The sequence below is a fragment of the Dyadobacter soli genome (assembly GCF_900101885.1).
Taxonomy (GTDB): domain Bacteria; phylum Bacteroidota; class Bacteroidia; order Cytophagales; family Spirosomataceae; genus Dyadobacter; species Dyadobacter soli.
Window position 1 is genome coordinate 173,014 of record NZ_FNAN01000015.1, and the last position, 57,671, is coordinate 230,684.

At 51.1% G+C, this 57,671-nt stretch carries 38 protein-coding genes (2 of these 38 only partly in view); 17 read left to right on the top strand and 21 right to left on the bottom strand.

Features of this window, described 5'->3' with window-relative positions:
• Both BLQ88_RS24415 and BLQ88_RS24420 read left to right on the top strand, forming a co-directional pair.
• Nucleotides 1–835 carry the 3' portion of a SusC/RagA family TonB-linked outer membrane protein gene (locus tag BLQ88_RS24415; protein WP_090155376.1) on the top strand. Its footprint begins 2,633 nt before the window's first position, so 835 of the gene's 3,468 nt are visible here — the last part of the coding sequence; its start codon lies beyond the left edge, outside the window; the stop codon is at nt 833–835.
• Nucleotides 836–862: 27 nt separating this feature from the next.
• Complete coding sequence (locus BLQ88_RS24420; RefSeq protein ID WP_090155378.1) at nt 863–2,362, top strand: RagB/SusD family nutrient uptake outer membrane protein; 1,500 nt, start codon at nt 863–865, stop codon at nt 2,360–2,362.
• A 108-nt stretch (nt 2,363–2,470) separates the two neighbouring features.
• Here BLQ88_RS24420 and BLQ88_RS24425 read toward each other — a convergent pair whose 3' ends face one another.
• The 9 genes from BLQ88_RS24425 to BLQ88_RS24460 all read right to left on the bottom strand — a co-directional run bounded on the left by BLQ88_RS24425 (nt 2,471) and on the right by BLQ88_RS24460 (nt 22,820).
• Complete coding sequence (locus tag BLQ88_RS24425) at nt 2,471–10,618, bottom strand: right-handed parallel beta-helix repeat-containing protein (RefSeq protein ID WP_090155380.1); 8,148 nt, start codon at nt 10,616–10,618, stop codon at nt 2,471–2,473.
• Nucleotides 10,619–10,793: 175 nt separating this feature from the next.
• Entirely contained in the window at nt 10,794–10,982 is a 189-nt protein-coding gene (locus tag BLQ88_RS36500; protein ID WP_143016920.1) for a hypothetical protein, read from the bottom strand.
• A gap of 255 nt (nt 10,983–11,237) precedes the next feature.
• Complete coding sequence (locus BLQ88_RS24430) at nt 11,238–12,329, bottom strand: phytase (protein WP_090155381.1); 1,092 nt, start codon at nt 12,327–12,329, stop codon at nt 11,238–11,240.
• Between the two features lie 60 nt (nt 12,330–12,389).
• Nucleotides 12,390–13,655 carry a beta-helix domain-containing protein gene (locus tag BLQ88_RS24435; RefSeq protein WP_229212840.1) on the bottom strand — a complete coding sequence of 422 codons (1,266 nt, stop codon included), beginning with the start codon at nt 13,653–13,655 and terminating at the stop codon, nt 12,390–12,392.
• 39 nt (nt 13,656–13,694) lie between these two features.
• Nucleotides 13,695–16,451, bottom strand: a complete 2,757-nt coding sequence (locus BLQ88_RS24440; RefSeq protein WP_090155383.1) for a TonB-dependent receptor — start codon at nt 16,449–16,451, stop codon at nt 13,695–13,697.
• Nucleotides 16,452–16,719: 268 nt separating this feature from the next.
• Nucleotides 16,720–18,396 (bottom strand): tetratricopeptide repeat protein, encoded by a 1,677-nt coding sequence (locus BLQ88_RS24445; protein ID WP_229212841.1) that lies wholly within the window; start codon nt 18,394–18,396, stop codon nt 16,720–16,722.
• Nucleotides 18,397–18,516: 120 nt separating this feature from the next.
• Nucleotides 18,517–19,845, bottom strand: coding sequence for a xylose isomerase (gene xylA / locus BLQ88_RS24450; RefSeq protein WP_090155385.1), 1,329 nt, complete (start codon nt 19,843–19,845; stop codon nt 18,517–18,519).
• Between the two features lie 236 nt (nt 19,846–20,081).
• Nucleotides 20,082–22,199 carry a peptidylprolyl isomerase gene (locus tag BLQ88_RS24455; protein ID WP_090155387.1) on the bottom strand — a complete coding sequence of 706 codons (2,118 nt, stop codon included), beginning with the start codon at nt 22,197–22,199 and terminating at the stop codon, nt 20,082–20,084.
• Nucleotides 22,200–22,337: 138 nt separating this feature from the next.
• Complete coding sequence (locus BLQ88_RS24460; protein ID WP_229212842.1) at nt 22,338–22,820, bottom strand: hypothetical protein; 483 nt, start codon at nt 22,818–22,820, stop codon at nt 22,338–22,340.
• A gap of 155 nt (nt 22,821–22,975) precedes the next feature.
• Between BLQ88_RS24460 and BLQ88_RS24465 the strand changes: the two genes are divergently transcribed.
• Entirely contained in the window at nt 22,976–23,278 is a 303-nt protein-coding gene (locus BLQ88_RS24465) for an SCP2 sterol-binding domain-containing protein (protein ID WP_090155392.1), read from the top strand.
• A 66-nt stretch (nt 23,279–23,344) separates the two neighbouring features.
• On the top strand, nt 23,345–24,793 hold the full coding sequence (locus BLQ88_RS24470) for a Gfo/Idh/MocA family protein (RefSeq protein WP_090155394.1): 1,449 nt from the start codon (nt 23,345–23,347) through the stop codon (nt 24,791–24,793).
• 147 nt (nt 24,794–24,940) lie between these two features.
• Here the strand turns inward: BLQ88_RS24470 and BLQ88_RS24475 are convergent, their stop codons facing one another.
• Nucleotides 24,941–25,660, bottom strand: a complete 720-nt coding sequence (locus BLQ88_RS24475; protein ID WP_090155395.1) for a pyridoxine 5'-phosphate synthase — start codon at nt 25,658–25,660, stop codon at nt 24,941–24,943.
• Nucleotides 25,661–26,047: 387 nt separating this feature from the next.
• On the opposite strand from BLQ88_RS24475, the gene BLQ88_RS24480 reads away from it, so the two are divergent.
• From BLQ88_RS24480 to nadB, 6 genes are all read left to right on the top strand, one after another.
• Complete coding sequence (locus tag BLQ88_RS24480) at nt 26,048–26,497, top strand: GatB/YqeY domain-containing protein (RefSeq protein WP_090155397.1); 450 nt, start codon at nt 26,048–26,050, stop codon at nt 26,495–26,497.
• Nucleotides 26,494–27,027 (top strand): CvpA family protein, encoded by a 534-nt coding sequence (locus BLQ88_RS24485; protein WP_090155399.1) that lies wholly within the window; start codon nt 26,494–26,496, stop codon nt 27,025–27,027. The genes BLQ88_RS24480 and BLQ88_RS24485 overlap by 4 nt, the downstream gene beginning before the upstream one ends.
• 104 nt (nt 27,028–27,131) lie before the next feature.
• Complete coding sequence (gene rlmN / locus BLQ88_RS24490; RefSeq protein WP_090155401.1) at nt 27,132–28,184, top strand: dual-specificity RNA methyltransferase RlmN; 1,053 nt, start codon at nt 27,132–27,134, stop codon at nt 28,182–28,184.
• 87 nt (nt 28,185–28,271) lie between these two features.
• Nucleotides 28,272–29,693 carry an inorganic phosphate transporter gene (locus tag BLQ88_RS24495; RefSeq protein ID WP_090155402.1) on the top strand — a complete coding sequence of 474 codons (1,422 nt, stop codon included), beginning with the start codon at nt 28,272–28,274 and terminating at the stop codon, nt 29,691–29,693.
• 155 nt (nt 29,694–29,848) lie between these two features.
• Entirely contained in the window at nt 29,849–30,844 is a 996-nt protein-coding gene (gene nadA / locus BLQ88_RS24500) for a quinolinate synthase NadA (RefSeq protein WP_090155404.1), read from the top strand.
• 30 nt (nt 30,845–30,874) lie between these two features.
• Nucleotides 30,875–32,455: an L-aspartate oxidase gene (gene nadB / locus BLQ88_RS24505; protein ID WP_090155407.1), complete on the top strand. Its 1,581-nt coding sequence runs from the start codon at nt 30,875–30,877 to the stop codon at nt 32,453–32,455.
• On the opposite strand, the gene BLQ88_RS24510 is transcribed toward nadB, so the two are convergent.
• Entirely contained in the window at nt 32,452–33,813 is a 1,362-nt protein-coding gene (locus tag BLQ88_RS24510; protein WP_090155409.1) for a vanadium-dependent haloperoxidase, read from the bottom strand. The genes nadB and BLQ88_RS24510 overlap by 4 nt on opposite strands.
• 507 nt (nt 33,814–34,320) lie before the next feature.
• On the opposite strand from BLQ88_RS24510, the gene BLQ88_RS24515 reads away from it, so the two are divergent.
• From BLQ88_RS24515 to BLQ88_RS24530, 4 genes are all read left to right on the top strand, one after another.
• Nucleotides 34,321–37,539 (top strand): SusC/RagA family TonB-linked outer membrane protein, encoded by a 3,219-nt coding sequence (locus BLQ88_RS24515; RefSeq protein WP_229212843.1) that lies wholly within the window; start codon nt 34,321–34,323, stop codon nt 37,537–37,539.
• Between the two features lie 12 nt (nt 37,540–37,551).
• Nucleotides 37,552–39,429 (top strand): RagB/SusD family nutrient uptake outer membrane protein, encoded by a 1,878-nt coding sequence (locus BLQ88_RS24520; protein WP_090155411.1) that lies wholly within the window; start codon nt 37,552–37,554, stop codon nt 39,427–39,429.
• Nucleotides 39,430–39,523: 94 nt separating this feature from the next.
• The gene (locus BLQ88_RS24525) at nt 39,524–42,910 is read left to right on the top strand and encodes a VCBS repeat-containing protein (protein ID WP_090155413.1); all 3,387 of its coding nucleotides are present in this window, start codon (nt 39,524–39,526) and stop codon (nt 42,908–42,910) included.
• A 13-nt stretch (nt 42,911–42,923) separates the two neighbouring features.
• On the top strand, nt 42,924–44,207 hold the full coding sequence (locus tag BLQ88_RS24530; protein WP_090155415.1) for a vanadium-dependent haloperoxidase: 1,284 nt from the start codon (nt 42,924–42,926) through the stop codon (nt 44,205–44,207).
• Between the two features lie 2 nt (nt 44,208–44,209).
• Here BLQ88_RS24530 and BLQ88_RS24535 read toward each other — a convergent pair whose 3' ends face one another.
• The 4 genes from BLQ88_RS24535 to BLQ88_RS24555 form a co-directional block, all read right to left on the bottom strand.
• Entirely contained in the window at nt 44,210–45,376 is a 1,167-nt protein-coding gene (locus BLQ88_RS24535) for an ATP-binding protein (RefSeq protein ID WP_090155416.1), read from the bottom strand.
• Nucleotides 45,377–45,433: 57 nt separating this feature from the next.
• Nucleotides 45,434–46,189, bottom strand: coding sequence for a patatin-like phospholipase family protein (locus BLQ88_RS24540; protein WP_090155418.1), 756 nt, complete (start codon nt 46,187–46,189; stop codon nt 45,434–45,436).
• A gap of 3 nt (nt 46,190–46,192) precedes the next feature.
• Nucleotides 46,193–46,582 (bottom strand): type II toxin-antitoxin system VapC family toxin, encoded by a 390-nt coding sequence (locus BLQ88_RS24545; RefSeq protein WP_090155420.1) that lies wholly within the window; start codon nt 46,580–46,582, stop codon nt 46,193–46,195.
• A 235-nt stretch (nt 46,583–46,817) separates the two neighbouring features.
• Entirely contained in the window at nt 46,818–47,666 is an 849-nt protein-coding gene (locus tag BLQ88_RS24555; RefSeq protein ID WP_090155424.1) for an MBL fold metallo-hydrolase, read from the bottom strand.
• 110 nt (nt 47,667–47,776) lie between these two features.
• Between BLQ88_RS24555 and BLQ88_RS24560 the strand changes: the two genes are divergently transcribed.
• Nucleotides 47,777–50,092 carry a GH92 family glycosyl hydrolase gene (locus BLQ88_RS24560; RefSeq protein ID WP_090155425.1) on the top strand — a complete coding sequence of 772 codons (2,316 nt, stop codon included), beginning with the start codon at nt 47,777–47,779 and terminating at the stop codon, nt 50,090–50,092.
• 147 nt (nt 50,093–50,239) lie between these two features.
• Nucleotides 50,240–51,388 carry an FAD-dependent oxidoreductase gene (locus BLQ88_RS24565; RefSeq protein WP_090155427.1) on the top strand — a complete coding sequence of 383 codons (1,149 nt, stop codon included), beginning with the start codon at nt 50,240–50,242 and terminating at the stop codon, nt 51,386–51,388.
• On the opposite strand, the gene BLQ88_RS24570 is transcribed toward BLQ88_RS24565, so the two are convergent.
• Nucleotides 51,385–51,567, bottom strand: a complete 183-nt coding sequence (locus tag BLQ88_RS24570; RefSeq protein WP_090155429.1) for a hypothetical protein — start codon at nt 51,565–51,567, stop codon at nt 51,385–51,387. The genes BLQ88_RS24565 and BLQ88_RS24570 overlap by 4 nt on opposite strands.
• Before the next feature lie 117 nt (nt 51,568–51,684).
• On the opposite strand from BLQ88_RS24570, the gene BLQ88_RS24575 reads away from it, so the two are divergent.
• Entirely contained in the window at nt 51,685–52,704 is a 1,020-nt protein-coding gene (locus tag BLQ88_RS24575; protein WP_090155477.1) for a threonine aldolase family protein, read from the top strand.
• On the opposite strand, the gene BLQ88_RS24580 is transcribed toward BLQ88_RS24575, so the two are convergent.
• From BLQ88_RS24580 to BLQ88_RS24600, 5 genes are all read right to left on the bottom strand, one after another.
• Nucleotides 52,701–53,102, bottom strand: a complete 402-nt coding sequence (locus BLQ88_RS24580; protein ID WP_090155431.1) for a DUF1398 domain-containing protein — start codon at nt 53,100–53,102, stop codon at nt 52,701–52,703. The two genes, BLQ88_RS24575 and BLQ88_RS24580, sit on opposite strands and share 4 nt — an antisense overlap.
• A gap of 82 nt (nt 53,103–53,184) precedes the next feature.
• Nucleotides 53,185–53,595, bottom strand: coding sequence for a hypothetical protein (locus BLQ88_RS24585; RefSeq protein ID WP_090155433.1), 411 nt, complete (start codon nt 53,593–53,595; stop codon nt 53,185–53,187).
• 193 nt (nt 53,596–53,788) lie between these two features.
• On the bottom strand, nt 53,789–54,748 hold the full coding sequence (locus tag BLQ88_RS24590; RefSeq protein WP_090155435.1) for a DUF4249 domain-containing protein: 960 nt from the start codon (nt 54,746–54,748) through the stop codon (nt 53,789–53,791).
• 8 nt (nt 54,749–54,756) lie between these two features.
• A complete protein-coding gene (locus BLQ88_RS24595) occupies nt 54,757–57,177 on the bottom strand; it encodes a TonB-dependent receptor (RefSeq protein ID WP_090155437.1) in 2,421 nt (806 codons plus the stop codon).
• Between the two features lie 170 nt (nt 57,178–57,347).
• Nucleotides 57,348–57,671, bottom strand: partial view of an SMP-30/gluconolactonase/LRE family protein gene (locus tag BLQ88_RS24600; RefSeq protein ID WP_090155440.1) — the 3' end only. 597 nt of this gene lie beyond the right edge of the window; only the last 324 of its 921 coding nucleotides appear in the window; its start codon lies beyond the right edge, outside the window; the stop codon is at nt 57,348–57,350.

Consider the following 57,671-nt stretch of genomic DNA (forward strand, 5'->3'; position numbering starts at 1 on the left):
CGGCAGCATGGAGAACAAAGGTTTCGAGTTTGCAATTAACTCAACCAATATCAAAGCAGGTGATTTCTCATGGAGCACTACTTTCAATATTTCCGTAAACAAAAACAAAGTACTGGCGCTCTCGGGTGGTAGCGACATTTTCTCAGGTGCGACCGTGATCCGCGTGGGCGAGCCGGTAGGTTCCATGTTCGGACGTGTGCATGAAGGCATCTGGTCGACCGCCGAGGCTGAGCAGGCTAAGAAATACAATATGCTGCCTGGCGACGTGAAGTACAAAGACCTGAACAACGACGGTACGATCAACGATAACGACCGCACGATCATTGGTAAAGGTATTCCTGATGGATTTGGCACATTCCTGAACACATTCAACTACAAGCAATGGTCGTTGACCGTAGATTTGCAATACATGTACGGCAACGACGTGCTCGACCGTAGTATCCACTCGGCCGAAGACCGCCAGGGTATTGCCAACAGCTATAAAACCGTGTTGAATGCGTGGACCGAAAGCAACCAGAATACGACGATCGCGCAGATCCGTCCGATCAATGCTTACTATACGACCAACAACGACAGCCATAAAGTAACCGACGCATCGTTTATCCGCGGACGTAACCTGTTGCTCGCCTATGTATTCCCGTCGCACATCGCTTCGAAAATGAAACTGGAACGCCTGAGAGCTTATGCATCCGTTCAGAACTTCTTTGTAGCAACTAAATACAAAGGTTATGACCCCGAGGTATCCAATTCCGGATCGCCGTTCGACCAGGGATTTGGTTTGTATGACTATCCGAAGCCAAGAGTATTCATGCTCGGCCTGAACATCGGTTTATAACAATATTGACTCTTACCGAAAGTAACAATGACAATCATATCAAAGAAAATCGGCTTGCTCGCTATGCTGAGCTTATTCGGGGCCACAGGTTGCTCCGACTTCCTGGATGAGTCGGACCCCAGTAACTTCACCGAAGAGAACTATTTCACGCAGCCCGCGCACGCCAGAAGCTCCGTGAATGCGATATACACGCCTTTGCGCGAGCCTATGAGCAGCGGCTTCGGCGGGGGCGCGTGGATGATGCCCGAGTTCGCGACCGGATTGGCCGGTACCGACCTTGGTCAGGCTGTGAACAGCTATTTTATCAAAGATTTGCGGAACACATCCGACAATGGCTACGGGCAGACTTACTGGACGCAGTATTACAAAGGCATTGCCGGTGCGAACTTGTCGCTGGCCCGGATACCCGGTATTACCATGGATGCCGCTGAAATGAAGAAGGTGCTGGGGGAAGCCTATTTCCTCCGTGCATTCTATTATTTCCAGCTCGTGCAGATGTTCGGTAATATCCCGCTTGTGACGGAGCCTGTTGGCCTGCAATCGGAGCAGCTGCGTCCTTCCGCGGCCACCCCGGAAGCAATTTACAACCAGATCGTGGAGGATTTGAAAGCAGCCGAGGCAGCCGGCCTTCCGATGACCGAAAACAGCGGTAAAGTGACGCTCGGCGCGGTGAAATCCCTGCTGGCGAAAGTGTACCTTACCATGGCGGGTTACCCGTTGCAAAAAGGCGCTGCGTACTATGACCTGGCCGCTAAAAAGGCAGAGGAAGTGATCGATTCCAAGGCATTCAAGCTTTTCACTTCTTACGACGACCTGCATAACCCGACGAAGAAGAACATCGAGGAGAATATCTTCATGATCCAGTACAAAACGCAGCTGATCCCTTCCGGCTGGCAGGTTTCCATTATTCCTTACAACAAAAATATCTCTGCCTATTCCGATGAAACGGGCGGTATTTACGCGACGGGCGATTTTGTGAAGTCTTTCGAAGCGGGTGATTTGCGGGCAAAAGAAAAGCAATTCTTCTTCACCAAGTTTACCAATGAAACCGATCGTAACAAGGAGGTGGATCTCGGGGGCTTTTTTATCTACAAACATTTTGACAATGTAGCCCAAACCACCAGCGCCAACAGCGACTTGAACTGGCCGGTGATCCGCTATGCAGACGTGCTGCTGATGTACGCGGAAGCATCCAATGAGGTAGGAGGGCCGTCGGCCAAGGCTTACGAGGGCGTGAATGCGATCCGTACGCGTGCGCAGCTGCCTGCACTCGCGGGGCTCAACAAAGATACTTTCCGCGATGCCATACTCAGCGAGCGCTGGCATGAACTCTGCTTCGAGAACATCACCTGGTTTGATATGGCACGTTTGCGGAAAGCTTATAATGTGACCACCAAGAAGTTTGAAAATTATGTGGGCCACAAATTCTCTTACGGTCCTACTTTGACCGAGCGCGAATTGCTTTTCCCTATTCCCACGCCCGAAATACGTAACAATACGAATCTGGACCAGAACAAAGGATATTAGCAGAACAGGTTAATCCATTAAACTCAGTCAGTTTAATAGTAGATAGTAATAAATAAGCCGCCGGAAATTTCCGGCGGCTTATTTGCTTTACAACTAATCTGATGAATGCTATCTGTTAACCATGATCTTCGAGTTCTCGACTTTGCCGTTCAACCGGCTGATCTCGACCACATACATTCCCGCAGCCACATTGCGCAGGCTGACCAATGCAGTAGGCTTGTCGCCGGAGTCGTAGATAGTCCGGCCTAGCATGTCGAAGATACGCACCTGTTTCACCTGGTTCCAGTTGGTGGTGTTGATCTTCATGTGATCGCTTACCGGGTTTGGATACAGCGTGGTGACCACTTCCGAACCGAAATTGAGGTTTACAATGCGGCTGTAAGCGAACGTTTCGTCTTTATCGATCATTTTGAGACGGTAGAAGTTGGCGCCTTCCGTAGGCTCGACGTGACGGAACGAGTAGTTACGCGTTACGGTACTTTCTCCATTAGAAGCCATTGTGCCGACGATCGCCCAGTTTTTGCCATCCGCGCTGTGCTGGATGTCGAAGCGGTCGCTGTTGGTTTCCTCCGATGTTGCCCAGGTCAGTACCGCGCTGTTTTCTTCTTTTACACCATTGAATGAAATGAGTGTAACCGGCAGCGGGTTGGATGCGGTACTCAATGTCCATGGGGAGAATTGGGCCACGTCAAATGCGGTGGTAGTATACCGGTCGCCGCTGAGTGAAGCTGTGAATGCATCGGTTTTCTTCTCCCATATTGTACCATTGTAGCGGTAGCCGTACAGTGTTCCCGGATTTTGCAAATTCAGGAAGTTTTTCAGGAAGCTTAGCTTCACATCGTCCCTTCCCGCACCTGCATTGCCCGGTGTGATGACCCACAATACCTTGATCGAGCCTGCCCCGAAGCTCGGAGTAATAGGATCATTGGATGTGGTCCTTTCGATAACCAATGAACCAAGATCGCTTCCCGCCGGAAGGTCTACCCCGAGGAAGTTGATCGCTCCTGTGCCAACCGGACGGCTCAGCATGATTGCCTTGCCGAGAATGTGGCTTGCAGAGCTTTCAGCCTTGGGGCCGGTTGTGATATCGCTGGCATTCACTGCAAACGCGATTGGCGCTGCGGTAGCATCTAGTATGCCGCTGGTAAATACCAGTTTGCCTTCGATAATGGCCGGGTAAGTCGGGCCGCCGGAAGGGATCGCGACATTCCCATTGAGATCCACAGTTGCGTCGTCATCTGTAAAGAGGATTGAACCTGCGGTATTGCCGTTGCGGTTGAAAACGATCCCATCTTTCAATGTCAGGTTGGTGATCGCAGAGCCGTTGGTCGTCGCTACGGAAATGGCCGTCATCGTGCTTCCCGTCATTTTAATTTCTGTGGAACCGACTTCCGCCACCGCATCCTTGCCCAGCACCTGCACACCGTAAACAGAAGGCTGGTCAATGGCCACATTGTTGACGAGTGTCACCTTCACCGTCGCATTGTTGCTGTTCGAAGTATTGTCTTTTACGACAACCCCGTTCGCTGCGCCGTTGATCGTCACGCCATCCACAGTGTATGCGCTCGCATCCGCATTCGATCCCGCGTTGTCGGGATAGCCGTCGAAATTGTTGGCAAATACACCCGTAGCCACCGTAGAAACGGTTCCGCCTTTGATAGTCACCGTATTCGACGGGTTGTTCCAGAGGTGATAACCATTTGAAACACCTGCAATGCCGGTAATGTTGTTGTTTTCAACCACCGGCGCCACGGTTCCCTGTGTGGAGCTGACCATGATACCGTCGTTCAGAATTGTACCTGCAAGTGCGGTGATCGTGTTGTTTTTGATCGAGAAGTTCGAGGCACTGGCGTAAGTCAGGTTGTGCCAGATACCCTTCCGGCTCGCTTCGATCGTGTTGGACTCGATGGCATGGCTGTTGCCGGGATCAGCCTGGTAAAAGTTACCTGTCTGTACCCCGATGCGCACCGCGGTCATCACGTTGTTCGTAACGTTTGCGTAGCCATTGTTATACAGCAATACGCCGATTCCGAACGTCGAAGGCAGCAGGTTCGAGAACTTGTTGTCGCTCACGGTATTTCCGCTGGTAGCGGCCCCTCCATTGGTATCGTTGTAAATATCGACACCGGCGTAGTTGAGGTTTCTAATAATATTGTTTTTGATCAACAAATTGGTTACCCCGCCTGTTGCCGCGATACCTTCGGCTGCATTCACATCGGCAGAACCCATGGCTACGCCGCCTGAAAAGGCTGTATTATCGCCGTCGATCGTGAAGCCGTCGATTTCAAGGCCGGTCAATGCGCCATCCACTGAAACGATGATGCCGTTTTCGTGGTCGGTCACGGCGGGTACTATTATCGTTTCATCATCACGGCTGCCGGTGTTTGGATTAACGCCCGCATTGGCACCCAGTAGCTTCACAGCCTTGTTGATGACCAGCGCCTCGGCATAAGTGCCTTCCTGTACATTCACATTCCAGCCCGCCTGTGCGGCTTCGACGCCCCGCTGGATTTTGGGCGTAAGTGTGGCAGGTGTGAAACTGAGCGGAGTGACATAGGTATTGCCGGATTTTACAGTCGCAAAACCAAGCACGGAGTTGTCGATTTTGTGGACGATTTTATCCTCTACATCATAAAGCGATGCGAGCGACATACCCGAGGCCAGTTCCGGGCCTGATCCTACGTCGAACTTGTTGTTGCTTGCATCCACATTGCCGCTCCATGGTGCCATAGTAGTCGACGGCGTACTGCCCGGACCTACGGATGGGCCTGTCTGGTTATCCATGAAAATGAAGTTAGCGAGCGAGCCGGCAAATTCATTCTCACTACCCGCCGTACCGATATTGAAGGTGCCGAATACCGGGCTGTCGTTATCATGGTTATAGAATGCGATACCGGTTCCGCCGGCCGATCCCGATCCGTTGAATGTGTTCTTCGTCAGGGTGGCACTTACACTTGGAGCATAGTAGCCGCTGGACGAGCTGAGCTCTTTCGTATTCACCGTCACGTGGCGGAATGTGGTAGAGCCTGAAAGCGGGTTGAATGCGTTGTTATCCATGGTCACATTCTGCACGTTTTCAAGACTTACACCCCATTCATAGCCGTTCAGCGTGTTTTCCGTCACAACAATGGGTTTATTGTTGTAATTGTTTTTCAAACGAAGCACAGCGGTACCCGACGCATTCGCGGCAACTCCTGCAAAGGTGTTTTTACTGATTGTCAGCCCGGTTGCGGAAGCATTCATTTCCGGAACTTCCACACCACCGCCTTTGAACTGGTTCTCGCTGATATCCACAGCGCCGTTGCTTGCAAAGCGGACGATCACGTCATGGTTGATCGTAAGCAGATCGTTGAATTTGAATGTGCCTGCCGCTTCATCCGCTGCGATACCCGCGCGGAAGCCATTAGCGCCTACGCCGGTAACGATGTTGTTCGTAAAGATGATCTCGTTCACACCCCCCACCGCGGTACGGTAGTTGGTAACACCGCCATAGTTGACACTCACCGCATTCCGGTCGCCGTAGGCTCCGCTCATTGCCGTGCCGTAAGCCTCGATGAGGTTATTGATTACGGTGATCTTGTCGATAGCCGGGCCACTTGCGACGATTGCGCTTTTCAGCTTCGCCATATCGACTTTGAAATTCAGATTATCGATCAGCACATCGTTGGCGGAAATATCGAAGATCGTCAGCTTGCCGGCAGGCGTTCCCGTGAAGTTGATTTCCGGGCGAGTCGCCGTAGCACTTTGAATGGATACCGATTTGTTCACGATCACCTGCTCGTCAAACTTACCTTCACCGACTTTGATCATGTGGCTGTCCAGCGTTTTGGCGCTGGCTACGGCCGCATTGATCGAGCAGAACGTACCTCCGGTGTTGATGTTGATCACAAAGCCCGCAACAGCGTTGTACTGCACGTTCCGTACGGGATTACCGCCGTTGCCGGACACTTCGATGCCGCAGGAATAAGGCGCATTGCCCCGTCCGAAGAACTGGTCATTGAGATTAGCCTGGTCGCCGTCAGTAGTTGAATAGGCGATGTAAGGCAAATGGCCCGATTGACGCTGTACATCCACTTCATTGCCTGAAACCGGGTTGTTGATCACCTTGTGGTTGGTGCCTTCGACTACAATGCCGAAACCTTCGCTGGTGCTTGGCTGGGTGAAGCCGGTTACAGTATTGTTTGTTACAACCACGCCGGTTGGCACATCCACATTGCCATTGGCTTCGATCACCCCGCGGCGGTACACCGCGATACCGGCAAGGTCACGCATTTCGGCGGGAGGTAATGTGCCCATTGTCACGGTATTGTTTCTGACAATGATAGAGCCATCCAGCTGGTCGTCGGTACTGCCTGTACCGTTCGGGTTTTTGATTTCAATACCAAAACGGCCGTTTACTGTAATGGTGTTAGCCTCGATAATGTTGGGCCCCGCGCCGCTCGTAAGCCCCACGAGCCCGATCGAGCTGTCGTTACCCTCGATGATGTTGTCCTTGATCAGCACGCCTGAGGCACTGCCATCTTGCAGCTCGATACCGCAGCAGTTGTTGCCCCTGACGGTCGAATTGATAATGGTAATATCCTTTTTGAAACCGTTCCAGATCACGATCCCGCGCGCTCCGCCGCCTGGGCCGCCATTATTCTCGACGGTAAGATCGTCGATGGTCACGTCTTCCACCGGCCCATTGGCGTAGAAGCCGGAAGCCGAGGTATTATTGGAGCTTACCACGTGCAGGACGGTCAGGTTGTTGTTGCCGCCGACGGCGTAGATGCCGGCACTGCTGTTACCGTTCAAACCTGTGTAGTTTTTGATGCTCAGGTTCTGAATGGTCACATTGGTTTTGCCGCTGTTGATCACAATGCCCGATCCTGTGCCCGGGAGTCCGGTACCATCCAGGAGTACACCGGCTTTGGATTCGCCGCTCAGAATGAGTGCTTTCGAAAGTGTCACGCGCTCGTTGTAAGTACCCTTCGCGATCGCGATTTCATCGCCGTCCTGGGTGTCTGTGTCATCCACAGCTGCCTGAATGGTGGCAAATGTTTCGTTTGTACGCAGGTTTTTAACACTGAACTCGCAAGGTGCCGAGGTTTGGAAACCTGTCGTACCCGGCTGATTGTCCGTTCCGTTGGTCAGTTTCGGTGCCGCGGTAATGCTACCGCCTCCCGTGCTGCTTAGCAATGCGCCGCCATCGAACCAGTTACAAGAAGCATCGGTAGTGCCTGAGCCTTCATTGACAATGTCGAAAATCAGCGAACCTACAAAGCTGTTACTGTTGATTTTGGCAGGCGAGCCGGGATTATCATTTCCCGCCTTACGCACCACCACACCTTTGCCGGTTGCATTGAAAATGTTGTTCAGCACTTGAACAGGCATAGCGCCCGCTTCGTAGTTAGGAGGCGTGTTGCCGGTGTACAAGCCGCCAAGCCATGCGATACCCTCCGAATAGCCGGTTACCTCGTTGTTCTGGTACACGACGTTTTTGTTGCTACCCGAGCGTGAAGTAACCCAGAAAGCAGTCTGACGGTTCTTGTCGGCTGTGTTGCCAGGTTCCTGGTTGGTGAATTTGTTGCCGGTGATCTGAATGTCGGCATCCATATTATGGCCGTTTTCCCAGATCCCTTTGATCGCCGCCGGGTTCGCATTAGGCGTACCGGTTACGGTGAACTCGTTATTAATGATTTTCAAACCATCATAAGCAGTACCACCGCTCGTAGCCGACTGGATCGCGTAAGTGACCGAGTATTTCGAGTTGGCGTCGTCGCTTACCCCGGTACCGTCGATGAAGAACTTGTTGTTGCTGATCTCGATGCTTTTACCATACACATAATGGATACCGATGTTCTGGAAGTTATCGGCTGCCGCGGCACTGGCATTCAAATCCGCAGGGATATGGAATTCGTTGCCGGTGATTTTCATGTTGTCGGCAACATCCGCCGGTCCGTTCACGTGATCGGCGATGATCGATACGTCGAAACCTTTCAGAATGAGGTTGCTGATCGTCCAGTTTTTGAAGCTGCTGCCGGTTTTGCTGTTCAGGAACAGGAACGTTTCCAGCGAAGTGACGGCGAGGTCGCCGCCGCCGTCCACGGTTGCACCTGAATTGGAAGTAATGGTAACCCCGTTCACAGCCGCCGGTGGTGTAATGCTGTAATTGTCGCCGTTACCGGTTACTGTTCCGATCCCGTCACCTGCTTTCGCATTGGTACCTTTTGCCCATTCAGCTGCCGCATTGGTTTCGGTCCAGTCGAAGTTGCCGTTCAAAGAGATGGTCTGGTTTTCCTGCACGCAACCGATCGCGTTCGCGAGAATGCGGTAGTTGTTGTTAGCCGCGGTGAAAGAACCAGTGACCGCGTCCACATTCAATGTCGAGTTGGTCGGAACGAAACTGAGGTCCGCAGGCCCTGGTGCCGGAATGTTGATCAGCCAGGGAGCGGTCGTAACATCGGCGATCCTGTTGCCGGCAAACGATGCGAAGAACCCTGGCGAGCTTCCACCGAATTGGCCGGGAGTCTGAGCGAGGTAGCCTGGCTCCTGGGCTCCGAGAGGATCCGAATTGGTTGTTGCGGCATTTGTATTGAAAGTATTACAAGTCAGATCGGCCGTTGCATACACGCTCGTACTCCCGGTGCCGTGCGCGTAGATATCGGTATGCCAGTTGCCGCTGAATGCATTGTGACGCACTTTGACATTGTTGGCGGTGATACCTGTGCCGAAGCCGTGATTGAATATGATACCGTGTGTAAAGTTGTCGCGGATGATGTTGTTGGTGATGGTCGAATTGCTGATGTCCACGCCCAGCGAGATACCGGTGCGGTTTTTCTCGATCAAACTGTTGGTGATTTTGAAACCCTGCTGTGTATGGGCGTAAATGCCGCTGCGCTGGTCTCGTACATTCACCTGGTCGATGACCACATTAGCAGCATTAATATGGATACCCGCATCCCGGTTACCTTTCTGCCAAACCGCCAGCGAGGTGCCGTAGTCGCGCGTTACGCTCAGTTTTTCGATCTTCGCGTCCGCTGCCAAAACTTTGATAACCGCGTCGCCGTTGCCGACCAATCCAATGTCGTACGTGCCGCGGATTACCACGTCATTCCGGCTGCTGCCGCTCAGGGTTACTTTTTTCGTGATAAACACATTGTCGCTGTAAACGCCGTTAGGCAGCGTGATCACCGCGTCGGTATTCGATCCTGCGATTGCGTCCGCTATCGATGGGAAGTAGTTAAATGTGCCGTGACCGCTGATGTTGGTACTGTTAGAAGAAACAAAATTGACGGTTCCCGGCCGTGGCTGCACCTGATCGGCGTAGATGACCGTCGTATTGTCGATCGCGCCGGTGTTGGTACCCGAAATCTGGTTAGGGTAGCTCACTTCGGTAAGCGTGTTGTTGGCTTCCAGAATCGGCGGGGCGGGATTGTCGTGATCGCTGACGTTGAAGCCTCCGTTGGTATTACCGGCAAAAATGGTCGGGTTTGCGCTGCCCAGCCAGTTATTACGAAGTATCAGCTTGGTGCCGGCTGCCGTGTTGTCGTTCTCGATGCCGCCGGCGAGGTTGCCGGTGATATTGTTGCTGATCAGGTATGCTTCGATGGGAGAATTGGGATTCTCAGTCAGGATGAAGCCGTACGAGCGGTTGTTGGTCAGCTCATTATCGACGATGTAAATCTTCGATAGAGGTGTTACGCCAGCGCTTCCCGGGAAAATGATACCGGTGCGGTTGTCCTGAAAGCGGTTCCTTTTGATCGTAATGTCGGTTGAGCCCGGTTCAAGGTAAATGGCCGTCCGGTTGCGGTGGAAGTAGCAGTTTTCGATTAAAACGTTATTCGCGCCGGCTTGTAATGCCACCGAAATGCTGGGCGCAGCGGCATTGGGCGGGATTACTCGCTGGATTTTAAGGTTCCAGAGCTCGGTGTTGCCTTGCAGGGAAAGCGGTCCGCCCGACGCCGTGACAACGGAATTGTCGCCCGCGGTTCCGATGATCTTTACCCCGCTCTTCACCGTTAGCGAAGAAACGATGTATGTACCCGCGTCCAGCAAAATACGGTCGCCCGACGACGCCTCGGCCATCGCTTTGGTAAGCGACGCAAACGGCGAACCGGCCGACGTTCCCGAGTTGGAGTCGTTGCCGGTAGCGGTAGTAAACTTGTCGTTAGCGGTAGAGTTATCGTTTACATAAATGATCTTCTGGGCATAGGATACCTGGCAGAGCGCCAGCAGGACGGACTGCAGCGCAATGCAAATAGCGAGTCGTTTCATAGAATTGAGTCATTAGTTAAAGAGAGCAGTTTGAGTATCACGTTCGGAAAGGGCAGGGCACAATCCTTCCAGGCTCTTTTCGGGAGGGAAAAGGCAAAGAAAAAAGCGAATCCGCCGGACCCGACAGCCGGTTGCGCATACCGCTGCTGGTCCGCAGAAACAAATTGCGACCTGGTTAATCGTTGAGCAAAGACAAAGCAATGCCGTTGCGCCCGTATGGCGGCGTGGCTGGTGTTGAAGGAAGAATAACGTTGAAGTTGAAGGCAATGTCCGGACGCAGCCAATCACCCGGCAGGGAGATGACGGTCAGGTGTAAACGTACTTCGTAACGCTGAAAGTGGGTTATAAACGAGAAGTCGGCCAAACCGTAGGTTTAGTTCAAAATACTACTGATCTGATGCCGGAAATGGGACCTGTGAAGGTGGTCGGAAGCAAAGGCCCCTAGGTTGGAAAATGTAATGTTGGGAACATAAGGTTTAGAATTTTAGGTTAGTTATAGAAGGTTAATTAAAAGTAGGAAATTACATTGATTCGATTTCACATATCGATCAAAATTATTGTAAAATTTTCTAAAAAAAATTGAGAAATAGTTTTATGTATACTATCTCCCAATTTTTGGTTACTTAATTGATTTTAAACGCTTTCCGGCGATATCTTCCCAGCGGTAGAGGTGGAATGTCTTGTCGTCGCTCATGGCTACGAACAAGCCGTTGCGGAACCGGGCATTGAGGGGGACGGAAACGACGTCGGAACCGTCGCTGTGGTTTGCTTTAACGGTCACTTTGCTTAAAAGCGGGTGTTGGTGGGGCTTGCCGGATGTTCCCTCTCTCGGGAAAACCTGGAAGCTGTTGGCGCCCTGATCCGAAACGAGGACATAGCCGGTGCTGTCGGTGAGCTGGTAAATGGAAATGCCCTCGTGGTCTTCGGTGAAGCCGGTCGTGGCGAAAAGTGCCAATTCTTCATTGCCTTTCTCAGGATCGGCGTAGTATTTGCGGACGCCTTTGCCTTCATCGGAGTAATACACATAGCCCAGCTCGTCGTCGACGGCAATGGCTTCGATCTCCTTCAAGCCACTGTATTTGCCGAATTTACGCACGAGCGACGCTTTCACCTGGCCTTTGCCATTGTCTTCCAGCAAATACTGCCAAAGGTAAGTGCCATCGACAGGCCCCGATTTACGGCCTACGATCGCATATATTTTGCCCGATTTGTTTTTGTAAAGGGCAATACCCATCAAATCACGCACATTTTCGCCTGTTTCCCCTACAAATACTTCTATGCCGCCATTATCCACAGGCTTCATGTCGGGCACGCTGTAAATGCGGAGCTTGTGCGTGAAACGCTCGGTAGTAACGGCAATGTCCACAGGCCTTCCGCCAAGGTTCAGGCCGTATTCAATGTCTACGTTATCAGGGCGTTTGAGGCCTGTTACGCTTTTGTCATGCTGCAATTTGCCTTGCAGGTCGAACACATACAAGCCGCCGTCCTGGTCTTTGTCGGTGCCGATGATGAGGCTTTGGGCAGGATCGGCCGGGTTGATCCAGATGGCCGGATCGTCGGTATCGTGAGCGACGGTGTCGGTGATGAAAACCGGCTGGATAATAGCGCTGACGGTGTCTGCCTTTGCGGACTGGATGGGGGTGCCGGTATTGGATTGGCAGGCTGCAAGCGTTGCAGCCAGACCAATGGCCGGTAGGATGAATGCTTTCACTGGTGTTAGAATGAAAAGCACCCGGCCGGGGATGTGGGCCGGGTGCGGATTGAATGGAAATTACTTCGTACCAAATGCTCCGATGTAATCGGCAGGAGCTGGTGATTTGTAGGTTACGCCGTTGATCACTAGGCCGTCTGCGTAGAGGCGTGTGAAACCGGTTTTGCCTTTACCCAGCGCTGGCGAGCCGGCTTGCAAATGGAAATCCCAGGCGGTGTTGAAAGTGGCGTTCTTGTTGTCGGTCGTCAACGGGTAGTTCACGAATTTAGGATCGTTTTCGCCCACTTTTGCGGAAATCAGGTCATTAGCACCTTTTAGGATCTCTTCCGAGGGCTGGAATTGCTTCACGCCTTCTTCGGTAGCACCATAGTACAGGGTATTGTTGATCAATGAACGGTCGTCTACCGATTTGGCCACATTCTCTTTCTTGATACCAAATCGGTCGTTGGCGAGCAAGTTGTTGTAGAGATCCACGCGCACGCCCTTTTCAAGCCAGATCGAACCGCCCTTGGTAGTAGGTCTTCTCCAACCTGCATTGATGATCGTGTTGTTATAACCAACAATGTAAGCCTGTGGCGAGCGGTCACCTGAGTTGGAAAGTTTCAATGCATTGGTATTAGGGCTGTAAACCACGTTGAATGCGACATCAGCCTGCACACCCGACTTGATATTGATCGCATCACCACCCGATACGCCCGTAGTGTAGAACATATTGTTGGCAATAATCACTTTGCCACCTTCAATGTAAAAACCATCTTCATTGAAATTGCGGATAATGCTGTTCATTACTACCAGTTTACCATCTTTATAATTGGGATAATAAATCACGGGCACGTGTTCACCCGGGAGGGCTTTGTACAACTGTGCTTTTACTGACGGCGACTCCTCGGTTGTTACCGCGCCGCCGTATTCCAGAATTGTGTTGTTCAATACAAATTCTTTTGACTCGATGCTGGCGATGAGGCCACCCCAAAGGTTACCGAATTGGTTTCCAGGAGTCTTCCATGCATCAGGCACGGTGAATTTCACCGGCGCGGCGGCAGTGCCGAGGCTGTACAGGTTGCCTTGCACCACTATTTCCGGCTTGATCACCGAGTCGCTGAAAAGTACCGTTACGCCTTCCTCGATTGTGAGGGATTCACCTTCCGGGATTTGAAGGTGGCCGGTCACCTTGTAGGTATTGCCTTTGGTCCAGGTACCGGACACTTCACCGGATACCGATTCCTCGGTTGGCTCCGGATTTACCGGCGTAGGATCGTTTTTGTCGTCGCTGCAACCGGTGATCAGGAATGCGGCAAGCGCTGAAAGCATGAATAGCTGTTTCATTTTGGATTGGTTCATGAGATTAAAAATTTTGATGACTGATTAAAATTTGTATCGTACGCCGAGCAGGTAGGAGCGCTGGTAACGGTCGCGGCGGATGAGCGTCTTGCCCGGCACGTCCTGGTTCGGGATATTGGCATTGGAGGTATTGGTATTCTTGATGAAAACTTCCATCGGGGTGTCGAGGAGGTTGTTGGCTTTCAGGAACACGCCGAGGCTGTTGCGGAAGGTTTTTTCAATGGAAGCATCCATTTGGACAAACCCCTTTTGCCAGAGGTCGTTGTCGACGAACTGTGAAACTGTACTGATTCGCTCACCTGTATAGCCGCCCGCTAGCTGCGCGTCGATGCCGTTCTCCTGGTTTTTATAGAGTATCGAAAGATTAGCCACATGCGCCGATTGTCCGTAAAGTGGCCGCGTTTGCTGGACGTTGATCGTTTCCAGATCCCCGCTCTCGTTGCGTATGCGCTTGGATTTGGGCGTGGTAATGCGGGAATGCGTGTAGGTGTAGTTGGCCTTGATGCCGAACTGCTTAACATATTTGATGTAATCGACTTCCAGGCCGTAGTTCTTCGCATTCCCGAAATTGCCCGGTGAGTAGTAAATGTCCTGCCCGCGGACGGCGTCGCGTTGAAGCGTGTATTCGATCGGATCTTTGATGAGTTTGTAGAACGCACCCACCATAAACTGCTCCGAAGCGCGCGGGAAGAGCTCGTAGCGCAAATCGATGTTGTCGGCAATGGCGCGTTTCAGGTCGGGGTTACCGCGCTCCTGGTATTCTTCATTTACGATGCGGTAGGGAACGATTTCGAAGAAGCCGGGGCGGTTGATCGAACGGAAGTATGAAGCGCGGAGGTTGATATGTTCCTCGGGTTTGTATTTGAAATGCAGGCTGGGCAAAATGTCGGTGTATTTCTGATTACCATCCGGCCGGTCTTCCCCGATCGGGAAAAGCATTGAATAACCCTGGTTGGTATGCTCGGCACGCACACCGCCGAGTATTTCCAGGTTCTTTGTTTCGGCTTTGAATTGAATAAAACCGGCATTGATCTGTTCGGTAGCATCGTAGCTCAATGCACTGCCTACCGAGCCCCGTGGGTTCTGGATCGTCCAGCGGATCTGGGTGTAGTCGGTGAAATCCTTGCCATATTCTGCAAAAGGGTCGGCTGGACGGAGTTGGTAGTTGTTGTAGAAGTTGGAGCGCGATTTGTCGCGGAACAAGCCGCCCGCCGTCCATTCCACCTGTGCCGAACCGATTGTAGAATTATAGATAACGTTGAGATAACCTGAGAAATCGCGGTCGGAGTTGTGCTCCCAACGCCGGGAAGCATCGCCTACGGTCGTTTTTCGCTCCTGGAAATTCTGCATCACGCCGATCAGCGGCACGGTTACATTGTCGGGGACTTCGTTAGTCGCTTTGGAATACACCGCCGACCATTGGACCGCCAGCGCATCGAGGAGCTGGTGCTTGCCTTGCAATGTGCTGTTGAATATCTGCTGCCTGGTGAGCCGCGAGCGGGTCGAGTAGCCGAGCGTAGCATTACCTGCCGCCGGATCGTAGCCACCAATGGTCAGCTGCGTCGATTTTACATCCCGTACCTGCACGTTGGTGAGGTTCATGAATGCATTGTAGAACTGGATTTTGTGTTTGTCGTTAATGCGGTAATCTATTTTGGAATGCAAACCATAGCGGATCTGCTGCTCGGAATATTGGCGCTCGCTCATCTTGGTAAGTGCCTCGCCGCGCAGGGTATCCACAGTTTCGGAGTCGCAGAAAAGGCTGTTGCTGCCTCGGTGGGTGTTCTGGTAACTTCCCGCCAGCAAAATGCCCAGTTTGTCTTTAAAAAAGCGGTTGCCTACCGCGATGCTTCCGAGCAGGTTGGGAGCTGGGGTTTTGAGTTGGTAGTTGACGGCGGCTGTCGAAAAATCGGCCGGGGTTGCATTGTACAGGTTGCCGTTCCGCTCATAAGGGGATTTGGATTGAATGCTTTTGAAATCATAACCCATAAACTTACGGTCCATAAAGAGCTCATTGTAGCCGGTCGAAACGTTGGCTGAGAATGTAAACCTGTCGGGCGCGTCTTTCATCACCATATTCACGGCCCCGCCGATCGCGTCGCCTTCCATGGCGGGTGTCAATGCCTTGTACACTTCGAGGCGGTCGAGGAGGTCGGAAGGAAAGATATCCAATGGAACATAGCGGTATTTGTTATCCGGACTCGGGATTTTCACGCCATTCACAAGCGTGTAGTTGTAGCGTTTGTCCATGCCGCGGAGGATTGCGTACTGGCCGTCGCCGTTGCTATTCCGTTCGAGGGAAATGCCGGAAATGCGCTGGATCACATTCGCGACGGTGAGGTCGGGAGAAATCTGGATGGTTTTACCGGAAACGATATTCATGACCTGGCTTGCATTGCGCTCCATGAGTCGCGCGGTGTTGTCGCTCGCGCCGTCGCGCTTGCCGGTTACAGCCACTTCTTCGAGTTTCAGGCCGGCCGCAGCTTCCAGGGAAAGGTCCATTTGAATAACCTCATTACCATTCACCGCAAATTCCTTTTGCAGGGGTGCATAGGAAATGTGGCGGATCGTTAGGCGGTAGGAGCCCTTTTGCAGATTCGTGATTGAAAACGAACCATCGAGCCCGGAAATATCATGCAGATTGGTCCCCTCGATGGAAATCACAACGCCCAATGCAGGCTCGCCGGTAGCGGCTTCGAGGAGCTTGCCTTTCAGCGTACCTGCGTGGAGGCTGGTGACAGTGGTTAACAGGAGGAGGGTATGTAGAAACTTTCGGATCATCGTATCAAAATGTTATCAGATTTCAAGCCGTCGGCGGTCAATGGTCGGCCGTCGGCGGTCGTCTCTTTCGGCGATACGAAGGTGTGCAGAACAAATCGAGTGATCCAAATCAGGCCCGTTAACAAAAGGGCAACAGCCCGTTTCGGAGCGTTACAACAAGGCAACAAGCGTTGCGAGGTGCGAGCAACGCGCTGATGGACAGGGATTTAAATCCCTGGTTGATGGCATTATGATTGCATTACGGCAGTGTTAAGAAATTGTTAACCAGCTAGATCGACTGGATATAGGCCGAAAGGTTGTCGCCTGCCGCCAGGTTCAGTTTCTTGCGCAGGCGGTGGCGGATCACGCGCAGGCTGTCCTGCGAAATGCCGAGGAGCGTGGCGATGTCGGTGGAGGTAAGGTTCATTTTGATCAATGCGATCAGCCGGAGGTCGTTGGCGGTGAGCGGGCCGGTTTGCTGTTGGAGCCGGTCGAAAAACGACTGGTGTACCTGCTCGAATATGCCCCGGAATTCTTCCCAATGCTGGTCGTCCTGCAGGCCCTCGCCGATTTGCTCGGACAATGCCTTGATCTGCTTGCGCTGGTCACGCTTGTCGTCCTTAATCATCTCTTCGAGCTTGGCGCGGAGGTCTTCCAGCAGCTGGTTTTTACGGATCACATGCAGGGTATAGCTGCTCAATTCCTGCGTTTTGGTTTCAAGCTGTTGTTTCAGGTGCTCTTCTTCGAGCTTTTTGTTTTTTAATTCCACCTCCATCAACTGATTCTGCGCTTCGTACACCTGCTTATGCTGCGCGCGAAGCTTCTGCTCGTTCCGGATTTTGAGCCGCTGCCGACTGATAATCAACGCGGCCACCGCGATAACCAGTATTACCACAATGCCCGTTGCAATAGAAATGAGCGTATCGATGCGCCGGGCCTGCGTCAATTGTGCGATTTCGTTATCCTTCTTCTCGATTTCATACAGGGTTTGCAGTAATGCGAGCTGCTTGTTGCTTTCCTCGGAATAAATATCATTGAGCAAGCTGCGGCTCAGCGTGAGGTAGTGGAATGCGCTGTCGTTGCGCGCGAGCAGGTTGTAAGCTTTTGAAATATCATTATAAGCACTCGAAATCTGGTAGCGCTCGCCGTTGGTCTGTGCAAGTTTCAAACTTTGAATGCTATAAGCCAGTCCCTCGCGGAAGCGGCCGGTTTTCCGCAGCACATCGCCCAGGTTATTCACCACTTCCACCTGCGCGCGTGCATTATGCGTGTGTGCATTGAGCGCGTAAGCTTTGTTGAAATAGAAATAGGCCGAATCGTACTTTTCGAGGTCTTCGTAAATGCTGCCGATGTTTTCGTAAATCTTCGCGGCGCCGTCGGTGTGGCGGTCGAGCTGGTAGGATTGCAGGGCTTTGCGCTGGAAATGAAATGCGCTGTCGTACATCTCGCGCTTTTCGTAGAGATGCCCGATCCGCCCGTAAATCTCCGCTTTACCGGATTCCTGTTTGAGGTTTTGGTAAATGAGCAAGGCTTCGTCAAACTGTTTCCGGGCGAGTTGCGGCCTGCGCGTGCGGTAATAGAGCTCGCCGAGCATGTTCAGGTTCACGGCCAGCATATCTTTCCGATCGCGGTTGCGGAATATCTTTTCGGCTTGCAGTAAATAGTCGAGCGACTGCGGATAATGCCCTGAAATAAAAAGCAGCCTGCCGATCTGCTGCAAATAGCCGGCGGCTTCTATGTCATTATTTTTCCCGATTGCCGAGTTATAATTGGCTTTTAACCCTAGCAGCAATGAGTCCGGGTTCTGCGGGCTTGCCGGAATGCCATAGTCGGGTTCCTGGAAACTGGTTTGGGCAAATGCAGTTTGAACAAACAGGCAGGGAACCGAAATTATCCAGATCATAAGCAGGATAATGCGGGGCAGGATGGGGGAGGGTGAATTCTTTTTGGCGCGGCCGGTATGCATGGCAGAAAGCGCTGGTTAATTTCACGCAAGTTACGGCGGTGTGCCTGCATGAATGGCAAAAGCCATTGAAATACATCAATGGCTTTTGATAATTAATATTAAGGTAACATTGCGTCAGCCTCAGATGAACCGGTTGATCAGGTTTTCGAGGTATTCCTGCTTGCCGGAAGTCGTTGCGGGCTCGCCTTTGGTAGCAGCCAGTTCGAACAGGTCTTCCAGTTTCAATGCACCTTTTTCGAAATCGGCACCTTTGCCGCCGTCGAAGCTTGCGTAGCGGTTTTTGCGGATTTTGTCGTATTCTCCGTTCTGGATGATCTTGTCGGCGATCACCAATGCGCGTGCCACGGTGTCGATACCGCCGATATGCGCGTGGAATACATCGTCTACGTCGGTCGAGTTACGGCGACGTTTCGCATCGAAGTTGATACCACCACCTTGCAATCCGCCTGCATTCAGGATCACGATCAATGCGCGGGTCCATTCGGCGATGTCGTTCGGGAACTGGTCGGTATCCCAGCCGTTCTGGTAGTCACCGCGGTTAGCGTCGATCGATCCCAGGATGCCTGCGTCGGCAGCTACCTGCAATTCGTGCTCGAAAGTGTGGCCGGCCAATGTAGCGTGGTTTACCTCGAGGTTCAGGCTGAAATCGTTCAGCAGGTCGTGCTGGCGGAGGAAGCCGATTACCGTTGCCGCGTCGTAGTCGTATTGGTGCTTGGTAGGCTCGCAAGGCTTAGGCTCGATGAAGAATTTACCTTTGAAACCATTCGCACGTGCGTAAGCCACCGAAATTTTCAGCATTTGCGCGAAGTGCTCCTGCTCGCGTTTCATGTCGGTATTCAAAAGGCTCATATAACCTTCGCGACCGCCCCAGAACACATAATTTTCACCGCCCAATGCGATGGTAGCGTCCAGCGCCATTTTCACCTGCGCACCTGCGTGAGAAACCACGTCGAAGTCAGGGTTGGTAGACGCGCCGTTCATATAGCGGTGGTGACCGAAAAGGTTGGCAGTTCCCCAAAGGAGTTTCACGCCGGATGCCTTTTGTTTTTCACCCAAATAAGCAGTCAATGCTTGCAGGCGCTTTTCGTTGGTACGCACGTCGTCGTCGTAATCCACTACGTCTACATCGTGGAAGCAGTAGTAAGGCAGGCCCAGTTTGGTAATGAATTCGAATGCTGCATCCGCTTTGTCCTTCGCACGGTCAACGGCATCCGCCTTTTTGTCCCATGGATAGAAAAGCGTAGGTCCGCCGAACGGGTCGAGGCCCGCGCCGCAGAATGTATGCCAGTAAGCCACCGCAAAACGCAGGTGGTCCTTCATTGTTTTGCCAGCGATAACGCGGTTTTCGTCATACCAGCGGTAAGCCAGTGGGTTGTCGGTTTCCGGGCCTTCGAAAGAGATCTTTCCGATACCCTTAAAATACTCCTGTTCTCCGAGTAGAATGCTCATTTGAATGTAGTTAATCGTTTTCTAATGGTTAAATAGATAGTCCGATGCAGCATAACAGGAGAGAGTGCTTCCTCCCTTTCCTCCATCCTCCTTTCTCCCTATTTTATTAATAAGTGTATAATTGACATTTCATACTGCAATACTATCACTTTTTTCTGAAAAATTTGCAGTACAAATAAAAAGAGGAGCAGATTTAATTTCTGCTCCTCTTTTGGTAATGTTTTTGCGGAATTTGATCAGAAGAACTTCGCGCGGTGGTCTTCGATTTTTGCGTTCTCGCGGATGGCTTCGTTCACCAGGTACGACATCCGGCTTTCCAGAGATTGGGTCAGCTGTGTTTTGTATTGGGTGAAGTCTGCGATCTTAGGCGCGTCTGTTTTGCTTGAAAGTTCCATGATGAACACACCGTTTTCGCCGGTGAACACACCTGATTTCTGTCCTGCTTTCAAACCGAATGCTTTTCCGAGCGCGATAGGGTCGAAACCTGCGCTGGTCAGGAAGCCGGTTGCCAGTGAAATGTCGTTGGCTGATTCAACCAAGGCACCTGCACCGTATTTTTTAGCGACGTCTTCCAATGAACCGCTTGCGCCTTTCAACTTGGCGGTAATCTGCTCGGCTTTCAGTTGGTTGCGCACTTTGGTAGTCAGTTCGTCGCGGAAATCGTCCACTTTCACATCTTTCGCATCCGATTTGCCTGTCAGAACAGCTACTACATATTGCTCTTCGGTTTCGAATACCGGCGATACATTCGATGGCTTGGTATCGTCTTTGAATGCCCATCTCACGATTTCGCGTGCATTCTGGATCGCATTGATATTGGTAGCCGATTCAGGAATGCGGTTTGCATTCGCCAGAACCAGCGCTTTGTTTTTCTTAACAGCTTCTTCGAACTGCTCGCGGCTTTTTACAGCGTTCGCGAATTCATCGGCTTTTCTGTACGCTTCGTCACGGGTAGCCTGGCTTGGAGCGATGGTTTTACCAATGGTCGCAATGCGGTACAGCGTATTCGATTTCGGAGCAGTTACTTTAATGATGTGGAAACCGAACTGGCTTTCTACCAAACGTGGGATCAGGCCGGGAGCGGTTGCCGAGAAAACAGCTTCTTCGAATGGCTTCACCATTGCACCGTTGTTCTGGAAGTAACCCAGGTCACCGCCACGTTGTGCCGAACCAGGGTCCGCGCTGGAAGTAGCAGCCAATGCTTCGAAGTTAGCACCTGCCTTGATCTGCGCCAGAATGCCTTCCGCTTTGACACGTGCAGCCGTTTTCGCAGAGTCCGACTGGTTTTCAGCACGGATCAGGATGTGGCTTGCTTTCGCAGAAGAAACACTGTCGGAACGGGTTCCGCCGTATTTGTAGATGAAATAGGTATTGCCTTCGCGGTAAGGTCCGTAAACGCCACCCGGAACGAAAGTTTTTACAGCCTCTTTCAACTGGTCGCTCATCGTTGCGTACGACTGGTTGATCGGCGTTGGAATATCGGTATTCATGGCTGCAAATGCAGAGTCGCTTTGTGCCGTAGCAAGACCTCTCGCGAGTTCTTTGATCTCCGTATACAATGCGGCGCTATCGTCTTTCGCAGGCTGAACCGGGAACGTTACGTACTCGATCGAGCGGGTGTCGGTTCCTTTGTATTCTTTCTTGTGCGCGCTCAGGTAATCTTGCAGCTGCGCGTCGGTTACTTTAATAGTAGTATCTACAACCGAGAAATAAGGGACGTACAGATAGCGGAGATTGGCTTTGGTGGTTTGCGCTACGTACTCTTTTTCGGCTTGTGCTTTCGGAGTGTACGACGAGAGGCGAAGCAGGTTTTCGTATTTCGCACGGGTACGCTCTTCGCGAAGGCTCTTTTCAAAATTCTCCCAGGATTTTTGTTGTTCCAAAGGAAGCGTTTTGAGATTTTTCAGGTAGTTGATCACCGCGTTCTTGTCGAAACGGCCGGTGGTAGGATCTGAAAATGCTTGCAGAATCGATGGGCTGATGTGGTTACCCTGTACCATGTCGTACAGTTCGTCGTCCGTCACCGTGAGTCCCAGTTTGTCGTATTGCTTTTTGTAAGCAATGTCCACCACGAACTGGTTCCAGGCCTGATCTCTGAGGTTAGCCAGCTCGCCTTCATTCAGGCTGCGGCCCGATTGCGCCTCGTAGTTCTGACGGAACCCGTCCACCCGGCTTTGAAAATCTTTGATATTAATTTCTTTCCCGGCAATCTCTCCCACTGTTTGGTTGTTGTTGCCGCCCAGAAGGGAATTAGGGCCCAGCAAATCGCCTCCAACCATAAAAAGAATTAAACTGATAGCGATAACCGTGACGGCTACCCCGGATTTTTCTCTGATTTTGTTAATTAAAGCCATTTTCTCGATTCAAATTAGTGCGCAAAATAAAAAGTTTTCTTGATGGAATGCAAGACCTTACATTCCTATTTACAATTATTGGCAACATCCGGACGTTGCACGGCGCGCCGGAGTTAGCAAGAGGACGGTTTTGAGGCTTTAATACATGTGTTTCAGGTTGAAAGCGTAGAAGATCGCCATAAAAATACTGAGAAAGACGCCGGCCATGGCAGTAATAGCGCCCATCCACCCGCCTATCATCAGCAGCGGAGCCAGAAATGCGACCGCTATACCACCCAGGTAGAGGTAGTAACCCCGGCGTTGCAGGTTCCACATCAGGTAAGCGGCATAGAGTGATAGGGACTCGACGATCAGCATGATAATGGCACTCGTTTTGATGTTTTTAGCGGTAGTTTGTTCGATCACCGCCTCGAACATTTTGTCCATCGTCTTGGACTGGGCGGTGCTGCCCTGGCGGTCCAGGTTTTCACGGACAGCCTCAAACGTTTCGCGGGTCTTGTCGGCAGTGATACCGGGGTTCCAAAGCCTTTCGGATTGGGTCCAGAGGCCGGAAACGGCGCTCATGAAAGTAAGGAAACACAAAACGGTAAGGAACGTGGGGCGATTCACAGGTGCACTCATTCAGTTAATAACAGATCAACAGGTTTTCTGATGAAGGATGTAAAATTTGCCGTTTTCGGTGAAAACACCAAAGGCATTTGAATATTCTTCCCGTCGGCCTACATTTGTCGTTTTTTAATCCAATAAAAACTCAAACTTTCTAACAAACAGTACTTATGAGCCTTCAAATTCTGACTGAACGCATTGCAAATATCCTGGGGACCGATAGCGGACTGGATGCCACAGCCAAATTTGTTACCGACGAAGGAGTCCTGTTTGTCGATGGAAAATCCGTGCCCAACAGCGTTTCCAACACCGACGCCGAAGCCGATTGTACATTCGAAGTCTCCGTTAAAAATGCATTGAAGCTCATCGACGGCGACCTGAACGCCATGATGGCGCTCATGACCGGCAAATTGAAGATAGACGGCGATATGGGTGTGGCGATGAAGATCGCGGAAACCTTCGGACGCCGATAGTAGGCTTTCAACCCGGATGCCTTTTTTTGGGATACCATCAGTTTTTCAACAAACGATCACACAGGCATGGACAACCACGAAAAGGCATCCGGGAATACCACCCCAAGAAGGGATTTTATCAAAGCAGGTGCACTGGCCGCCGGCAGCTTTATGATCGTTCCCCGCCATGTGCTGGGGCGCGGCTTCACCCCTCCGAGCGACAAACTCAATATCGCGGCCGTTGGTTGCGGCGGTAAGGCCGACTTCAATATTCAACAGGCATATAATAATGGTACCGAAAACATCGTCGCGCTGTGCGATGTCGACGATCGCCAATCCGATAAGTACCGCAAGAAATTCCCCAACGCACCTTATTATAAGGACTTTCGCAAGATGTTCGAGAAGGAGGCCAAGACGTTCGACGCGGTGCTGGTCACCACTCCCGACCATATGCATTACCCCGTTGCTATTGCTGCAATGCAGTTGGGTAAGCATGTATATGTTGAAAAACCCTTGACCAAAGACATCTGGGAAGCCCGGGTGCTCACCGAAGCCGCCAAAAAATACAAGGTTGTAACCCAAATGGGCAACCAGGGCAGCAGCAGCGACGGCACGCGTAACACGGAAGCGCTCGTGCAGTCGGGTGCGATCGGGGACGTGCATACGATCGAAGTCTGGACCGACAGGCCCGTGTGGCCGCAAGGCGTGCAATCCCCGAAAGACAAGGGGGAATCGCAGCCCGTACCCGCGGGCGTAGATTGGGACTTATGGCTCGGTACCGCTCCGAAACGCGATTACCATGAGGCATATATGCCGTTCCGCTGGCGCGGTTACTGGGATTTCGGCACCGGCGCATTGGGCGATATGGGCTGTCACTTTCTTGACGTGCCTTTCCGTGCATTGAAACTGGGTTATCCAACCTCCGTCGAATGCAGCGTCGGCTCCGTTTATGCCGATTTCTTCCAACAGGCATTCTTCGACGACGTCGCACCGCCATCGGCGAATATCCATTTAAGGTTTCCCTCCAAAACATCCGGCAAGGAAATCAACCTGAACTGGTACGACGGCGGTATGCGCCCGCAGCTTCCCGACGGCTGTGATTATAACACCGTGTTCGGCAAGGTCGACGGCGGGATATTATTTATAGGTACCAAAGGCATCATCAGCGCTGAAATGTTCGGGGAGAACCCGCGACTGTGGCCTGAAAGCAAATTCGCGAACGTCCGCATTGCCACTAAACCGCGCGCATTGGTGCAGGGCGGTTGGCCGGGACATCAGCAGCAGTTCGTGCAGGCTTGTAAGAAAGGATATGGGACCTATACAAGCTCTTCTTTCGATCAGTCGGGGCCTTTAACGGAGATTGTGCTGATGGGTAACCTGGCTGTACGTTCCTACCTGCATCGCGAGGCGAAGGCGGATGGGAAGGGTTTTAACTTTCCGGGCCGACAGCGGCTGATGTGGGATGGGGCGAATATGAAGATCACCAACTTTGATGTGGCGAACCGGTTTGTGAAGCGGGAGTATCGAAGGTTTTAATAGGATGGTGCGAAGCTCCTGCTTCGCACACGCTATTTGCAGGCCTCTGGCCGGTCTTACATACCTGACCGGCCGGAGGCCTGCGAATAGTTAGCACGAAGCGGGAGCTTCGTGCCAGCCATGCAGGAGCTTCGTGCCATCGATGCATTAAAGTTCCAACTCTCGCAGATACATCTGGATCGTATTCTCCAATCCTATATATAATGCATCGCAGATCAATGCGTGGCCGATTGACACTTCGTCCAGCCAGGGAATGCTTTGTTTCAAAAAATGCAGGTTATCCAGGCTCAGATCGTGGCCGGCATTTAATCCCAAACCTACTTCGCGGGCTTTTTCAGCTGCTTTGATAAATGGCAACACCGCTTTCTGGCGGTTTTCGAAATAACCTGCCGCAAAGGGCTCGGTATAGAGCTCCACACGGTCGGCGCCGCAGATTTTCGCTCCTTCGACCATGTCTTCGTCAGGATCTACGAAAACGGAAACCCGGATTCCCGCCGATTTGAATGTGCCGACGAGATCGGTCAGTTGTGCGCGGTAGGTAATGGTGTCCCAGCCTGCATTGGAAGTAATGGCGCCCAATGCGTCGGGTACCAATGTCACCTGGTCGGGCTTGTTGGCCAGCACCAGCTCCACAAATTTCTTTTCCGACGGGTTACCTTCGATATTGAACTCGGTCGTAACGAGTTCGCGCAGGTCGTACACATCCTGGTAACGGATATGCCGCTCGTCGGGCCGCGGGTGCACGGTAATGCCCTGTGCCCCGAACCGCTCGCAGTCCAGCGCTACTTTCAATACATTGGGATTGTCACCGCCACGGGAATTGCGAAGGGTGGCGATCTTGTTGATGTTGACGCTTAGACGGGTCATGGTACTTTAATGTTGAATGATTGAATGATTGAATGATTGAATGGGGCTTTGCTAATGAGTGAATGAGTGAATGAGTGAATGTGTGAATGATTGAATGGGGCCTTGCTAATGAGTGAATGAGTGAATGTGTGAGTTTTGATTCTTAGAGATGACTTTTCAAGTGAATTACTAACTTTGCCGGTCTGTTACAAATTTAGCATTCGAGCGTATAAAAACACCCAAATTGACATTTTTAACACTAATTCAATAACAAATGACACTGTTTGACTGATAGTTAATCGAGTATTCATTCATCGCACCGGCGACCGATCAAAATTTTAACATGCACTCATTCACTCATTCGCTCATTCAAAATTCTAACATTCAATCATTCAACATTATAGTACCATGTCACTAAAATCCCAAGTAGAATCTGGCATCAAAGACGCGATGCGTGCCAAAGACCAGGATACATTGCGTGCATTGCGCGCCATTAAGTCACTGATTTTATTGGAAGAAACCAAAGGCGGCGCAAGCGGCGACCTCAGTGCCGACGATGAGTTGAAGCTTTTGACCAAAGCAGCCAAGCAACGCCGCGAGTCAGCTGATATCTACAAAACGCAAGGCCGCGCCGACCTTTTGGAAAAGGAAGAAGCGGAATTGGCAGTTATAGAGCAGTTTTTGCCAAAACAATTAAGTGAAGACGAAGTAAAAGCCAAATTGCAGGAAATCATCGCACGCGTGGGCGCAGCGGGGCCTTCTGATATGGGCAAGGTAATGGGCGTAGCGACGAAAGAACTCGCCGGTCAGGCTGATGGACGGGTCGTTTCGACGCTGGTTAAGGCATTGCTCGCATGAAATTACTGGATGTGCTCATCCTTCTTCCCCTGCTATGGGGCGCATTACATGGTTACCGCAAAGGCCTGCTGATCGAGATCATCGGGATTCTGGGCATGGTGGTAGCCATGGTTTTGGGTTTCAAATTTCTGGGCTTGGGGATGGAGGTCCTCACGCCGTATTTCAGCGAGGGCGTCGCACGGAAAATCCTGCCTTATGTGGGATTTTCGGCGATTTTCTTTCCTACTATTTTTCTTCTGAATCAATTCGGCTACACCATCCGGCGGTCGCTGCGGTACTCTATATTAGGTACTTTCGACAGTTTTGCAGGCGCTATGGTGGGCGTTTTTACATGGGTGTTCGGTATCAGCGTGTTTTTCTGGCTGGTGAATGCGATCGGGGTTGATATTCCGAAACATCGCACGGATGATACTTACTTATACCCGATCGTAGTGCCTGTGGCGCCCACGGTAATCACCAAAGCCCTGTCACTCATGCCCCAGGGCACGGACATTATCCGCGAATGGAAACGCGATTACCTCGAAGATTGAACTTTCAATTTTCCCGCTCGGTTAAGCATTCGTTATTGACTTTCAGTACCTTTGCAGAAAATTTACAGTTGAATGCCCTGTGTGTTTGACAGATTATAGAGAAAATGACCAAGATACAGCAAAAGCAGGACATCCGTAAAATGAATGTCGACCAGATCAAAAACTGGATGACCGAACACGGAGAGAAGGCTTTCAGGGCAAAACAGATATATGAATGGATCTGGAAAAAATCGGCCCATTCATTCGACGAAATGACAAATCTCTCTTTGGCCACGCGCCAACTGATGAACGAGCATTTCGTGATCCATTCACTCGACGTTGCCAAAAAACAGCACAGCAACGACGGTACGATCAAATCCGCATTCAAACTTTTTGACGGAAACCTCGTGGAAGGCGTGCTCATACCCGCCACCGACCGCATGACCGCCTGCGTGAGCAGCCAGGTAGGATGCTCGCTCACGTGCAAGTTCTGCGCGACGGGTTATATGGATCGGAAACGTAACCTGGAAGCAGGGGAAATCTACGACCAGGTAGTCGCTATCGCGCAACAAGCCGAAAAGACATTCAATGCCCCATTGACCAACATTGTATATATGGGCATGGGCGAGCCGTTGCTGAACTATGCGAACGTGCTCAAATCCATTGAATACATTACTTCGCCCGAAGGACTGAATATGTCGCCGAAGCGCATTACCGTTTCTACGGCCGGCATAGCCAAGATGATCACCAAGCTGGCCGACGACGAGGTGCGGTTCCGGCTCGCATTGTCGCTGCATGCGGCGAACGACACAAAGCGCAACCAGATCATGCCGATCAACGAGTCGAACTCGCTTGATAACCTCGCCGAGGCATTGAACTATTTTTATAAGAAAACCGGCAACCGCATTACCTTCGAGTACATTGTCTTCAACAATTTCAACGACACTTTGCAGGACGCCAAGGAACTTTGGGAGTTTTGCAAGCGTGTTCCGGCACGGGTGAACATCATTGAGTACAACCCGATCGCCGAGGCTGATTTTAAAAACACGGAAGCCGACCGCCTGGATAAATTTGCCGCTTTCCTGGAAGATAGAGGCGTTTCCGTGCACGTGAGGAGGAGCCGTGGCAAGGATATCGATGCGGCTTGCGGGCAGTTGGCTAACAAAGAAACAAACTGAGATTAACCCGACTTAACAATTTCTTAACATTGGGTCGGTCGTTTATAAGTAGTTTTGCGTCAATAATTCAACCTATCAACTTCTTTTATGTTTGGTCTTGAAACCGACATTTTTATCCTCCTCGCTTTTAGTATTTTAGCGGCCTGCGCATTTGAATTTGTTAACGGTTTCCACGATACTGCCAACGCGGTGGCGACGGTGATTTATACCAATTCCCTGAAACCGAATGTGGCTGTAATATGGTCGGGTTTCATGAACTTCTGCGGCGTTTTCTTCGGTGGTATCGCGGTGGCGATGGGGATTGTGAACCTGCTTCCCGTGGAGCTGCTGATCGATCAGAACGTCTATCACAGTGCCGCGATGGTCTTTGCATTACTGTTCAGCGCGATCATCTGGAACCTGGGTACGTGGTATTTCGGCTTGCCGAGTTCCAGCTCGCATACACTCATCGGTTCGATCCTCGGGGTAGGTCTTGCATTTACATTAATGCCTGAAAATACACAGGGAACCGGTGTGAACTGGACGAAAGCGCAGGAACTGTTCATGTCGCTTCTCACTTCGCCGATCTTCGGTTTCGCGCTGGCGATCATCATTATGTTCATTCTGAGAAGGTCGCTGTCCAAACCACTTCGCGAGATAGTTTTCAGCGAACCGAAGAAAAACGAAGCGCCGCCGATCTGGATTCGCGCGATTTTGATCACCACCTGTACTTTGGTAAGCTTTTTCCACGGCTCCAACGACGGCCAGAAAGGGGTAGGGTTAGTAATGCTGATCCTGATCGGTATCGTTCCTGCGCATTTCGCACTGGACAATTCCAAAGATCCTATCGGAATGAGAACCGACCTCGTTGGCATTGAACGGGCAGTGAATACGATCGATTCTACGCGCCTTTCCATTTCCGACCGTGCGCATTTGTATACCATTAAAACCGAGATCACGCATTTACAGAAGCAGATCGACCATCCGTTGCCTGAGCATCGCCTTCCGAAAGAAGAGCGTATGGAAGCACGGCGCTCGTTGCTGCTCGTGAGCCGTAATATCAAAACAATCCTCGACAACGGCCAGGCAAATCTCAATGCCACCGACCTCGCATTCCTGAAAAAGCAGTCAGGTGGTGAGCATGGTATCCGAAGATATACTGACTACGCGCCGGACTGGGTTATTCTCATGATTTCACTTTCACTGGGCCTCGGAACGATGGTAGGCTGGAAGCGGATCGTGGTAACGATCGGTGAGAAGATCGGAAAGCAGCATTTGACTTACGCACAGGGCGCTTCGGCTGAGCTTGTGGCAGCAAGTACCATTGGGGTGTCGTCTTCCCTGGGCCTTCCGGTAAGTACTACGCACGTACTTTCATCGGGTATCGCGGGTTCCATGGTAGCCAGTAAGGGTGTGAAAAACCTCCAAGGCGGTACCATTCGTAACATCGTGATTGCGTGGGTTTTGACGTTGCCGGTAACCATGTTGTTGTCTGGTACGCTGTACGCTTTTTTCCGCTGGGTGTTGTAAGGCATTCATTAAATAAGGCACTAGAAAGCCGTCGGGACCGTTCCCGGCGGCTTTTGTTTTAGCACTGCCGCCGCACTTTCTTTGCTTTACATTGGTTTAATATCGTAAATTCGGCATGGATTTTAGTATTAAATAAAAGCCAATTATTCACCATAATGACTACAATTGAAGCGCAGGTTAACCGGTACGGATATGTGACGGAAGCGGTTGCGGAGGACATCGATCTGGTTGCGGAGATCAACCGCCTGAAAAAAGAAAAGAATGCGGTCATTCTCGCACACTACTATGTGAACGAGGAAATCCAGGACCTGGCCGACTATATCGGCGACAGCCTCGGCCTATCGCAACAGGCAGCGGCTACCGATGCCGATATGATCGTTTTCTGCGGCGTGCACTTCATGGGCGAAACGGCGAAAATCCTCAGCCCCAGCAAAAAGGTGGTGATTCCCGACCTGAATGCGGGCTGCTCGCTGGCGGATTCCGCTCCGGCCGACAAGTTTGCCGCATTCAAAGCGCAGTATCCGGACCATATCGTGATCAGCTACATCAACTGCTCGGCGGAGATCAAAGCATTGACCGACATCGTTTGTACTTCTTCGAATGCATTGCAGATTGTGGAAAGCCTGCCGAAAGATCAGAAGATCATCTTCGCGCCGGATGCTAACCTGGGCCGCTATGTCGCGCACAAAACCGGCCGTGAAATGGTGCTTTGGGACGGTGCCTGCATTGTGCATATTGATATTTCAAGGGAAAAACTGGCGCAGCTGCGTGAAGAACACCCGGACGCGTTGCTGATCGCACACCCGGAATGCAAAGAAGACATTTTGAAGCAGTCTGATTTCGTAAGTTCTACAACCGGCCTTTTGAAATTTGTAAAAGACTCGCCGCACGACAAATTTATCGTCGCTACCGAGGCTGGTATTTTGCATAAAATGAAACAGTCGGTACCAGATAAGAAGCTTATTCCTGCCCCGGGCTCCGACAACAATACGTGCGCTTGCTCCGAATGCCCTTATATGAAAATGAACACCCTCGAAAAGGTCTACAATGCGCTGTATTATGAGCAGCCGGAGATCTTTGTACCCGAGGACATCCGCCTGAAAGCTTATGATTCCGTAGCACGCATGCTGGAACTGAGCAAAGGCATCTGACACCCGATATAAAACCCTATTCCTGAAATTATGCCCCAATTTGATTTTCTGATTATCGGTTCGGGAATTGCCGGACTTAGCTATGCAGCCAAATTAGCCCGCCATTTCGACGAATTGAATGAAGAAGTGTCCATCGCTGTGATCACCAAGGTCCAGGCCGATGAAACCAACACCAAATATGCCCAGGGCGGCATTGCGGTAGTATGGGCGGAGTCCGATTCGTTTGAAAAGCACATTCAGGACACCATGGATGCGGGGGATGAGGTCAATAAAAGGAATATTGTGGAAATCGTGGTGCGGGAAGCGCCGGAACGCATTCAGGAGCTGATCGACTATGGTACCCGCTTTGATAAGGAAAAAGGAGGCGAATACGATCTTGCCAAAGAAGGCGGCCATTCAGATCATCGCATTCTGCATTTCAAGGACATTACCGGCGCGGAAATCGAGCGGGCATTGCTGGAAGAGGTCAACCGCCACAAAAGCATCCAGATTTTTACGCATTACTACGCCGTGGAACTGATCACCCAGCACCATTTGGGCGAAACCGTTTACCGCTACCGCGAGGATATTAAATGCTACGGGTCTTACGTGCTCAATCGGCAGACGGGAGAAGTGGAGAAGTTTTTGGCTAAAACCACATTGCTCGCGACCGGCGGCATCGGCAATATCTACCAAAGCACTACCAACCCTACCATCGCAACCGGCGACGGCATTGCGATGGCCTACCGCGCGAAAGGCATTTGCGACAACATGGAATTCATCCAGTTCCATCCTACCAGCTTTTATCAACCAGGTCAGAAGCCGTCCTTCCTCATTTCGGAAGCGGTGCGTGGTTTTGGAGGTATATTAAAAAGGGCGGATGGCAGCACGTTCATGGAAAACTATGACAGCCGCCTCTCACTCGCCCCGCGCGACATCGTCGCCCGCGCCATTGACTCCGAAATGAAGAAAAACGGGGTCGATCACGTGTACCTCGATGTCCGCCATTGCGATTACGAAAAGTTCCTCGAACACTTTCCGAACATTACCGAATACTGCCTGCAACAGGGCATCGATGTGCGGAAAGATATGATCCCGGTCGTGCCTGCGCAGCATTATATGTGCGGGGGCGTGCGCGTGAATGAATGGGGCAAGACCAATATTGAATTTCTCTATGCGGTAGGGGAATGCTCCTGCACAGGATTGCACGGTTCCAACCGCCTCGCTTCAAACTCGTTGCTGGAAGCGGTCGTTTTCGGGCATCGTGCCTATGAAAGTACCGTAGCCAACTTTGAAGATGCGATAATCCCTGCAAACATTCCGGAATGGGACGACTCGGGCACCACGCACCCGGAAGAGCAGGTACTCGTTACCGAAATGACCCGCGAGCTGAACAGTATTATGTCCAATTACGTAGGCATCGTGCGCACCGACCGCCGTCTGAAACGCGCCTACGACCGCCTAGAACTCCTGCATCAGGAGCACGAGGAACTGTACCGCGAATCGAAAGTGTCGGTGGCGATATGCGAGCTGAGGAACATGATTTCAGTTTCTTACCTGATTATTAAAATGGCTATGGCCCGACGTGAGAACATCGGGCTGCATTACAATGCCGATCATGTGCATGCTTAGGGCTGCTGCGGTTTTTGAGCGAGCATGTTGCGGTTTTTGCGGGTAAGTGCCCGCTGCCATACGTTTTTGCCTATTTTTTCTCCCAAATGCGTGCCTTCCTCTACACCATCGCGGTAGTGGATACCGCCGTAAACGCGGCTGATAGACGCATCCCAGTAAGCTTCTTCAAACGACTTGAAGGATTTGATGCCGTGCCCGTATTTTTTCTCGGTGGTATCGGTGAAAGCCACATAAACTCCTACCAAATGGGTGAGCACGACGCCGCAGGCTGCTGAAATGGAGCTATGGCCGCTCACGTACTCAGGGAATGCCGGCGTTTCCAGGAATGGGCGCCAGTTGGGGTCCCAGTTGTTGTTGATCACCGTTTCCGGGCGGATGCGCACGGTGCGGTACTTTTCGTCCCAGCAGGCAATGAATGCATCATAAATGGAAAGCGCCCCCAACGTATATGCTTCTACCGATTGCATGAGATCCAGCTTTTTGTCCGTTGCTACGGTTCTTACGATTGCCATCCAGTGACCGGCGGGTGTCATTTTTTTATTGGCAAACATGGCGTGGCCAACGACATTGGTAACAAATGCATTATCATCCCAGAAGTACGCGGTCGCCTTCTGATCTGCGGTCAGGCTGTTGCCTGTGTTATAAACTTCCATCGCCAGCTGCATGAATTTGCTCGTTTTGGCAAGGTCATAGGGTGCAGGCGGCGGACAGCGAAACTGCGTCACCGAATCGAGTGAGAAGGTCCTAACGGTATTCCACATAGGTTCGCAGGCGTCCGCATACGCAGGCGGCGTAGGCACCCAGGTGCCGGGTTTATTGGTCACCGTATAGCGGTAACCGCGTATCTCTTTATAGTGGTCTTTCGCTGAATAAGCCAGTATATGCTTCGCTACCGTGTCGCCGTATGCGATGGAGCGTTCATATACGTCTTCCGGAATACCCATTTCCTGATACTTTTTGTAAAGCTCCTTTTCGTAGGCATCCCACATATTCCCAGAGAACGTGAGCGTGCGCGCTACGACCGTGAACGCCTTTACACTCGCGAGCGGGAAACAATAGGCTAGTGCCGAGTCGGGTTGCGGTGGGGTTTTGAATTTAATTAATTGATTTCCAAGTGATTGGTATTCTTTGTTGCTAGGAGCGAGTGCTTCGTAGGCAGCCAGGAATGAATAACCATATATGCGGCTCGCTACCGGCGGCTTAAATATATCGTGAATGATCACATCGGTGAGATGCGTAGCCGTTTCGTGGAAAAGCTGCGGATCGGCCGCTTTCGCATTGTATTCGGCGGGCGAGGATTCCTTTTTACACCCGTACAGAAAGCAAACTAGCAAGAGGGAGAGTAGACGAAACTTCATTCGATTTCAAAGGGAAATTTGTAACTGAAAACGCTCTACGAATATAGCAAGAAATGGGAATTCGAGGATAATTCTGTACAAAAGAATGATAAATTGTAACTTATATATAACTAATTATAAAAAATGTTCGATATCTACTATTATTTATTGTTATTTTTTAAGAATGCATATTCATTAACCGGGAAACCTTTTTTTTGTAAAAAAATTAATATCTTTTTGTACAATCAAGCGAGTATATAACAATTCATGGTACTTCTCCTGCAATCAACAGGAGTATACAGATGAGATTGTGTATGATATACACTGTTTGAAATCCTGGACTCTGTTCGATGAAAGTAATCACCCTAATCGCTAAAATCTCTCTATGTAAAAAATTCTCCTGGCTACACTTTTTATGATCCGCAGGAGCAGATTTTCGGGATGGAAATCCAGGTCTGACTCCACGTTCCGTGCTTATACGGTTAAGCAAACATCTTACTACAACATTCTTAATCTAACTATTAATCTATGAGATTTTCTACTGGATGGACGCCTCGTGCTGTATCACGAAGTGTTTTTTCTCTTTGCCTCGCCCTGGTGACGGTCGTGGGTGCATTCGCCCAGAATACCATCAAGGGTAAGATCAAAGACGAACAGGGACAACCGCTACCTGGGGTAAGCGTTGTCGTGAAGGGAACCACCGCAGGTACAGTAACTGATAATGAAGGACTCTACACAGTGAATGCCGAGAAAAGCGGCACATTGGTATTCTCGTTTATCGGTTATCTCACACAGGAAATTCCCGTAGGCGGCAAAAGCATCCTCGATGTAATATTGCTGGCTGATACCAAGGCACTTGAAGAAGTGGTCGTGGTGGGATATGGTACTGCCAAAAAGGCAACCCTGACCGGCTCGGTGACCGCCGTAAAAGGTGCCGAACTTCAGAAAGCGCCGGCTGCCAACTTATCCAATACGCTGGGTGGACGTCTGCCCGGTATCTCGGCGGTACAATCTAGCGGTGAGCCCGGCTATGACGGCTCGGCGATCCGTATCCGTGGTACCAACTCATTGGGTAACAGCAACGCGCTGATCGTAGTGGATGGTGTTCCAAACCGTTCCGGTGGTCTCGACCGTATCAACCCTGCCGATATCGAAAGTATTTCGGTACTGAAAGATGCGGCTGCGGCGATCTACGGTTCACGCGCGGGTAACGGGGTAATCCTCATCACCACCAAACGCGGTAAATCGGGCAAGCCACAACTTTCTTATGATATGAACTTCGGTGTGTCGCAGCCTACGCGTACACCTGAAATGTCGAATGCAGCGGAATACGCAACAATCCGTAACGAATTGCAGATCTACGACAACCTGCCCGTTGGACAGTGGCAAGGTGCGTTGCAGGGCTTCAATACCAACGGCTCTTATACCAGAACGGACAATGGAAACGTGGTCAACGCGGTATTCAACCCGGATGATATGAAGAAATTCCGCGACGGCAGCGATCCATTCCTGCACCCGAACACCGACTGGTATGGCTCGGTAATCCGTAAATGGGCACCACAGCAACGCCACAACCTGCAATTGACCGGTGGTAGCGAGAATATCAAATACCTTGCTTCGATCGGCCACATCAACCAGGATGGTTACTATGAAAATTCGGCAACAGGTTACAAGCAGTACGATATGCGCCTTAACCTCGATACGAAGATAAATAAATACGTTACGGCCAATATCGGACTTACCCTGCGTGAAGAATTCCGTCACTTCCCTAGTGGTGGCAACAGCGCCGGTGCGATTTTCCGTATGCTGATGCGTGGTAAACCGACTGAAATCGCAATCTGGCCGGACGGACGTCCCGGCCCGGATATTGAAAATGGTCAGAACCCGGCAGTTATCACAACCAATACAACCGGTTACAACAACGACCGGAGAGACTACATTCAAACCAATGGTGGTTTGGAAATCCAGGTTCCAGGTGTGCCAGGATTGAAAATCAATGCGATGGCCGCGATCGATAAGCAAATGCGCCGTCAGAAAAACTTCGAGACACCGTGGACATTGTATTTCTGGGACAAAAAAACCTACGAAGCCGACGGCAAAACGCCATTCCTGACAGGAACCGTTCGTTCGACCTTTAAAGATCCGCGTCTGAGAGAAAGTTCTTCACAGGAACTATCGATCCAGCTCACAGGTCAGGTATCCTATGAAAAATCGATCGATGGCCACAACTTCAACCTGATGGCGGGAGCGCAGCGTGAAAAGGTGGATGGCGACGGTTTCTTCGCATTCCGCCGTTACTTCATTTCGCCCGTGGTTGATCAGCTGTTTGCAGGTGGTACGCCGGAGCAGGACCTTGGCAACTTCGACCTCTTCAAAAGAGCCCGTTTGAGCTACTTTGGTCGTGCCGGTTATAACTTTAAGGAAAAATACCTTGCAGAATTCCTCTGGCGTAAAGATTACTCATGGGTATTCCCGCCGGAAGGCCGCTCAGGCTTCTTCCCCGGGGTATCTGCCGGATGGCGTATTTCGGAAGAAGGTTTCTGGAAAAACAGCATTTCGCGCTACGTGAACAATGTGAAACTGCGTGCTTCATGGGGACAGATGGGTGCTGAGCCATACTTCCTGGGAACGGAAACTTTGGCTGAATACCAATACCTGTCGACCATGGGCTTCGGAACCTACATTATCAATGATCAGGTTGTGAAAACATTGCTCGAAACCCGTGTAGCTAACCCCGACTTTACCTGGGAGGTTGCGAATAACTCCAACTTCGGTATCGAGGGTACATTGTTCAACGACAAGCTGGCATTTGAATTCGACTACTTCGTAAACAACCGTTCGAAAATCCTGATCCCGAAAGCAGGTTCTACGCCTTCGTCAGCGGGTATCGACGGCAAGCTTCCACCTCAAAACCTTGGCAAGCTGCAAAACAAAGGATGGGAATTCAAACTTAGCTACGATGGCAATGCAGGCGACTTCTCGTACTCGGTAAGTGTGAATGGTGGTTATGCCAAAAACAAAATCAAGTACTGGGACGAAACGCCGGGTGCTCCTGTTTACCAGCAATCAACCGGCATGCCTTACGGTTCGTTCCTCGTGTATCAGTTCGACGGCGCATTCAGAAGCCAGGAGGAAATCGATGCCAACAAAATCGACTATACTCCGATCACGGGTAACCTTCGTCCGGGTGACATGAAGTTCAAGGATGTTAACAACGATGGCAAAATCAATGGTGACGACCGTATCCGTTCGGAAAAAGTACAGCGCCCATGGTTTACAGGCGGCGCTTCGGTGAACCTTGGCTACAAGCAGTTCGATCTTTCTATGTTGTTCCAGGGAACGTTAGGAGGGCTTCAAATCGTAGGTCTGACAGAATCCGGCGACATTGGTAACTACCTGAAATACGACTTCGACCACCGCTGGACGATCGACAACCCGACCGACAAATACCCACGTCTGACCAACCGTAACAACCGTTACTACACCAACACCGGCCAGGCAGGTATCAACAACTACTTCCTGAAAAGCAACAACTACCTGCGTTTGAAAAACATCGAACTCGGATATAACCTGCCTTCGGAAATCGGTTCGAAAATCGGTTTGAGCAACCTGAGAATTTATGTGAACGGATTGAACCTCCTTACTTTCGACAAAATCAAAGTTTGGGACCCGGAAGCTACTACCAACAGTGGCCAGTACTATCCACAAGCAAGAGTTCTCAGCGCAGGTGTACGTCTAGCATTTTAACGAATAAGAAATATGAAATTGAGATATAAGTATTTGTTGGTTGCTGCATTGATGGCGGGAGGCTTGTCATCGTGCGATACTGATTTCCTCGAAGTGACGCCGCCAACCGAAATTCCTAGCGAAGAAGCATGGAAAGACGGTGCGTTGGCCGAAGGTTTTGTGACAGGTATTTACGCAGGTCTTCAACAGGGTGGTTTCAGCGAGCAAATGCTTGCGTCACTGACTGACGAAGCCGTGTTTACCCACACAGGACGTAACATTAACACGGTGAACGAGGGTAGTTTGAGCCCTTCCAACCTCGGCTGGGTGGACGCGACCTACGGTTGGAGCCAGATGTTCCAGTACATCCGCGCTTCCAATATCGCGCTCGCCAACCTGGCGACTGCGACGTTCACGGACGATGTATTGAAAACACGTCTGAAAGGCGAAGCGTATTTTATGCGCGCCTACTACTATCAGCAGCTGGTACGCTACTACGGCGGTGTTCCGATCATCAAGAAAGTGTATTTGTTGAACGAAGACTACACTGTTCCCCGCAATACATTCGATGAATGTATCAAACAGATCGTGAGCGATGCGGACAGCGCAGCACTTTTGCTCGATGGTAAGACATTGGCGAAAGGCCGCGCAACCAAAGCCGCTGCATTGGCGCTGAAATCACGCGTGTTGCTTTATGCTGCCAGTGATTTGTACGATGTCCCTACTGCGAAAGCGAAATCCGCGGTACTTGCGGCATTCGCGAACCCCGAATTCCTTGGATACACCTCGGGTGACCGCAAGGCACGCTGGACAGCGGCACAGGCTGCTTCGAAAGCTGCATTAGATGCAAGCGGAGGTGGTTATAAGCTGAACCTCACTGCGCCTGTAACGGCAGAGCAGGGCAAGATTAACTACATTTCGATATCTATGGCCGGTGCCAGTGGTGACAAGACCCTCGATGCGTCGGGCGCCAGCGAGCTCATCTTTGCCCGCTACTTCACGCCAAGCCAGAACGAAGGTGCACGGCAGACCGGCTTGAACAACGGCCCTAACGGCTACCACAACTGGGCGGGTAACACGCCGATCGGAACACTCGTGGACGACTATGAAATGATGGACGGAACGAAGTTCTCATGGATGAACCCTACCCACAAGGCAAGCCCGTACACAGGCCGCGACCCACGTTTCTACGCAACCGTTATGTATGACGGTGCTACCTGGAAGCCTCGTCCATCCGATGCGAAAGACCCTGCGAACCAGATCCAGACCGGTGCTTATGACCTTCTGGATGACAAAGGTGCATTGTTCAACCGCAAAGGACTCGATACGCGCAGCAGCTCTATCGAAGACTGGAACGGAAGCCGCACAGGTTACTACATGCGCAAGTTCATCGATCCGAACCCGTCATTGTACGACAACACCGACCGCCAGAATATTCCGTGGCCGTTCATGCGCGTGACGGAGCTGGTATTCAACTACATCGAGGCCAGCATTGAAGTAGGCGACGATGCCGTTGCATTGGAATGGCTGAACAAAATCCGTTTCCGTGCGGGTATGCCTGCATTGAAAGTGTCTGGTGCTGCATTGAAAGAAGCTTACCGTCACGAAAAGCGCATTGAAATGGCTTACGAGGAGCAGCGTTACCACGATGCTCGTCGCTGGATGATCGCACAGGCTACATTGGGCCGTCCTTTGCAGTACATCAACGTGATCGGTAAATTCAAAGCTGGTAAAACAATGAAGGAGCCATATCATTACGACCCAACGATTTATGACTATACTTACACCCCGGTGGAAGAGAAATCGCACGAAAACCGTACCTGGGTGGATAAGATGTATTTCCGTCCGTTCAGCCGCGACGAAATGAACCGTAACGCAAAACTGGTACAAAACCCCGGTTACGACAAATAGTTATATTTTATTGACTAATTTTACAGAAACTATGCTTTGGCTTACAAGGCATAGTTTCTTTTTTGTACTCCTTATAAACTCTTCATTCCCTGTCATGAAGCAAATATGGCCCTGGAAAACAGGCGGCATGATATTGATCGCCGGACTTGCTCTTTCCGGTTGTGACAAATCCTCCGATTCCAAAGAAGAAAAGAAAGGTCCCGACGGTCCGCCGCTTTTCACGCTTTTAGCACCCGAACAAACCAAAATCGACTTTGCCAACACATTGACGGAAGGGCTTAACACCAACGTGCTGATGTACGAGTACTTCTATAATGGCGGTGGCGTGGCGGTGGGCGATGTGAATGGCGACGGGCTCGACGACGTGTATTTTACCGGCAACATGGTGCCCAACAAACTCTATCTGAACAAAGGGAAGATGGTGTTCGAGGACATTACGGCCCTCGCCCAGGTAGGCGGGCGCGAGCGTCCGTGGAAGACGGGTGTGACGATGGCCGATGTGAATGGGGATGGCAAGCTGGATATTTACGTGTGCTACTCCGGCGCGGTTTCGCCGGAAAGCCTGAAAGATCAGTTGTTTATCAACAAGGGCAACAATGCACAGGGCGTCCCGCAGTTTGAGGAAATGGTGGAGCAATATGGTCTGGGCGTAATGAGCAATAGCACACAGGCGGCATTCTTCGATTTCGACAAAGACGGGGACCTGGATATGTTCCTGCTGAATCATAACCCCAAAGCATTGCCGATCCTCGACGAGGCCAGCACGGCGGATATTTTGAATAAAGAAGACCCCATTACCGGCGTCAGGCTTTTCCGCAACGATCCGCAAAACGGCACGCCGCATTTTACAGACATTACCAAAAAGGCGGGCATTCATAGCTCGCAGCTTAGCTATGGCCTCGGAATCGGCATTGCCGACATTAACCAGGACGGCTGGCAGGATATGTACATTTCGAACGACTACTCCGTTCCCGACTTTTTATACATCAACAATGGCAATGGCACCTTCACCGACGCGCTCGACGCGAGTATCGGCCATACCTCGCATTCCTCGATGGGTAACGACATTGCCGATTTCAATAACGACGGCCTGCCGGACATTTTTACCCTCGATATGCTTCCCGAGGATAACCGCCGCCAGAAGCTGCTGACGGGCCTCGATAATTATGAATTGTTTGATTTTAATGTAAAAATGGGTTTTCATCACCAGTATATGCGTAATATGCTGCAACTGAATGAAGGTCTGGGCAAAGGCTCAAAGCAACCGGTATTCTCCGAAATCGGCCAGCTTTCCGGCGTTTCCAATACCGATTGGAGCTGGGCTTCGCTGTTCGCGGATTATGACAACGATGGCTGGAAAGACCTTTTCATCACCAACGGCAACCTGCGCGATTTTACGAATATGGATTTCGTGAAGTTCATGGGCGACAAATTGAAGCGCTTTGAAGGTCAGGTGAAACGCGAAGACGTGCTGCAACTGGTGTACCAGATGCCTTCTTCCAATATGAAGAATTACCTGTTTCAAAATAAAAAAGACCTCACATTCACCAATGTAGCCGATGCCTGGGGCGTGGGGGAAATCTCCAACTCCGGCGGCGCAGCTTACGCAGACCTCGACAACGACGGCGACCTCGACCTCGTCGTGAGCAATATCAACAAGCCGGCATTCATCTACCAGAACGACGGTGACAAGCATTTGAAAAACAATTACATCAAAGTAAAACTCACCGGAGCCGGCCAGAACACGCTCGGGCTTGGCGCTAAGGTGACGATTTACCAGAAAGGCCAGCAGCAATACCTCGAACAAATGCCGACCCGCGGCTATCAGTCGAGCGTGTCGCCGGTACTGCATTTCGGATTGGGTAAGGAAGGAGCTATCGATTCGCTGGTGGTGACCTGGCTGAATGGTAAGCAGGAAAAAGTTATTAGTCCGAAAATAAACACAACACTGGCACTGTCGGAGGCGAATGCGAAGTCGAATGCGAAAGCGGAAAAAGTAATAACACCAGTATTCAAGCCGGTAGCTTCGCCGATTGCATTCAAAAGCCCTGCGGTGAAACTGAACGATTTCAAACGCCAGCCGCTGCTGATCAACCCGATTTCATTCTCTAACCCCTGCATGCGTAAAGGCGATGTGAATGGGGATGGGCTGGAAGATGTGTTCATCGGCGGTACCTCCGGCGAAGTGGCCAGACTGTACATTCAGCAGAAAGGCGGCGCATTCACTGCGAAAATGGTACCTGCATTTGAAGCCGACAAGCAAAGTGAAGATACCGACGCATTGTTCTTCGATGCGAATGGCGATGGTGCGCAGGACATTTTCGTCGCCAGCGGTGGATATGCCAACTTTATGCCCGAAGATCCGCTGCTGCAAAGCCGGTTGTATATCAATGACGGGAAGGGCAATTTTACCAAAGCTACCGGCGCATTGCCCGCGATGCTCACGAGCGCGAGCTGCGTACGCACGGCGGACGTGAATGGCGATGGCAAGCCGGATCTTTTCGTGGGCGGTCGCGTGATCCCTGGCCGTTACCCGGAGGCACCGCGTAGTTATGTGCTCATTAATGATGGAAAGGGTAAATTCACTGATCAAACGGCGGCATTGTCCAAAGAGCTGGAACGTATCGGCCTCGTGACCGACGCCGCCTGGACGGACTTGAATGGCGATAAAAAGGCGGATCTGGTCGTGGTAGGAGAGTGGATGCCGGTGACGGTTTTTATCAATAATAATGGTAAACTCGAAAACAAAACCAACGAATATTTCGACAAACCTTACAGCGGCTGGTGGAACAAAATCCTCGTCGAAGACCTGAACGGCGACGGTAAGGACGACCTCGTGATCGGTAATATGGGGACCAACACCCAATGCAAAGCCAGCGACGCCGAACCTGTGGAAATGGTTTACAAGGATTTCGACGACAATGGCTCGGTGGACCCTGTCATGAGTTTCTACATCCAGGGCAAAAGCTACCCGTACGTCACCCGCGACGAAATGCTCGATCAGATGAGCATCATGCGTACCCGCTACCAGGATTACAAAAGCTACGCCGACCTTACGGTAAAAGAGATTTTCACCAAGGAAGAACTGGAAGGCGCAAAGGAGCTGAAAGCGACCTATTTAAAAACCGCCTACTTCGAAAGGGGCGCGAATGGCAAGTTTGCAGAGAAGGCATTACCGCTGCAAACGCAGGTATCGCCCGTTTACACCATTACCTCTCTCGATTACAATGGCGATGGCAAAAAAGATCTGCTGCTTTGCGGCAATGTGAGCAAAGCGCGGCTCCGGTTCGGAAAGTACGATGCCAATTACGGCATTCTTTTGCAAGGCAATGGCAAAGGGCAGTTTGAATACGTGCATCAGGATCAATCGGGTTTTGGATTGAAAGGCGATGTGCGAAGCGTGCTGCCGCTCGGCAATAAGTTGTTATTCGGGATTAATCAACAGGAAATTAAAGCATATCAAATTGGCAAAGTTCAGTAACCTTCTTCTGGGAATGCTGCTGGCTGTAATGGGAACAGCCTGCAAAAAAAATGAATCCAAAAAGGAAATCGCGCCGACGGTAATCGGGCAGGTGACGGCACAGATGACCGACGTAATGGTGCACGACGTGACAAATCCGCCGCTCGGAGCCCGTTTCTACTCCTATGCATGCCTGGCCGGCTACGAAGTCGTGGCCGCGAATGATAAGGCATATCCTTCCATGCACGGCGTGTTGAATGATTTCCCGGAAATCGAAAAGCCAAAAGTGGGAGAGTATTCCTATCAGCTTGCAGCAGCATTGGCCATACTTGAAACGGCGAAGAAAATGCAGCCCTCCGGCGGGGCACTGCTCCCGAAATACCAGCAGAGTTTGATAGACTCCTGCAAGAAAATCGGGTTTACGGACGAGGTGCTGGCCGGTTCACAGGAGTACGCACTGGCGATTAGCAAGCAGATTTTAAAGTATGCCAAAGGCGACCGTTACAATAGGATCAGCAACTTCCCGCGGTATGAGCCACATGGCGGCCCGGGAACCTGGTATCCGACGCCTCCGGGCTATTTCCCGCCCGTAGAGCCTTATTTCAAAACCGTGCGGCCATTCACGCTCGACTCGTCATCGCAGTTCAGACCCGCGCCCCCGGTGGCATTCTCGGAAGCGAAGGATTCGGATTTTTACAAACTCATGAAGCGTAATTACGACGACGATCAAAAGGCGCAGGAACACCGCGTGATCGCCGCATTCTGGGACTGTAACCCATTTGCATTGGAAAACAAAGGGCATTTACTGGTGGGAATGAAGAAAATATCCCCGGGAGCACATTGGATGGGCATTACCGACATTGCCTGCCAAAAAGCCAAAACCGATTTCTCCAAAACAATGCTTATCAACACAGCCGTAGCAATCGGGCTCATGGATGGCTTTATGGCTTGCTGGGACGAGAAGTTCCGCAGCAACCGTATCCGCCCCGAAACGGCCATCCGCAAATACATCGACCCAAGCTGGAAGCCATTCCTGCAAACCCCGCCATTTCCGGAATACCTGAGCGGGCACTCGGTGATATCGACAGCCGCCGCCGTGATACTCACGCATTACTTCGGGGATAATTTCGCTTATACCGACACCGTCGAGGAGCGATTTAACCTCAAAGCACGCCCATTCAAATCATTCCTCGCTGCCTCGGAAGAATCCGGACTGTCACGCTTTTACGGCGGCATTCACTTTATGGACGCGATCGAAAACGGCCAGAAGCAAGGGCAGCAGGTTGGGGAATGGGTGGTGAAGACGCTGGCGAAATGAGTTTAGATTTTCGTCAGCTCTTGTTCTATAAAATTAAGCAGATTTATAATCATTACTTCGTGATTGACTTTAAAAGAGTCACTGGCCGGAGTAATGATGTATTTGTACTGCGGCGCCAAGTCTTCGATACAATTGATAAACCCTCTTGAAACTGCTGGGCTGTTGCTCAGCTTTATCTCAATACACGCCTCGGGCTGGATGCCCCTGACTAAAACAAGATCGCACTCTGCGCCCGCCTGCGTTCTGTAAAAGAACATATCCAGGTCTTCGGGAAGCGATTGATAAATTTGTTCAACCACATATCCCTCCCAGGAGGCGCCAATGCCGGGATGGCCCTGTAAGTGCTCAAAGCTGGCAATATTCAGAAGTCTGTGTAGGATACCTGTGTCACGTATGTATATTTTGGGTGATTTGATCAGTCTTTTTTTAGCGTTGACAAACCAAGGTTGTAACTTTCTGATCAGATACGCACCTTCAAGAAAATTGGCATAGCGAAGAACTGTCGGCGCAGACACACCTAACGAACGTGCAAATACCTCCGCATTCCAAAGGTTACCATTTGAATGCGCAATCATACTCCAGAAGTTTCGAAGCGTTGAAGGAGATAATTCTATGCCGAATAAATAAGCAAGGTCTCTTTCTATATAGCTTTTGATAAAGTCAGTTAGCCATTCCTTTCTGAAATCCCTGTCTAAATTGAGTAACGGTTCCGGAAACCCACCCGTAAACCAATGTTCCTCCATTTCAATCTGATCGGGAAGTTCGGCTATATTAATTGGAGACAACTCCATGTACGCAATCCTTCCGGCCAGGGATTCCGAAACGCCCTTAACCAATGCAGGAGAAGCAGAGCCAAGTAAAATAAACCTTCCCGGTACTCGGTGCGCGTCGATCAGCGGCCTCATAACCGAAAACAATGATGGCATCAGTTGAATTTCGTCTACGATCACTGTTGAGCCTTCGTATCGGCTTAAATAACTGTAAGGGTCGGCAAGTTTAGCCTCATCCCTGGGATTCTCGATGTCGAGGTAGAGGAATTCACTTTCGGGCGTCTCAGCAAGTTGCTTAGCGAGTGTGGTCTTCCCTACCTGCCTCGGTCCCAGGATCGCGACCGCTGGAAACTGTTTCAACCGCTTTTGAATTAAACTCTGAATTTTTCTGGTTAGCATACAGAAAGATAAGCGAATGGCCTAGTAAATCCAAAATTCAACTTTGGATTTACTAGGTTATTCGCTTATGGCAACTTTATTTAGCAGTTCAATTGCGTAGCTGTATCCAACCTCAAACAGCTGATCAGCCTTCCTGAAATCAAAAATGCTGAAACGGCTTAACGCCGGGGGCTCGATTTGCAAATCACACTTTGCGAATCGGGCCTTTGTTTTGGTATGCATCGCCAGAATGAGGCTGCGGTAAACGATCTCGGTCGTCCGTTTGAGCGGTTTGTCGAGATTGAATGGATTGCAATGGCTGCCGATCATATAATCTGCGTTACCTAGCACCGGTTCGATGGGCAGGTTGTTCAAAACACCCCCGTCGACCAAATCGTGGCCATTGTAATGCATCGGACTGAAAAGCCCCGGAATGCAGCACGACGCCAGGACCGGCAACGCCAGCTCCCCGCTTTGGAAACGCACCTCCTCGCCCGAAACAATGTCGGTAGCAGTTACGTTCAGCGGTGTTTTCAGTGATTCAAATGTATTTTCAGGAATAAATTTGCGGAAAACGTCTTCCATCTTCCGAATATGCAGCAGGCCATTCTTGCCGATACCGAATCTTAAATAGGGATAAAAGCTCGTATCGCGGATGATTTTCAGAATATCCATCGGCTCGTAACCATAGCCCAGCAAAGCGCCCACGAATGCGCCCGAGCTCGTCGCGCTGATCACATCCGGCCGCACACCGCGCTCCCACAACGCCTGCGCCACCCCCACATGCGCGATCCCGCGAGCGCCCCCGCCAGAGAGGATTAGTGCTGTTTTCATGGGTTAAGAGAGGATTTGTAGTTCGTCGATCCTTTCGAAATGCTTCACGTTTAACGTAGCAAGCGGCAGACCGTAATGCATAGCCGTGGCAGCGATAAAGATATCCGCCATGCCGATTAGCTTACTTTGCCTTTTGAGCGATTTACTGATATCGGCGGCCTCCCGGGCGACCTCTTTGTCGAATGCGAGAACCTTGGTTCTAAACAAGAAATCCTCCCAATAATCAGCTTGACCTAGGTTAGTTCCGATATGAATTTCGAATTCCGTTATCGCCGAAATACAAAAGATAAAGTCGTCCTTTACCAATTTCAGTAGGCGGGAATTTGCTTTGTCGGATTTGCGGAAAAAGTCGATGAGAATGGATGTGTCAACAAGTACTAGTTTTTTCGCCATTGGTCAATTGCCTTTCGGGTTTCTTCAATCGTTTTAATTTGATTTTCAGAGAACGTTGGGGCTGATAGCAGAAATTCTTCGAGTGAGTTGTCAATAGAGATTTCTTCAAGGCGTTCCAGCTCAGCTTTCAGTTGCCTGCGCTGATGGTCTGACAAGCCTCTTAATTGAGCGAGTAGTTGATCGAATTGTATGTCCTTCCCGGTGTGCATATTCAAATGTAACGAAAATCCAGCATTTACTCAACCAGGAAATCCCTCAAAGCCCCCCGCTCGCGAACCCTGATTCCCTTCTCCGTATGCTCCACCAAGGCAGCCTCATACACAGGATCATGCTCGAAAAGCAGAATGCATTGCTCGTCCACAGCTTGTTGGAGGACCTGCTGTTTTTCTTCCATGGTTTGCAATGGCCGCATGTCGTAGCTCATGAGCCAGGGGATGGGAATGTGGTGGGACGAGGGGAAAAGGTCGGCGCAGTAGATGATCTTCTGGCTCTTGTAGTGGATTACCGGCAGCATCATTTGCTCAGTATGGCCGTCGACGTGGATGAGGCTGATGCCGTTGAACGGCGATTGGCCGTTTTCGACAAATTTCAATTGCCCCGACTCTTGCAACGGCAGTATATTTTCTTTCAGAAAGGAGGCCTTTTCGCGTGGGTTGGGGTGGGTAGCCCATTGCCAGTGCGCTTCGTTCGACCAGTAGGTGGCATTGGCGAAGGTCGGTTCCAGACGGGAGCCGTCGCGGCTGAACTGCGCGGCTCCGCCGACGTGGTCGAAATGCAGGTGGGTGAGGAATACGTCGGTAATGTCCGCGGGGCTGAAACCTTTTTCGGCGATGGACGAATGCAAGGTCGCCTCGCCGTGGAGGTCGTAATGACCGAAAAATTTATCGTCCTGCTTGTTACCCATTCCGGTATCGACCAAAATCAGCTTTTCGCCGTCCTCGATCAGCAGGCATCGCATGGCCCAGGAGCAGAGGTTTTTTTCATCGGCCGGGTTGTGTTTGTTCCACAGTGTTTTCGGTACGACGCCGAACATGGCACCGCCGTCGAGCTTGAAAAAACCGGTGTCGATGATATGGATTTTCATAGGGTTTTTTGGATTTAAATCGTCCTTTTCAGTGGAATATCAACATTCTATCGACCTAACATACCATTATTTTTTCGATCTTCCGTCCTGATTACCTAACAAGCCTAACCATGCGCGTACCGTTCCTCCCAGTCAGTTTGATATTGCTGTCGACGTTTTTTATTGATAATCAATCCAGTGCCCAAAAAATGCCCGTCGACTATGTGGCTACGATGATCGGCAGCGCACCGTCGGCCACGGAGAGTGCCAAAGCGCACAGCGAGGCGGGTAGCGAGCTGAAAGGGCAGACGATCCCGGCCGTGGGCGTACCGAATGGCATGACGCAATGGACGCCGCAGACGCGCGCCACCGAAACCAAATGCATTGCTCCATTTTATTACAATGATAACAAGTTCCAGGGCTTCCGCGGAACGCATTGGCTGAACGGCTCCTGTGTGCAGGATTACGGCTCGGTGACGGTCATGCCGCTTTCCGGTGAGCTCATTACTAACCCCGAAAAACGGGCCAGCATATTCAGTCACGAGAAAGAACAAAGCACGCCCGAGCATTACAGCGTATGGTTGCAGGATCATCAGATCAATGCGGAAGTAACCGCGCTGGCGCGCACCGCCATGATGCGGTTCCGGTTCGATAGCGGCGAGGAGTCATTCATCATCATCGAGCCCAACAGCGACGAAGGCGAGGGTTTCGTGGAGGTGTTGCGTGAGCGTGGGGAGATTGTGGGTTATAATCCGGTACACCGCATTTACCAGGGTTCCGGTCAGCCGGCGGGCATCAGCGGGTATTTTGTCATCAAATTCGACAAGAAATTTATGCAATCCGGCGTGTGGCTGGGCGATACTATTACGCCGATGGGCCGGATACTTACCGGCAAAGGAAACCGGGAGAAGCTCGGCGCTTATGTCGGTTTCGGGGATGAAAAACAGGTGATCACGGCTCGCATCGGGACTTCGTTCACGAGCATTGAAGGCGCCAGGGCCAATCTGGAAAAGGAATTGGGTACCAAAACATTCGAGGCGGTGCGGAAATCATCGCGCGAAGCCTGGAATGAGGCATTGGGTAAAGTGGAAGTGGCTGGTAGCGAGAATGATAAAGCGCTTTTTTACAGTGCATTATACCGTACGAAGCTTTCGCCCCGACTGTTCTCCGACGTGGACGGCAGCTATCCCTCGTTCGCAGGCGGTACGCCGTTGCAAAAGGCCGACGGCTTCGATTATTATTGCGATTTCAGCATGTGGGACAGCTTCCGCGCGGCAATGCCTCTGGGCATAATACTCGAACCCAAACGGGCGGGTGATATGGTACAGTCACTGGTGAAAAAGGCGGAGCAAGGCGGCTGGATGCCGATTTTTCCCTGCTGGAACCATTACACGGCGGCCATGGTAGGAGACCACGGAATGTCGGTCATTGCCGATGCTTATGCCAAGAATGTGCGGAATTTCGATGTGAACAGCGCCTATAATTTCCTTCGTAAGAATGCATTTGAGGTGAACACCAATGTCAAAAGTTATGAGGCAGGGCAAGGCCGCCGCGCGCAGAAATCCTATTTGCAATACGGCTATATCCCGCTTGAAGACAGCGTTTGGCAGGCATTTCACAAGCGCGAGCAGGTGTCGCGCACGCTCGAATACGCATACGACGATTTTTGCCTCTCGACCTTCGCAGCCAGTCTCGGTAAAACGGAAGATGCCGATCAGCTGCGCTCCCGGGCGCTCAATTACCGGAACGTGATCGACCCATCGACGGGGTATGCGCGCGGAAGGTATGCCGACGGCCGCTGGATCGCCGATTTCGACCCTTTTGCCAAACGTGCGAGCTTCATCACCGAGGGTTCGCCTGCGCAGTATACCTGGTTTGTGCCGCAGGACATTGCCGGGTTACAAAAGATCATGGGCGGAAAGGCCGGCTTCGCGGCCAAGCTCGACACCTTGTTCGAGCAGGGGTATTACTGGCATGGCAATGAGCCCAATCACCAGATTGCCTACCTCTATGCATTCGCGGGTCAGCCATGGAAAACGCAGCAATGGACACGGACGATTATGCGGAGTGAATATGATACCAGCGTGGGCGGATTGAGCGGCAATGAGGACGGCGGGCAGATGTCGGCCTGGCTGGCATTTAGTATGATGGGTTTTTACCCGGTAGCGCCCGGAACTGATCAATATGTACTCGGAAGTCCTGTTTTTGAGGAAGTTTCCATTGAAACCGGCAAGAACCGCAAGTTTACCGTGAAGGCGAAGGGCGTTTCCGACAATGCACGTTACATTCAGTCGGCGACGCTGAATGGCAAGCCTTTTACCCGGACGTACGTCACGCATGGCGAGCTCCTCAAAGGCGGTACATTGGTGCTGCAAATGGGGGATAAGCCAAACAAACAGTGGGGTGCGCAGGATACCGATATGCCATTTTCGCTTTCTAAACACTGATCCCGTTGTATCAGTGTTGCTGATTGGTAGAAATTGTATTTCAGGAAAGAATATTTTGATATTTTTTAAAACTACAATATAAGATTTGCATTCATAGCGGTTGGTATTTAAATTCCACAATTCCCATTACTATTCACTCCCAACCCGATGAACCGCAGAAATTTCTTTGAAAAAGCCATTCCGGCCAGCTTTGCATTAAGCGCCGTGGCGTCGTCCTGTGCGCCGAAAGCCGATTTGAGGTATCCCGACAAGCATTTCCACATCAGCCGGGGCTACCACCACATTCCCAAACTACGCCTGTCGATGGACCGCATCGTGAAGGAGACAGTCGGTTTGCGGCCGTTCCGCGCCTCGGGGCCACGGCTGGATGTGGAGCAATTGGGAAACAAAACGATCGTCCATAATTACGGCCATGGCGGAAGCGGCTGGTCGCTGTCGTGGGGCACAGGAAACATCGCCCGAAAGAACGTGCTGGCTACCGGCGAGAAGAAAATTGCGGTGTTGGGTTGCGGTACCGTCGGCATCGCCACATCGAGGCTGTTGCAGGAAAGCGGTTGCGAGGTGACCATTTACACGAAGGATGTTCCGCCGAATGTGACGAGCAACCTCGCTACCGGTACCTGGTCGCCGGCATCGCGGGTGTGTGACAAAAAGATTGCCAAGCCGGAATTTCAGACGATATGGGAAGATGCGACGCGCTTTTCGTTCCGCCGGTTCCAGTTTCTGCTCGGTATGAACGACATTGCTACCTGGGCGGAGGAATACAGCGTTTTCAGGCAAGAGCCGGTGTATGTTCCGGGTGCCGGCGGCGAAGATTTTGAAATAGAAGGCCTCTTACCCGAGCGTGTGCGGCTGGAAAAGAAGGAGCATCCGTTCAAAGCCGACTATGTGACGCGCCGGACCAATATCATGTTTAATATCCCTACTTACCTGCGGCACCAGTTGCAGGATTTCACGATGTTCGGCGGGAAGGTGAAAATTCACGAGATCAAAAAGCTGGAAGACATCGATGCATTGCCCGAAAAGGTGATTGTGAACTGCATGGGGCTCGGTGCGAAACCGGTTTTCAACGACGAAGAGCTGACGCCGGTTTCCGGGCAGCTTTCCTGCCTGATCCCCCAGGGCGATGTGAATTACAAACTATACACGCAGGGTGCCAACTTCATTGCCCGCAAAGACGGCATTTACATCGGCAGCAACGGCATTGTGGGCAATTGGGACACGACGCCGAGTAAGGAGCAAACGGAGAAGACCGTCGGGATACTGATGAAGCTGATGGAAGAAATGCGGGGTTAGTCCTCTTTGAGCAGGTAACGCCGGCGTATCTCGTTGATCAGGAATTTTTTATGGGCTGTGAAACTTTCGGGATGCATGGTTTCAAACAGGCCGCTCCATTCCTGATAGCGCAAAACGTCGCCCTTTTTGAATGACCCCGCGTCTATTTTTTTTGATTTCAGATAATCCTCGAATTCCATACTGCGTGATTTTGCCTGCAATATACCAGTTTAAAGTAAGCAATGCCTGCCCTGAAATCAGCTTTAAGCATTAATTTGGCAGGAAATTGCAATGGATACCCGATGAATGTTTTTGAAATGAAAATAGACCTCCGCAGCGATACCATTACCAGGCCTACGCGGGAAATGCAGGAAGCCATGTGGAGCGCGGAAGTAGGCGACGATGTTTTTGGCGACGATCCCACCGTGAATGCGTTGCAGCAAAAGGCCGCCGACCTGTTCGGAATGGAGGATGCGCTTTTTTGCGCTTCCGGTACCATGACCAACCAACTCGCCATCCGCGCGCATACCCGCCCGGGCAGCGACGTGATCTGCGACAAGCATTCACACATTTACCTGTACGAAGGCGGGGGCATTATGCTCAACTCCTTTTCATCCGTGAAGCTCCTCGACGGCGACCGCGGGAGGCTCACGGCGCAGCAGGTAAGCGAGGCGATCAGCCCTGAGAATGACGTGCATTCAACAGTTACAAGGCTTGTTTCGCTCGAAAATACGATGAACAAGGGCGGTGGCTGCTACTACGATTTCAGGGAAATCGGAGCGATCCGCGATGTTTGCCGGGAGCGGGGTATCCCGTTGCATCTGGACGGCGCCAGGCTTTTCAATGCATTGGTGGAAACCGGCGAAACGCCCGCGCAATACGGACAGGTGTTCGATAGCATCAGTATTTGTCTTTCCAAAGGCCTGGGTTGTCCGGTCGGATCGTTACTGCTCGGTACCCGCGACGTGATCCGTGAGGCACGCCGTTTCCGTAAGGTAATGGGCGGTGGCTGGCGGCAGGCAGGGTTCCTGGCCGCGGCGGGCATTTACGCATTGGATAACCACGTCGACCGGCTGAGAGACGATCACAGCCGTGCGCGGACAATAGGGGAGCTTTTTGCAGACAGGCAGGAAGTGTCGGAAGTATTTCCGGTGGATACCAATATTGTCATTATCAAACTGAACGACGGTATTTCTGAAAAGGAATATGTAAGCCGCCTTGCCGAAGCAGGCATTCTGGCCGTAACGTTCGGCAAGGGGCTGGTAAGGTTTGTGACGCACCTAGATTTTACAGACGATCTGCTGGAAACCATGCGCGACAGGCTCCGGACATTCTAAACTTCGGGGATCACTTCCTCGTATTCGTACTCGGAGTTGGGGCCCTGGTAAATCACTTTCATGCCCGTGAGGTCGGCTACGTACGTATGTATGCCCGCGGCGCCGATCTCGCGCAGGAAAGTCGGGTAATCGGTCAGGCCTTCCTGCGTGCGCTTGATGGCGGCCTTCACTTCTTCCAGTTCAAATGCCTCCGCGCATTCAAATTCCGGCAAATCGCCGGGTATGATGAGCTTTTCGCCATTAACGGACGTATAAGTACGTTTGCGGTTTTTTACCTTCACTTCATAATTGTCGACCCCGATGGCTTTCAGGTTCTTCACAAGTTGCGGGTACGACTGGCCGGCAGACCGTTGCTCGGCTGATTCAATGATTTCTTCGGTCAGTTCGATCATTTCCATATTCAATTCGCTTTAATTGAAAAAATGTTGCTTCACCCGGGGCCAAAGCAACATTCATCGTAGGTTAATTATATCCGGCCGGTTAATGCGCCATATCGTCGTCTTCCGGGTGGACGATCAACGAGCTGCGCGTATCCAGCTTCTTGATCATTTCATTAGACATTGCATCGGCATATACGCCATAGCTGCTTACCAGCGTCCCTTTCAGCCCGTCCTTCGATTCGATCGCATACAATATAGACATATCCGAGGGATCGGTCATCCCTTCGAAGCGGTACACCTGTACAATATCGAAATCTTCGGGAGACAATGTCAGGCAAATGCCGTCGTCTTTATGTATTTCCAGGGCATGGGCGGTGAGGTTAAAATCGTAAGTATAGCCTTGCTCCTGTAAATCTTCGAGCGTTTCGATGAGCGTATCGGGCTCGCTCATGTTTTTGTTGGAAGGATGCGGTTTCTTAACCTTATCCTGGTCTGTTCCTTGCAAGTCCATAGCATTTATATTTAAGATTGATGATCTGATTGATAGAACGTCTGATAGCGATTTGATCATCATCCGGGAAAAAAGTATGCCTTACTGAACTGCTGTTTTCCATTGCGAAATGGCAATCCGGCGATGTACATTTTGAGGTACTTTGACCTCAATTTGCCAGATTTTGTAGAACCGGAATAGGAAATAAACCGGATTATTTGGGACGATAGATGACTTGCCCGGCATTGTATGCCCCAAAGCAGCCCAGGCCGCCTTCAATGTTGGTGTAGATCAGCGACGGTTCTACAAACGGATTGTCAGAGTCGCCCCGCGTTTGTATGGAGCGATGGTATTTGAAATAATGCTCGTCGGTATTGTACACTTCCATGGTGACGGAAATGATTTTGCTTTTGGGAAAGGAAAGATAAACCGTGCCGTCGCTACCGGTGTAACTAAGCGGGTTGGGCAGCTTCACGCGGCCGATGGGGGAATTGAAATCGGCGCCGTCGAGGTTTACGTCGTTGCGGAAATCGTTCCTGCCGATCGTGTCGTCCCAGTTGAAATTGAACCGGTTGCGTACCCTTTTTTCGATGATTTGGCCCTGATTGGAACTGACGCCCTCCGGCACGCTATATTCCAGGTCGAGCGACGCGCGTACCCGATAGTAATTGGGCTGCCCGGCAATGTCGTTCCAGGCGTACTTGACGGTTAATGTAGTATCGAGGGTAGCAATATCGCCTGCAACGGAGGTATCGATTTCATAGGTTTTCGGGACCGCCGCGTTCTCCGGTACCGTGCAGGTTGCCTTTACCGACCGCACCCCGTTGGTTACCGAAAGGAAATAGGTTTTGCCCGGTAAAATGGTCAGCGCGCCTTTATCGACCGAGTAAAGCTGGTTGGTCGTATCGAATGGAATCACCGCTTCACGGGTGCCATCGGATAGCTTGACAACCGCATTCGGAATGACCCCGCCTTTCAGATCCGGCTCGGCAAACAGCGGAATGGATTCCGTGACGATCACATTAATGCGCGCGGCCTGTGGTGAAATGAAGCATTGCACTACCAGCTTCGATTCCACCTGTGGAAGATCGGCCCTGTCTACATCCGTCACCAGCGATTCGCATGCCGCGAGGAAAAATGTCAGGAAAAAGAAAATGATATATCTGGGGAACATGGCCGCTTCTAGAATTTAAAGTTATAGCTGAAATAAGGCAGTATCGGAAACAGCGAATAGCGTTTCAGCGTGTACTTCGGAACGGGTGTGGCGGGGTTTACATTCGGAAGAATGATAATTTCCTCGTCGATATTGTAGAAGAACGGGTTCCGGCGGTTGTAGACATTGTAAACACCGAATTCCCACGTGCGTTCGTGCCGTTTTTTCTTTTTGTGGAACTGAATGGCGATGTCCATCCGGTGAAACGGTTCGGCGCGGAAGCTGTTTTTCTGGCCATATTCGCTCACCCTCGGCCCGAACCAGCTAATGGCAGGCTTGCCTTCCGGGGTAATGCGCGTTACGAAATTATCCGTCGCCGCCCGGTAGCTCGATATAGGGAGCGTTAATGCATTGCCGGTGCCGTAGACCCAGGTTGCCGATAATGTAATTCTTTTGCTTAATTCAAATATCCCTACTACCGAAAGGTCGTGGCGACGATCGTAGCGGGGGAAGAACGTTTTACCAAAATTTAGCTCCGGAAACTTCCAATAGGTCCACGACAATGTGTAACCGATCCATCCGGAGAATCTGCCGGTTTTTCTTTGGATCAGGAACTCGCCCCCGTACGACCAGCCTTTTCCGGCGGTCACATTATCTTCCCAGCTGAGCTCGTTGGCATTCTCTCCGTTGATACTCAGGAACGACGAGCCTTCCTTGTAGTTCAGGATGTTATCCATCCTTTTGTAATAACCTTCCAGCGTAACCGTGAGCGCAGGCCGTTCAAAATCTTTGGCAAAGCCCGCCGCTACCTGTTGCGACTGCTGCGGCGCAACCTTTGCGGTGGTAGGCACCCAAAGGTCGGTAGGGAGGCCGAGGCCGGTGTTGGAAAGCAAATGCACATATTGGTTCATGCGTGCATACGAGGCTTTGAAAGAAAGGTTTTCGGCGAGGCGCAATGCTGCTGAAATGCGTGGTTCTGGGCGAACGTAAGTTTTAACGTCGGTTTGAAATGTACTGAGCCTCAATCCCGCATTTATCTTCAAGGCATCGAATGCCTGCCAGGTATCTTCAATGTACAGCCCGGTTTCGAGCGAATAGACCGGTTTTACCGCCCGTTCAATCGGATTATCGATAAATGAGCCCGCGATGGCGAGCGCCGAGGGGACGAACTTGTGAAAAGTGGCCTGCCCGCCGAATTTAATAGCATGTTTGGAGGAGGGGTAAAAGTCAAAATCTGTTTTCACGCCCAGGTCACGGATGCGTGAATCGTATTCAAGACTGAACTCGTCGTCCACCGAACCGTCGTTATTCAATTCTTTGGAATAACTTGAAACCCCGAATTTGAAGTTGCTGAATATAAAGGAAGTGTTGACGAACAGTTTCTGATTAAGCACATGGTTCCAGCGTACCGTGGCCGTTGCATTACCCCAGGCCAGGCCGGCGCGGGTTTCGGAAGTGCTGCTTTCTTCGTCGGCATGGAACTTGTCGCGACCGAAATAGCCGCTGATGTACAGCTTGTCCTTTTTGCCGAGGTCATAGTTCATCTTGGCATTCAGATCATAAAAATAGTAACCAGGTTTTACCTGACTATCTGCACCCCGCTGCTCACTGGCGATCAATGGCTTCGCCAGAAAATCGATGTAAGTACGCCGCCCGGAAATCAGGAAAGAGGATTTGCCTTTTTTAATCGGCCCTTCGAGGGTTAACCGTGACGAAATGAGGCCTATCCCGCCTTCGCCATGCAGTTTTTCCTTGCTGCCTTCTTTCATATTCATTTCCAATACCGACGACAGCCTGCCGCCGTACCGTGCCGGAAAGCCGCCTTTGGTCAGTTCCACACTCCGGAGCGCATCCGAATTGAAGATCGAGAAGAAGCCGAACAAGTGATTGGCATTGTAAACGACGGCGTCGTCGAGGATGATGAGGTTCTGGTCGGGGCCGCCGCCGCGCACGTACAAGCCCGTCTGCCCTTCGGTACCTTTCTGCACGCCGGGCATGAGTTGCAGGACGCGCAAAACGTCTTTCTCGCCGAAGAATGCCGGTATTTTCTTCAATTGCTGGATCGGGATTTCGACTTTGCTCATCTGCACAGTCCGGCTCACATAATCTTCCTGCTTGCGCGCGGACACGACCACTTCATCGAGTTGTGTGATGGTAGGGAGAAAAATATTGAGTTCGGTATCGGCCCGGAGCGCCACTCGTTTCTGTTGTTTTTCGTAGCCTACAAAAGAAAAGGAAACCGTCGCGGAATCTGAGGCGGGCAATGTAAGGGAGTAAAACCCATAAGTATTCGTGACCGCGCCGTAAGGTGTGTTATCGATATACACATTCACCCCCGGTAGCTGCTCCTGGCTTCCTTTTTCCCGCACGAAACCACTGATGGTAACGCGGCTCTGGGCAAGAGAAATAATGTGGAAAAGAAAAAGAAATGCGGTAAAAGTCAGACGCATAGAAGAAATCGCGGGTTAGTTGTCAGTAACGAGTTGGCTGAGAATCTAGTATGGAGCAATTGTATTTGACCATGACGATATATCTACCAAAACCGTTGCACTGGATACAAAAAGAATGGCGGAATTCCCCTGGCCCAGGAAAATTCCGCCATTGCAATAGGCCTGCCCGGCTACTTTACGCCTTTAACCTTCATTTTTAATCCGTAAACGGCTGTTTCTGCGGTGATAAACAGCATGTCGCGGTTTTTGCCGCCAAAGCATATATTGGCTGTCCATCCTTTATGAACCGGGAAATGCGCGATTTGTGTGCCCGTTTTGTCGAATACCGTTACGCCGTTGCCGGTAATGTAAAGGTTACCCTCCTCGTCGAGGATCATCCCGTCAGAGCCTTTGGAAACGAATAGCTGCCTGTTGGCAAGTGTACCGTCCTTTTGAATATCGTATACGTACGTTTTGTTGTCGCCAATATCGGCCACGTACAGCTTTTTGCCGTC

Excerpts from the sequence above, each read along its gene's own strand:
- BLQ88_RS24435 (WP_229212840.1), bottom strand. The coding sequence starts at position 13,655 with ATGAAACAGCTATTCATGCTTTCAGCGCTTGCCGCATTCCTGATCACC.
- rlmN (WP_090155401.1), top strand. The coding sequence starts at position 27,132 with ATGACCAAGATACAGCAAAAGCAGGACATCCGTAAAATGAATGTCGAC.
- BLQ88_RS24455 (WP_090155387.1), bottom strand. The coding sequence starts at position 22,199 with ATGGCTTTAATTAACAAAATCAGAGAAAAATCCGGGGTAGCCGTCACG.
- BLQ88_RS24540 (WP_090155418.1), bottom strand. The coding sequence starts at position 46,189 with ATGAAAACAGCACTAATCCTCTCTGGCGGGGGCGCTCGCGGGATCGCG.
- BLQ88_RS24595 (WP_090155437.1), bottom strand. The coding sequence starts at position 57,177 with ATGCGTCTGACTTTTACCGCATTTCTTTTTCTTTTCCACATTATTTCT.
- BLQ88_RS24515 (WP_229212843.1), top strand. The coding sequence starts at position 34,321 with ATGAGATTTTCTACTGGATGGACGCCTCGTGCTGTATCACGAAGTGTT.
- BLQ88_RS24580 (WP_090155431.1), bottom strand. The coding sequence starts at position 53,102 with ATGGAAATGATCGAACTGACCGAAGAAATCATTGAATCAGCCGAGCAA.
- xylA (WP_090155385.1), bottom strand. The coding sequence starts at position 19,845 with ATGAGCATTCTACTCGGAGAACAGGAGTATTTTAAGGGTATCGGAAAG.
- BLQ88_RS24460 (WP_229212842.1), bottom strand. The coding sequence starts at position 22,820 with ATGAGTGCACCTGTGAATCGCCCCACGTTCCTTACCGTTTTGTGTTTC.
- BLQ88_RS24420 (WP_090155378.1), top strand. The coding sequence starts at position 863 with ATGACAATCATATCAAAGAAAATCGGCTTGCTCGCTATGCTGAGCTTA.
- BLQ88_RS24560 (WP_090155425.1), top strand. The coding sequence starts at position 47,777 with ATGCGCGTACCGTTCCTCCCAGTCAGTTTGATATTGCTGTCGACGTTT.
- BLQ88_RS24485 (WP_090155399.1), top strand. The coding sequence starts at position 26,494 with ATGAAATTACTGGATGTGCTCATCCTTCTTCCCCTGCTATGGGGCGCA.
- nadA (WP_090155404.1), top strand. The coding sequence starts at position 29,849 with ATGACTACAATTGAAGCGCAGGTTAACCGGTACGGATATGTGACGGAA.
- BLQ88_RS24470 (WP_090155394.1), top strand. The coding sequence starts at position 23,345 with ATGGACAACCACGAAAAGGCATCCGGGAATACCACCCCAAGAAGGGAT.
- BLQ88_RS24530 (WP_090155415.1), top strand. The coding sequence starts at position 42,924 with ATGCTGCTGGCTGTAATGGGAACAGCCTGCAAAAAAAATGAATCCAAA.
- BLQ88_RS24590 (WP_090155435.1), bottom strand. The coding sequence starts at position 54,748 with ATGTTCCCCAGATATATCATTTTCTTTTTCCTGACATTTTTCCTCGCG.
- BLQ88_RS24545 (WP_090155420.1), bottom strand. The coding sequence starts at position 46,582 with ATGGCGAAAAAACTAGTACTTGTTGACACATCCATTCTCATCGACTTT.
- BLQ88_RS24555 (WP_090155424.1), bottom strand. The coding sequence starts at position 47,666 with ATGAAAATCCATATCATCGACACCGGTTTTTTCAAGCTCGACGGCGGT.
- nadB (WP_090155407.1), top strand. The coding sequence starts at position 30,875 with ATGCCCCAATTTGATTTTCTGATTATCGGTTCGGGAATTGCCGGACTT.
- BLQ88_RS24425 (WP_090155380.1), bottom strand. The coding sequence starts at position 10,618 with ATGAAACGACTCGCTATTTGCATTGCGCTGCAGTCCGTCCTGCTGGCG.
- BLQ88_RS24510 (WP_090155409.1), bottom strand. The coding sequence starts at position 33,813 with ATGAAGTTTCGTCTACTCTCCCTCTTGCTAGTTTGCTTTCTGTACGGG.
- BLQ88_RS24445 (WP_229212841.1), bottom strand. The coding sequence starts at position 18,396 with ATGCATACCGGCCGCGCCAAAAAGAATTCACCCTCCCCCATCCTGCCC.
- BLQ88_RS24520 (WP_090155411.1), top strand. The coding sequence starts at position 37,552 with ATGAAATTGAGATATAAGTATTTGTTGGTTGCTGCATTGATGGCGGGA.
- BLQ88_RS24495 (WP_090155402.1), top strand. The coding sequence starts at position 28,272 with ATGTTTGGTCTTGAAACCGACATTTTTATCCTCCTCGCTTTTAGTATT.
- BLQ88_RS24565 (WP_090155427.1), top strand. The coding sequence starts at position 50,240 with ATGAACCGCAGAAATTTCTTTGAAAAAGCCATTCCGGCCAGCTTTGCA.
- BLQ88_RS24575 (WP_090155477.1), top strand. The coding sequence starts at position 51,685 with ATGAAAATAGACCTCCGCAGCGATACCATTACCAGGCCTACGCGGGAA.
- BLQ88_RS24535 (WP_090155416.1), bottom strand. The coding sequence starts at position 45,376 with ATGCTAACCAGAAAAATTCAGAGTTTAATTCAAAAGCGGTTGAAACAG.
- BLQ88_RS24465 (WP_090155392.1), top strand. The coding sequence starts at position 22,976 with ATGAGCCTTCAAATTCTGACTGAACGCATTGCAAATATCCTGGGGACC.
- BLQ88_RS24475 (WP_090155395.1), bottom strand. The coding sequence starts at position 25,660 with ATGACCCGTCTAAGCGTCAACATCAACAAGATCGCCACCCTTCGCAAT.
- BLQ88_RS24585 (WP_090155433.1), bottom strand. The coding sequence starts at position 53,595 with ATGGACTTGCAAGGAACAGACCAGGATAAGGTTAAGAAACCGCATCCT.
- BLQ88_RS24570 (WP_090155429.1), bottom strand. The coding sequence starts at position 51,567 with ATGGAATTCGAGGATTATCTGAAATCAAAAAAAATAGACGCGGGGTCA.
- BLQ88_RS24440 (WP_090155383.1), bottom strand. The coding sequence starts at position 16,451 with ATGATCCGAAAGTTTCTACATACCCTCCTCCTGTTAACCACTGTCACC.
- BLQ88_RS24525 (WP_090155413.1), top strand. The coding sequence starts at position 39,524 with ATGAAGCAAATATGGCCCTGGAAAACAGGCGGCATGATATTGATCGCC.
- BLQ88_RS24480 (WP_090155397.1), top strand. The coding sequence starts at position 26,048 with ATGTCACTAAAATCCCAAGTAGAATCTGGCATCAAAGACGCGATGCGT.